Here is a 57,671-nt window from a genome sequence, read left to right as displayed (position 1 = left end):
CTATTTTTCTTAATTTCCGTATTTTCACGGACAGCTTTCTTCCTGACACAGAGCTGTCACCTCTGTGTGCGGTTCTTTCATAAATTTCCCGCATTTTTATGGCGGTTCATTTCCTGCATCCTCTGCCTTGCCCATTGGCTGTGCTCCTCGTTTACCTTTCTCGGTTTCCGAAGATTGATGAGGTGTTTTTCACAGGAATAGGTTTTACTCACTTCGGTCTGCTCTACCACCTGGTAATGCTCCGGATAAGCTGCAGCCAGTGCATCCAGTTTTCGCATCATCTGCGGGCTGGCTGTATAAATACTGGCTTCCTGTTCATCATTATTAAAATTGATAATCGTTTCCTGCTCATACTTTGTCAGTTTCATCTGCTTTTTTCTCCTTTCCGGCTCCCGCCTGTTTTGCTTTATTTGTATGCTGTTCCATCCACAAAGCCAGCTTCTGCTTTGTGACAAGTTTCCGCCCTCCCACCTGCAAGGTTGGAAAATCCGGACGGTTTAATAGCTGATACGCTCCTGCCTTTGAAATAGAAAGGGCCGATGCCAGCAGTTTTGCATCCAGCACGTCCGGCAGCGTTTCAAATAATTCTTTCCCCACAAAAATCACCCCCTGTCCGGAAATGGGTAAAAGAAAGCAGCTATCGTAAGGATAGCCGCCGATGGGATGGATGGATTAGAATGTTTCCAGATATTTTTGATATTCTTCCGAGATAAAATCCTCATAACAGTCTGCAATATGGCGGATTCTTTTCAGCACCGCACCGTGTGTCTTATAGCCTACAGCTTCCGCAATCTCCTGTAACCTATGCCCCTTCATTTTCATTTCCAGAATCTTTTTATCACGTTCGGAAAGCCCTGCAGCAAACTCCGCAATCTGAAGCTCTGACAACACCGAATTTTCAAACGCACTCCTTGTATCCGGAATATCAAAGTCTATGCTATTTTCTTCTGCATCCTCTGCAAGCTGCTCTATGGATACCGCCTTTTTCCTGGAACGGCTGTGTTCCCACGAACGCATGAAGTCCAGTTTTACCTGACTTCCCCTTTTATCGAAGTCCTCAATGGTTCGGTTGTTCCAGATTTCATCGATCATAGGCTGCCAGTTCTGTTCCTGTATAATTTCCGGCACGAGGGTACCGATCAGGTTGCCAAACTGCTGATAAGTAAGCCACGGAAGTTCCGTTCCCTCCGGCACGTTGTAAAGCTGCTGGAAAGAAAATCCGCTGACCTCAAATTTGTCACGCAGGAGCGGAAGCATAGAGTAAGAGAGCCGCCACAACGGAAAGTCCCCGGAATACTGCGCCGCACTGCCGGGTATCTCCCGGTAGCCGCCTTTTTGATATGGAACTTCAAAATACTGCCATGCGCTCCATGCCACACAATCCCATACCAGTTCCAGAAATGTATCATTGTTTATCATACTGTCATATTTATCCGTCCGCAGCACCTCATAAGGGCAGCGTGGGAAGTTCAGATAAACAGGACGTTTGCTGACAAACTCCTGCGGCAGACTATAAAATAATGTCAGCCATGCTTTGCCGCTGTTCTTTGGAATTTTTATCACCTGTCCCTGCTTCATTTCAATGATTTCTCCATTGTCATTCTGCTTCTGTTCTTTTACATCTTTCATCCAAAATCACCCCCCTACTGATACATGGCAGAAGTCCCATTAAAATGTTCCAATATTTTTGAATATTTTTGAAAAAGTTTTTTCTCTTTTAAATTTCACAATCTGTCCGTTATTTTCTAATATTTTTCTTCTGCTGTCCATCTGTTTTCAGCGGACATAAAAACAGGCGGTACCCAATCTGTTTGAATACTGCCTGTCACTATAATCTTTTTGTATATCCTATGCGTTTTCCCGCAGCCACCGATTGATGATATACTGCCAGTCCATTCCATCCTGCATGACACGCAGAACTGTAACTGTTTTCACTGCTTCATCCACAGTATAAAACAGCAGATAGGATTCACACGGTTTCATGTAAATATCATAACCACGATACCGGAAGCCTGTTGTATTATACCCGGTCGGAAGTGTATCAAGTGCAAGAACCGCTTTTTTAATCTTTTTGGAAAAGTTTTCTGCATATTCCCGGTACTTAAATTGCTGAAGGATATATTTCTTTTTTTCTTTCACATCCAGCTTGCCGCTCTGGGCAATGACAACTTTGTATTTTTTGTTTTCCATCCGTACCCCTTATACTGCATCAATTTCTGCCCATGCTTCTTCCACTGTCTGCACTCTGCCATTTTCCATATCGTCAATGGCTTCATCCAGCTTTGACAGAAGGACATCCATTGCATCGTTGATCGTATAAGTTGTTTCACGGGATTTCGTTGCCTGTGCCAATGCCATAACCATCACCCTTTCTTAAAATAGCACTCATGTTTCTGTCTTTATCATACCACGAACCATCAGAAATATCTATCATTTTTTGACAGTCACACAACACTGGATCTGATTTAATTATTCACACATTTTTTCATTAAACTTATAACCAACTCCCCACACAGTCTGAATATAGACCGGATGACTCGGATCATCCTCTATTTTTTCCCGAATATGGCTGATATGGCTCATCACAATGTTGTAATCACCGGAATACGGTTCCTGCCAGACCATATCATAAATCTGTTCTTTACTGAATACCCTGCCGGGATTTTGAGCGAGAAGCTGGAGGATTTCAAACTCTGTATAAGTCAAGGCAATTTTATCATTATTCCGCATAACCTCTCGTCGCTCTAAGTCAAGCATTATTCCCTTGTGTTGTAAGTTCGATTTTAGATTCATTTTTTGAAATATAAATTTTTCTCTACCAGCATCCAAAATGGAAATAACAGATTCTATTAAATTTTCTTCATCTCCATCAAAAGATAGCAATAAAATTTTTCCTATACAGCTCACCTCATATTATTTCATGCTATAAAACACTATAACTTTACATTCACTTAAACCAAATGATACAATTTCCCCTCATGGATTTTAAGTACCACATCTGCAGCATCAGCTATTTTTTTGCTATGTGTTACGACAATTACACTTTTTCCCATTTCATGCGCACTTTTCATCAATATCTTAATAATTTCGTCTGCAATTTCTTCATCCAGATTTCCTGTAGGTTCATCTGCAAGCAATACCTTCGCAGGACTTGCTAATGCTCTTGCAATAGCCACTCGCTGCTGCTGTCCTCCTGATAACTGTAAGACCTGCCGTTTCCAGTCTTCCCTCGGTATTCCAACCGCTTCCAAAATTTTCTCTATGTCTTTCTTTCCACCCAGCATCACATTTTCTTCTGGAGTCAAATAATCTATCAGATTATAATTCTGAAAAACCAATGACATATTTTTCTTTCGATAGTTGTGTAGTCCTTTTTTTCTTATATTTACCCCTTCATAATAAATTCCCCCATCCGTCGGAGAATCCAAACCTGCCAAAAGCGATAAAAAAGTTGTCTTACCGGAACCACTTGGTCCCAAAATGGCATACATTTTTCCTATCTCAAAGCCATATGATATATCATCTAAAACTTTTTTGCCTTTATTCGCCTTATAGTAATAGACAACATTCTTTGCCTCAAGAACAATGTTTCCTGCATTTTTACTCATTTCTATAACCTCCTACCCCGTTATTCAGCTCATTTCACTTAATATCTGCTTCGGCCTTTTCTTCATTATCGTGATTCCTGCTACTAATACTGCAATAATCAAAATACCTGATATCATCCCAATATCCATCAGAACCATTTCTTTCGTTATATGAACCTCCACATCTTGTATTTTTAAATCCGGTGCAATATATCCATCTATATAGGTACCAGTATTTTCCTGTTCCTGCTGTTCTAACCTTAAGGTCTGCGTTTCTTTCGCTAAATATGAAGCTGAAGTCTCTGCAATAATTGGGGAAATTGCAAAGGATAACAACATCCCTATAATACTTATCATTACTGCTTCCCATAAAAACTGTACCCATATTTCAAATTTGCACTTTCCAAGTGACATCATAATTCCTATTTCTTGCGTACGATTTTTTATCCAAAACAGAAAAACTAAAACTAAAATCACAAGACCTGACACTGAAACTATTAGTAATAATCCCATACTCATCTGATCCATCTGCCCAAAATTTTCTGTCATATTTTTAATATTTCCATTATTATCAATTAAGTCATATCGTGACCAATCTATATTCGCTTTCTGTACAGACTTTTTAACTTGATCGTACTTCCCTGCATTTTGGACTTTGAATATAGCATACTGATAGAAAGGATTTCCTTCATTTCCGGATGGTTTTTCCGGGAAACTCATATCCGTAAATATTGTATTTTCTGGACGATAAGAATCCCCATACATAATAGATTTTCGTTCTTGCTTTGTTTCATAAATTCCGATAATCTCGGCACTGTATATTGTGGAATGTTCTTTGTCATGGTAATCATTAAACTTTAATAAGTTCCCAGTTTTTAAATGGTTTAGTTCTGCCAATTCTTTCGAGATGACACAAACATCCCTGTCATCTTTTTCAATCATTCTTCCTTCAATCAGTGAAATCTTACCTGCAGATACGTCCATATCCATTTCCATTATGCGATTACCTCGTAGGTTGACACCGCCTACATCCGTACTTTGATCCATATCTGAATCTTCTATTCTCGAAAAATTGACCGGATTCACAACAGTTGCTATTGTTATCAAATTATATTCCTCAATCCCCTCCACCTGAGCTATTTTTTTTACATCATCTTCCTTAACCGTCTCAAATGAGTTATCTGTAACTACCATATCCGCCCCATTTTCTAACCATTTATGAGTAACTCCTCCATAACTGCCCTCCCGATCACCCAGTACATCCATTGCCTGATCTAATCGCTTTCTCCTATTCTCCTCATTTCCTTCTATGCGAAAGGTAGCCCCTATTGCCTGTCTTGTAGCGTCTTGTGTATAAATACTTGCTGAACGGCTTGCCATAGCACCTAAAAATAGGCCACTCATAACAATTACAATAAACAATAGAATAATACTTTTTATCGGTTTTCTTAACACTGAACGTACTCCTCTTTGTAAAACATTCATGTTATCCCTCCATTTCTGCTAAAATTTTTTTTGGCTTTGTACATAATATTGGAAAAAGTGAAATAGAAATAGAAAGCAATAAAATTATTGTTCCTGATAATATGAGATAACATATATCTTTATTTTGTGCATATATTTGCATAGATGTAAAAGCCCCAATACTTTTCCAATCTAAAAACTTTTCCAATACTATCAGCATCTTATCTCCAGTATAAAGAGCTATTATTGTAGAAAATCCAAATACTGAAAAGCATTCCAAAATAATCTGCATAAACAAATCTACTTTTGTTTTTCCAAGACTCACATAAATTGCTATTTCTTTCTTTCTGGCTCTCATCCACATAGACAAAAGCAATGTTATTACAAGTACAGACGATACAACCGATAATCCCAACATCATTTTTACAACCCTAACAACTTGTAAGAGCGGAATTTCCATTTTCTGAAACAGGTTATCTGCTTTCATCACTCTATAGTTTTTCAAAATGCGTGTTACTTCTAGCTGTGTTCTGCTCAACTGCTCTGGATTATCTACATATACGATTAAGTTTTCATATCCGCACGTTTCTTGTAAATGACATACGAACTCGGGTTTTCCATAAATTGTATTTTCAATTCTGTTTACTGCTAATGGTTCCTTCCCTTGCTTTTCTTCTATACCCGAAATATAGATTCCTGATATGCTTGCCTGTGATTGTTCACCTGAATGAGATTTGAAACAAACAGTTTCCCCTATTTCCCATTGATTTACTTCTGCAAGAAACTGATTTACTACTATTTCACCTTCTTTGCGAGGATATTTTCCTTTCGTCAGATGAATTTGCCCGTCAGCAAATGGGCCATCATCTTCAAGGCTATCGTAGGCCATTATGCGCAATTTTTGGTTGTCTGCATCAACACTCTCACTTTTCGTTATAATTTTAAAATCCATTGGATATAACTGCACTTCTGCTACTCGATTTACCGCCTTCACATTTTCCAGTTTCTCAAGTTTTTTGTATTCATCATCCGTAAACAATTCCTCCGCTTTTTCCCGTTCGATCAACAATTTCGCTTTTGATTTCCCTAATAGTTCAATTCTTGCTACTTCGGATGCCCGTAATATAGTGACAGTAGATAAAATCATTGTTTCGGTAATAAGCAATACCCAAAACAAGATAATCGCTTTTCCTTTTTTCCTGAAAAGGTAGCGGAATGCTCTTTCTGCAAAATTCATTCCCATTCTCCTTCCTTTTCAAATCGGTCAATAATTACCCTTTTAGCCAAAAACGTACCATCCTCCTGGTAATCCCCATACAGATAGAGCATTGACTGCTTTTTCACTTCTTCTTTCCGGCAATCCTCAAGCGTAATACCCGTCATCGTTGAATGAGAAATCTGAAAATAGGTATTTTCTCCATATACTATTTTCACCTGATTCATTTCTTCAACAACCGCTCCCGGAGCAGGAACCATTTCTGCATCATCCGTCTGCGTCCCTATGCTGATATTACATCCTGTGTCTGAAAATTCCAAAACAGCTCCACGCAAATCTGCATTTGCCAACACTTCTGAATCGTCCGCTGAGTTCTCTTTGTCATCAGCATTACTACTTGACTCGTTCTCGTAACCGCCTTCTTTTTTCTCTTGATCATTCAGTATATCAGATACATTCTCGGTAGTTGTCTGATTATCCCCTGTTACTTTTGAATCAAAATTTTTATTGCTGCACCCAACAACTGATACGGTTCCTATACAACCCAAACATAATACTATACATATTTTTTTCTTCATTTATAAAAAATCCTCCATTACATATTTTTTCTTTATATTATAAAAATTGAATGTATGATTTTCCCGTTTTTTTTATGTATTTTATATGTATAAAAAGGCTGTTGTGATTTTCCGTCACAACAGCCTTCTGGTTGGTTCATAACATCTTATTTCCACTTTTATGCCTTTTTCTGTATTTTCAATACAATAAGGAAACTGATGCTGTTCTAAAATCATTTTTGTAATATATAATCCCAAGCCGCTTCCACCAGTTCTTTTATTTCTGGATTTATCAATACGATAAAATGCATCACATAATTTTGGAATTTCTTTCTCATCAATAGATTCCGTTTCATTTTCAATCCAAAAAATTATTTCTTCACCTCTTTTATACACTCCAACCCATATATTTCCATCCTCATTCGTATATTTAATTGCATTTCCTACCACATTACTTATGACCTTCGTGAAAAGAGCTTCATCTGCCCGTATCCAAGTTGATTCTTCTATTCGTATATGAAACTGTAATCCCCTATCAATAGCCATATCTTCCTGTTCCTTAATCACATTCTCAACAAGTTGGTGAAGTGGTATATCTATCAATTTCAACTCAAATCCCGATGTTCTAATTTTTGAAACATACAGAATTTCCTGCACCATATTCTCCATGGAATTAGCTACTTCAAAAGAACGTTTTAAATATCTATCTCGGTCTTTATATCCCCCTACTTCTAATAACATTCCCTGAATTTGTCCTTTTAGAATTGTAATCGGAGTTTTTAATTCATGCGAAACAGCTGAAAAAAAAGCCATTTGTTGTTGTTCCAGTTGCTGCTCAAGTTTGATGCTTTTCTCTAAATCAGTATTTTTTTCTTTCAATTCATCCAAAGCACTCTCTAATTTTTCCGAAAGTTCGTTCAGATTTTCTCCCAAAATTCCAATCTCGTCCCTCCGGTCTTCTGTATATCGAACTCGAAAATCAAGATTTGCCATTTTTTTTGAAACTTCACTCACCTTTAAAATTGAACGCGTAATATATTTTGTGTATAAAGCAGCAATAGCTAATGCTGCCAAAAAAGTCATAGCCCCCAACATAGGTAAAATTCTTTTTAATGATTCCAGTCCAATATTTACTTTCTCCTTGTTTCCAAACACTTGAATCCAATATGTTTTTCCATTCGTTAACTTACAGGAATAAGATTCCGTTATCCCACTGCCTAACAGAATATCTTCTACATCTGTTCCAGGAGCCAGTGAATATTCCATATCTCCATATATACCAAGTACCTTTTCGTCACTATCTTTTAAGACAATAGAAATCCCATGCTCCAATGCAAACATTTTTAATATTCCATCTATTTCCTGCACTGAAGTATTCGATAATTGAAGTACCATTTTTTCCGTCTGATTACTCAAACTTCTATCCAACTCTAAAAAATAGCTCCGTGACATCCCCAATGCAACCATTCCATAAATCGCACTACCAACAGTAATCAATAAGCATACTGTAATTATAAATATTTTTGTAGACAAATGTTCTCTAATTAGCTTTATCAATTCGATACCCCACCCCTCTTACCGTTTTTATATAATCCCCTGCTTTTCCCAATTTTCTCCGCAAATTTTTGATATGATTGTCAACTGCACGTTCTTCACCTTCAAATTCATATTTCCATAGACGATTTAAAAAGCTCTCTCTTGTTATCACGCATCCCTGATTTTCAATCAATTCTTTCAAAATTTCATATTCTTTCTGTGTCAAATCAATTAACTTTTTCCCTATTTTCACTTGATAATTTCCTACAATCAATATTATCTCTCTGTATTTTAACTCGTGATCTTTTGTTATATCTACTCCTTCATATCTACGCAGAACAGCTTCTATTTTTTTTATCATAATTGGAAGAGAAATCGGCTTGGGGATATAGTCATCTATTTGCATTTCAAATCCCTTTATCTGGTCTTCTTCTCTTCCCAATGCACTTATCATAATGATTGGTACTTCCGATTCTTTTCGTATTAGTTCACAAACTGCATACCCATCCATTTTAGGAAGTAAAATATCGAGCAGTATCAAGTCAATTTGTTCTTTCAGAAAAACCGCAATACCATCTATTCCATCAGATGCCGTAATCACTTCATACCCTTGATCCTCTAAAAAAAACTGTATCAGCTCTTGAATATCCAAATCATCTTCTATAATTAAAATTTTTTTCATTCTTAGCTACCTCTTATTTTCCGTTTTTTTTATTTTATCAGTTTTTCTTGTAGTTTTTGTGTATTTCGTTTTTTTAGTATCAACTTTTTTCAAATTACTATCTTAAACAAACACTTACTTTTACATTATCATTTTAAATGTTGAAAGAGGTAGCAGAAAATGCTTTTCGCACCTTCTGTCGCTTTTCACTTATGCTTCATTTATTGCCTTTTTTCTTTGCTAATCCATATCTATTTCTGGCTTCCTTGCTTCCTGTCTGTTCCAACATTTCCTTTTTCTTTGTTTTTTAGCGTATTTCTGTATGGAATTAAAATTGCTTCCATATGCCTATAATACTTGAGCGAACTCGATTGCAGTTACTGTCTCCCCAAACGTTGCCGCCCAGGAATCAAAGTGTCCCATACCCATACGCATGAGTGTGTCATACTGGAGATAACGCATGATAGTGTAAAGCTCGGTCATACTATTTGATACAGGAGTACCTGTAGCAAAGGTGATTCCTCTGCCGCCTGTCAGTTCATCCATATACCGGCATTTCATAAACATATCCGAACTTTTCTGTGCATCCGTCTGTGAGATACCCGCCACATTCCGCATTTTTGTATACAAAAAAAGGTTCTTAAAACTATGGCTCTCATCCACAAACAGCCGGTCTACACCCAACTGCTCAAAAGTTACTACATCATCCTTTCTGGTCTGGTCATTGAGTTTCTTCATCCTCGCCTGCAGACTCTTCTTTGTTTTTTCCAACTGCTTGATGGTATAATTCTGCCCTGCCTGATGTGCCGCTTCTTCAATGGAAAACGTAATATCTGCGATCTGATCTTCCAGCATGGCAATCTGCCGTTCTCTTGAAAGAGGGATTTTCTCAAACTGCGTATGGCCGATGATCACGGCATCATAATCCCCTGTCGCAATACGGGAACAGAACCGTTTTCGGTTTGCCGGCTCAAAGTCTTTCTTCGTTGCCACCAGGATATTTGCTCCCGGATAGAGACGTAGAAAATCACTGCCCCACTGCTCGGTCAGATGGTTTGGCACAACATAAAGATTCTTTTGTGAGAGTCCCAGCCGTTTTGATTCCATACCGGCTGCGATCATCTGGAACGTCTTTCCTGCTCCTACGCAATGAGCCAGTAACGTATTATTTCCATACAGCACATGAGCCACTGCGTTTTTCTGATGCGGCATCAAGGTGATCTCCGGGTTCATGCCGACAAACTGAATATGGCTTCCATCATATTCCCGTGGACGGATGCTGTTAAATCGTTCATTATAGATCTTACAGAGATCTTCCCGTCGGTGCAGGTCTTTAAATATCCACTCCTTAAATTCCTCTTTGATCAGCTCCTGCTTCTGCTGTGCCAGCATCGTTTCCTTCCGGTTTAACTCCCGGTGTTCCCCATCGGCATCCTGTACCGTGTCATAGATCTTGGTATCTCTAAGGTTTAAGGCATCTTCCAAAAGACGGTAAGCATTGGCCCTCTGTGTTCCATAAGTAGAAGTAACAAGAGCATTTCCGTAGCTGTCCACATTCTTTCCCATAACATTCCACTGTCCGGTCACTTCGGCATACTGGACTTTGACCTTGCTCCCTACATAATATCTTGGTGTATGGAATGTTTCTGCCATGAACCGTGTAATGTAATCCTCGGAGATCCAGGTTGCCCCAAGTCTTGCCTCAATCTCTGACGCATCCAGATCTTTTGGCTGTACCTGCTCCAAATACTGCACGTTCACCTGATATTCCGGGTGATCTTCTGCAAACTGTTTGGCGATCTGAAGTTTCTCCCTCACATTTCCAGACAGATATTCGTCCGATGGCTCCCATTTTTCACCGATCGGGTTCTTAAAGATCACCCCTGCCAGTTCTTCGGTAAGCTCCTCTTCTGTTTTCCCGGAAAGCTGTGCCATATAGGAAAGGAAAACGCCTGCCCTCTCACCAATGGAAACCGCAAGTGCTTCACTGGCAGTATCCACGGAAGTTACGGTTTCTGCCCTGCGGATCGTCCTTTTGGTAAAAATATCCGCTTTCCGTTTCAGTTCTCCCTTATCATCCAGAAATTCCAGAGAAGTCAAAAGACAATAACTGCTGTCCTGACTAAATGCCCGCTTATTGGCATTGCTGCTGATAAGACCATATTTTGCTGTAAAGGTATCGTATTCTTCATTGAGTTTTCCCTGCAGCTTTGTGATCTGTTCATCGCTTCCCTCTTCCATCTGACACCGGATCAGTTCATTCGTAACATCACGAATCTTCACCATCCCTTTGACACGTTCCGCTGTCATTGCCGGAAGCTCCATGCGGTTCATCACAGAATTTTCCCGGTAATAGACTTCCTCATTCACTACGATAAAACTGAAATTCTTTACATCCGGGTCTGCCGGGATAGAGACAACATCCTCTTCCAACTCTGTATCCGAAAGTTCCAGTTCCGTGATCGTGCCATGGATATTCCTAATCGCTTCTTTTAACTGTTCTTCTAAGGTAATGCCTTCTTTTGGTTTTACGGTCACTTCCTGCTTTCCGTACTGGGTACTGTCTGTAGTAAAATCACCAAGCACCATTTCCGGATGCTCTGCAAAATAAGCATTGACCGAATAACCTTCCGGTGTTTCCTTTAGATTTAACCATTCCGGTTCCTCAATGGATGCCCTGTCCCTTTTCTGGAAAAACAAAATATCAGAAACAACACTGGTATTAGCATTTCTCTGGAACGCATTATTCGGTAATCGGATAGCTCCAAGCAATTCTGCCCGGTTTGCGATATACTGTCTCACTGCCGGATTCTGCTTATCCATCGTTCCACTGGAAGTTACTACTGCAACTACGCCACCGGGACGCACCAGATCAAGGGATTTTGCAATAAAATAATCATGGATCATAAAATGATGCCGGTCATATCTGCGGTCACTGACCTGATACGCCCCAAATGGAACATTACCTATCACGCAATCAAAAAAGTTGTCCGGATAACTGGTTTCCTCAAATCCCTGCACGGCAATCTTGTTTTTCTGGTAAAGCTGTTTTGCGATCCTGCCCGAAACCGGGTCGAGTTCCACACCATACATATTGGCTTTGCCCATACTCTCCGGAATCAGTCCCATAAAGTTACCGACTCCACACGATGGTTCCAGGATATTTCCCTGTTTCAGTCCCATATTTTCCAGTGCTTCATACATACTTCGGATCACGGTCGGGGATGTATAAAAAGCATTTAAGGTCGATGCCCTTGCTGCACTGTATTCTTCTGGCGATAAGGTATTCTTTAATTCCAGATACTCATTCGCCCAGCTACTGTTATTCTCCTCAAATGCCTGTGGGATGCCACCCCAGCCAACATAACGGGATAAGATTTCCTGTTCTTCGGGTGCTGCCAGACGTTCTTCTTTCTCCAAAGTCTGTAACAAATGGATGGCTTCCATATTTGCCTTATACTTTGCTTTCGGACCGCCTGCCCCAAGGTCATTATCCTGGATACGGAAGTTATGTGGTTCTAACACAGCTTTTTCCTGTTCCTGACTTTTCAGAATAGATTCTTCGGCAGTAACCTCTTCCTCTTCTATTTTCTCCACATCTGACATATCTACTACGGTCGGTTCTGCCACTGCCTTCGTATCTAAGAAATCAAACATGGTCATCTGGTGCCCGGATGGTTCCACAAAAGACGGTTCTGCTTCCGGTGTCGGAAATATCGTATAGGTTCCTTCTGCATACTGGTGGAGTTCTGAAAGAAGTTCTGTTTTCTGCTGATAGTTTGTCCCATACGCCTCAAAATCTAATGACAAAGCTGCCAATGCTGCATCCATCTTCTGTAACAGTTCCTCTGTCTGCTCTGTTCTTTCCAACACTGCCATCAATTCTGCTCTCGACACAGCCCCAAAAAAGTCATTGGTAAATGGTCTGTCTATTCCTTCCGGAAGACGAGCATAAAAACTAAGTATCTTATTCGCCATCTGTTCCCGTTCATATTCTGGCATATGAACATAATCTTCTGCCTGCAGGAACTGGTCATTCCTTATCAAATAGGATATTCTATTGGCAACTTTCTTCCAAGATAATGAAATTGAAGCATATGGGCTATTATCATCACCTCTTGCAAGAAGCAGTCCTTTCCTGTCATAATTTACATAAAAATCATCTACATCAGGCAGTGCATGAATCCTTTTATTAGCTCCATACTTTTCTTTAACAAAATCTGTTCTGGATTTTTCATTTTCATTTAACAGATAAAAAGAATACGTTTTGAGCCTATCTTTTGAATAAGGGCCACCCCTTGCGAGAAAAGAATCTATCTCATCCTGCGTAATAAACATCTGATGTTCTTTCCACACAAATCCGTCCCTTGCCTGATAAGGGATGACCTCATCCGCAAACTTCTGAAACTGCTTTGAGATATTTACAGGATTATAATGATGGAAACGCATAATGGAATGATTTTCTTCATAGGCTTCTGCCAGTGCATCCAGTCTTTCATCCAGTTCCGAAAGCCACTGGGGATCTTCCAATTTTTCTTCCAGATAATCCGTGATCTCTGGATAGATACTGCGAAGATGTGGTAAGTCCTCTTCGTCGAAAACAATCTCCGCTACTCCTTCTGCCATATCCCCTTTCATATAGGCAAGAGCCTGGGCGTGTTCTTTTACTGCATTACTTCTTGCCGCATCCAATACAGACTGCGGTGCATATTCACCCTGATCTAAAAGCTGATGGATACGTCCGCTGACATCTTCCCATGATAAAAATGCCTTATCTAAGATATGGTCTGTAACTGTATGCCCTACTGCGATCTGCATCCCGGTTTCATCAAACCAGACTGAATATTCATTTCCATCAATCTGAAAGCCTTTTCCCCCTTTGCGGTATTCACGCTTCACAAACTCCGTATATTCCTCCGGTGTCTGTTCACTCATGAAATTATAGATGACCCGGAGCTGGCTGGCTTTCCGGTTTCCTCCTGTCCGTAAGATCTCATCAACAACTTCCTCTGGAATCGGGATTTCTCTGGCATAAAGGGCAGCTGCCCTTTCCTCGATCTGCCGTCTTTGTTCATTTGCGGTTGGATATTCGGGCAAAGATAAAGCAGAGGCGATCTCTTCCTCTGCTTTACTCAATCCATCTTCTCTTGTATCTTTGACTAACTGTATACCAATTCCGTCAAGATGCTCTCTTCCGCTGTTGCCATCAGTGCGTTCATGTGTGCTGTCCATGCCATCGGATCTGCTTCCTTGTCCGGTGCCGGATTCTTCTCCAGCAATTTCTCCATCTGGCAGTCCATTCTCTCCTGTGCTGCTTTCTCGATCTGCTCCAGATGACGGTTCAGCTTCCCGGTCAGGAACAGGCTCTGATAAAGGCTGTTCTTGTGTTCTTTCAGAAATGTCCTCCGCAGCATCCCATATTTCCCGATCGTCACTTCTTCCTCTTCGACGGTCAGATTCGGAAACAGGTAATCTCCCTTGCGATGATATGTCAGTTCCATAATCGGTTCCTCCTTCATTTTCAATATTTTCTTCTTTTTTCGTTTCTGCATCCCGGTTTTTGATTTCACGCATTAACGTGATAAAGTTATTATAATTCCTTTCATTGGAATTTTCAACCTCTTTTCTCGCTTCTTCCAGAGAAATTTTATGTACGGTCTTTCCAATATCAATCAGAATACTCTCACTGAGCTGGCTTGCCGCATTTCCAAGGAAGGTGAGAACTGACAGATGGTTATAATCTGTAATATGCATGAAGTCCTCTTCTTCCAGAAGTTCCATCGGATCAAGCCCGCATCGCCTGGAAAGCAGATAGTAAACACTGTCTGTTGCCAGCTGACGGAAATCACTGCGGATCGTCACCTCATCCAGATCTTCCAGATAAGTACCTTCTACAGCATATTCCAATCCATCCAGGTATTCCTCCAGATTGTCATTGACCATTTCCCTTGCGACCGCCATCAATGCGTCCTGCAAAGTTGCCGCATCCTTTTCTTCCAGAGCATAGACTTCTGCCAGATGGGTGAGGATCTCTTCTCTCTGGTGTTCCTGCATCTTCCAAAGATACGGGCTTCTGCCTCCGGCTACCATGTGGGTATCCGAAATATCAAACACATAATGGAGTTTGGTATTCTGCCAGGTTTCATCAAACAGGGCAATTCCTCTTGCACCACGATTTACCCAGCGTAACATCTTTTCATTCCATAGTTCCAGTGATGCACAGGCTGTTGCGTCTGGACGCTGTGCATGAATCAGAAGCTGATCAGAAAAAGAATACCGATATAATCTTGATGCTGTATCCATATAATCCATCCAATTCCCTGGCGAACTGCTTACTGATACGGCATGTTCCTGCGCCAAGTTTCGTATGTCCTGTAGTTTAGACATTTAACTTCCCTCCTGTCAATAAAAAAACAGCCTACTCTTTTTAGAATTGGCTGCATAAAATGTACTTTACTTTTCGGAGAGAAAATGCTATATTCTAATTGAAAAGAGTAACCGCCCACAAGGTGGATGCTCCTGGATTAGGTTTTAATTTATTTTGCTCTCAAAGAGAGCTGCCTATCCTGTTGGCAGACAGGGTAGGCTATTTTTTTCGCTTGTTGTCCCTATTATCCAAATAGGCAAGCAAAGCAATCAGAAACGTACCGCCTAAGAACAATAAGCTCAAGACTTCGTATGTATCCATTCGCTCCACCTCCCTTCTTCTGTATCCCTTAACGGAATCTGAAAATCCAGGAGGTTTTTACCAACCCTGTACACGGTTACTCCAGTAATATTCTAACAGGTAACTCTCCGCAAAGCAATTCCTTTTTACTTCATACGGTTTTATATTCTGTTTTTCTCTTATTCTCTGGCCAATGCAGTTTCCATTCCAGATATTCCTCTTCTGTGATTCTTCCATCGCCCAATTTCTGCTTTTTCCCCATCCATTCCTGCAGATAAGACATTGTTTTTTTATCCCTCATTGTGATTCCAACTATTTCACTTTCTGAATCATTTAGCAGGAACAGATGAAAAAGCCCTCTATTTTCTTCATCCATCCAGAATAAAGTTTCCATTAATTCGTCCATTGTCGCAATTCCAGGACTTAAAAAATTTCGGACATCAACTTCCAATATTTCTGCTATCCGGATAAGCGTTTCCTGCTTCGGTGTACGCTGTCCACTTTCATATTGGGCGATTCTCACATCCGCACTACTTTCCCCATATCCTAATCTGCGTCCCAATTCCTTTTGAGTTATGTTGCGAAACATACGGATTTTTCTTATTCTTGCTCCTAATTTCAATTTCTTCTCCTTTTCAAAATGGGGCTGTGCAGTAACCACAGCCCCAGAACACTATTTATATTATCATTTGCGTTTTCTCTTAACTGTCACTACAGTTCCCAGACATCCTGCTGATACTGCAAGTGCCAGCACAAAAATAGCAATATTTGTATTATCTCCTGTTTTTGGTGAATTGGATACAGAAGTCGCATCAGAACCATGGGAACCAGGAGTGCTGACTCCCTGGTTTTCTGATGTTTCCGGAGTGTCTTTTTCCGGAGCTTTCTTATTTGTCAGATCTAGAGTATATTCAATCACAGGAGTACGGTCATTGACATATTCAAACTGAATCTTATGCTCGGTTTCATCAAGCTGATAGCCATCCAGTGTTTTTGTTTCTTTCAGGATATATGTGATTGCTTTTTTATACTGCCCATTCTTAAAAGTCGCAATCGGATAATTCTTTGATTCTGCATGGCCGGCACTGTCTGTTACCAGAGTTTCCAGAACTTTACCTTTACTGTCACAAAGGGCAAATTCTACACCTTTCATTGGCTTCTTGGTATCTTTATCTGTTTTATTTAAGATCACCTTGCCCATTGCCTGTTCATCTTCCATTTTGGTTCCCTGAATATCTCCGGTGTCCTTAATCTCAAATGTCACTTTATTTGCCACAATGTAACCCTTCGGTGCTGTTTCCTCCAATAATGTATAAGTACCGATTGGAAGTTTCTCCACATAATGGTGCTGATCACCAGACGTCCAGCTTTCCATAACTTCCTGGTTTTCATTAAGGATATACAGCTTCGCACCTTTGACCTCGCTGCTTCCATCTGTCATATCCACCTTACTGATCAGAATTTTTGTTGTATCGTCCTGCATTTCTACTTTCTGTATATCTGCAGTATTTTCTACTACAAACGTAATGGATTCTGCAGTTGCATAGCCATCAGCAGGAATTGTCTCTGTTAATGTATATTTCTTTCCAACTTCCAGTTCCTTAATGATGTGTGGTGTGCTTCCGGATGTCCACTCATCCACAACGTTTCCCTCTGAATCGGATACTTTCAGTTTTGCACCTGGTAATTCTTCCCCGGTTGTAATATCTGATTTTGTGATTTCAAAAGTAGTTGGCTCATCTTCATAAGTGAACTCAAAGGATACTTCTGCAACCTCTTCTCCCGCATAAGCAAAATCAAATTCCTTGATTTCTTCTGTTGTCACAAATCCAGCAGGAGCCTGCACTTCTTTTACATAGTAGTTGCCATTGATTGGAAGATCTGCCGTAAATACAATCCTTCCATCCTGATCCGTAGCTTTCTGCTCGATCATGGTATCTGCTTTCAGGATTACTTCGCCTTCTGCATTTAAAATATCATTCTTTGTATAAAGTGCAAATACTCCGCCTTCCAGAACACGGTCTGTATTTTTTTCTTTCTTAACTACAGTTACTTTTGCTTTCTGGCGGTTATTCTGCCAGTCCTCATCATAAGTCACAACCGGAGTATTCTGATCACGATAAGTCAGATCAACCTCTCTGATTTCTCCATCCAGAACATATCCATCCGCCGTCTCTTTTTCCTTTACATAATATTTGCCTAAAGGAAGATCTTCTGATCTTGCATATCCAAGAGCATCTGTCGTAATTGTTGCTACCAATTCGTCCTTTTTATAATAATCACTGCTTTCCCCATCTGCAGCCTTGATATCCTCCGCTGCATAAATTTCAAAAGTAACATCTTTCAAAGAACCTGTAACATAGCCAAATGCTGCGTCCATGCCGCCTGCCAGCATATCTTTCCAGGTAACTTCCTTGACAAATTCACCTTTTTTATTGATGATGATTCGTCCAACCGGAACAGCATCCTTCATTTCTACTTTTTGAACATCTGCAGTATCAGAAACTGTAAATTTCACTTCCTCCGCCTGCAGATAACCATATGGTGCAAACTCTTCCCGAAGTGTGTAGGTTTTTCCCACATGGAGTCTTTTTATTACATGAGCTTTTCCTTTTACAGAAGTCCATTTTTCTACTTCTTTTCCGTCTGAATCCAAAATCGTCAGTGTTGCTCCGTCAAGTTCCACACCTGTTGTAATATCTGATTTCGTAAATTCAGTTGTTGTCGGCGCATTCCTAAAAACAGTTTCCAGTTTTACTGTTTTTACTTCCTGTCCCTGATATTTCGCAGTCACCTCAATCTGCTCATCAGAAGATACAAAACCATCTGGTGCTGCCAGTTCTTTTATATAATAAGTTCCAAATGGCAGATCCTGCTCAAAAACAGCTTTTCCATCTTCACCTGTTACCGCTTTTGTAAGCAGTTCGTCTGCTTTTACCAGTACCTTATCCCCTGCTTTTATATCCTCTTTTGCGTAAAGACCAAACTCTGCTCCAGAAAGCCCTTTCTCATTTTCAGCATCTTTTTTCACAACTGACACTTCTACTTTCTGGCGGTCATTTATAAACTCTGCACTCTGTGAGATCACTGGTGTATCCTGGTCTGCATAGACGAAAGAAATCTTCTGTTCTTCTTTATTTAATACAAATCCCTCTGGTGCAGTCTTTTCTATCACTTTGTATTCTCCTAAAGGCAGATTATCAAGATCTGCTTTTCCGGATTCATCCGTTGTCAGTTCTGCAACTTTTGCACCCTTTGCATATTCCAGGATTCTTTTTCCTGTGTCATCTTTCTGGAAATCAGCTGTATAAATATCCTCTGCAGCATACACTTCATATACTGCACCGGAAAGATTCTGAACTTCATACTTAAAATCATTCTTATAGGTCGAAAGAACCTCTCCTTTTTTCTGTACAGTGAGTTTTCCTTTCACCGGATGATTCTCATATACAACTTCAATGATTACATCACCTGATACCGGATCAGTCTGATACAGGGTATTGGTGTCCACCTGTATTTCGACATAATTTTTGTTAATGGTATAACCGTCCGGTGCTGTTACCTCTTCGATTCTATAATGACCGATTTTTAAATTCTGCGGCAAGATCAGATATCCGTCTATATCTGTGAAATAAGAGGTATGTGTAACGGTTGTCGGGTATGTAGTTACCTGCTCTACATATTTTTCATGATCCAGATCATAAATTTTAAACTCTGTTCCCGGAATTAAAACTGATTTTTTAGTCTCGTCATCCTGTTTAATGATTTTCAGTTTTGCAGAAAATTCTTTATCCAAAAGAACTCTCCATGTCTGCGGCTCTGTTGGTTTATTCTCTGTAATCCGGACAATAAAATCATCTACAGGTTTGTAATTATGGGGTGTTGTAGTTTCTCTCACCAGATATGTTCCATATGGAATTGCAATGGATTTTACATAGCCTTTCTCATTTGTAAAAATTTCCGTTGCTCCATTTTCACCGATCACAACCGGCTCTGCAGAGGAAAAATCATAATTTCCATCCTCTTTTACCACCAAAGAAGATACCAGATATGCACTAAATCCAGCTCCGGATAGTAATGCAGCATCTGTGTCTCCATTATTGGCAGCTTTAATAAGTTCAAACGGCTGTTTCTTCACCGTTTCCAGTGAGGTACACTCTTTTTCTACAACCGCTGTCAGATCACCTTCATCACTGCATACAAGATCATATTCATGCTCGTCTGCCAGATATCCTACGGATGGGGTAATTTCCTTGATGTAATACTCTCCAAGATAAAGATTCTCTATCCTTGCTTTTCCTTCTTTATCGGTAGTTAGCGTACCAATCTGGCTTCCGGCTTTATAAATAACGCCTGTCTTTCCATCTGGATGGGTAATGTCGTTTCTTGCATAAAGTCCATACACCGCATTTTCCAGGGAAGCATCTCCCTGTGCCTTATTATCTTTTGTCTCGGCATCTTTTTTATTCAAAGAGATTGCAGCACTGACCCTGTCATTCACAAAAGTATGACTGAAAGAAATTTTTGCCTGTTCATCATTGGTATAACTGAACTGGAAAGAATAAGTATCTTTCTCATTTCTGACATAACCAGCCGGAGCCTGGACTTCTTTTACATAATAAGAAAATCCCACTGGAAGATCTGCTTTAAATGCTGCTTTTCCATCAGTACCAGTAATTGCAGTCTCAATCAGAGCATCTTTTTTTACTGCTACTTTTCCATCCACAGTTTTCATATCCTGCGCTGCAAACAGAGCAAAATGCCCTCCGGATAGTGTATTTTCAGTATCTTTGTCTTTCTTTATCACCTGCACCACTGCTTTCTGACGGTCATTTGTAAAGGTAGTCTCTGAGAAAGCCGCTTCTGCAGTCTGCCCTGCATAAGAAATGGTTACTTTTTTTGTTTCTTTTGCATTATAAAAATTTTCCGGAGCCTGTGCTTCTGTTACATTATAGCTTCCAAGCGGAAGATTCTTTACCGTTACAGAACCGTTCTCACCTGTGATCAGATTTTTCGCTACTTCTGCGCCTTTTTTGTAAACTGTTTTTCCACCTGCTGTTACAATATCCTCGGCAGCATATACGTTATAAACGGCTCCTTTCTGACGGCGTTTCTCATACTGGAATGAAGTTCCATTTTCATCAGATACAGCTCCTACAAAAACTTCTCCCTCTTTATAAACGGTCAGATTTCCTTTCTGCTCTTTGTCCGTTACAGTCTGTTTGGTTGTACTGCCAACTACTAATTTCACTCCATACGAAGAAGCCTGGACAACATAACCTTCCGGTGCTGTAATCTCTTTTAAGTAAACAGTATCCTGTGTCTTGGTAAGAGTTACACGTGAAGAACCATTGCTGTCTGTTGGCGGCATTTTAGCAATCAGCTTTGTGCAGGCGTTATCACTATATACCCCATACACGGCTCCAGCTAGATTTTTTCCAGTATCTCCATCTTTCTTTGTAATTTCAATAACTGCTTCTTCCGGCCAGTCAACTGTAATCTGCAGGTCAGAGGAATCCGTATAGTAGCCAAAACCAATGTCCTGTGAACTCTCCAATTTTAAGAGCATTGCATGGAAATCCAAAGGGAAATTAGATGTAATCGCATACTTTCCTTTCAGGCTACCCATATTGGCTGTTGTAGCTACAAGATGGAATTTCTCTCCACCCTTTACAGTGACATTTCCAGATGCCGTTTTTCCTGTGGTTTCATTAACAAGGCTTACTCCGTTCTCCAGATGAATCGTAATGGTAAATGCTTCATTTGCCTTCCAGGTAAAACTTTCGGTTTCCTTTCCCGTTGCATTAACGGAAAGTCCTGGAAGAAGTTTCATTGCTGTCGGATCAGGCATTTTAGCAAGAGCTGCTTTAATCTCTTTCAGCATATTTTTAGCGGTTGTAGAAAGCGCACCTCCAAATCCAGATTCGCCATCATATAAATAGTCAACCAGGTAATGCTGCATGGCTCTTGTCTCAGAACTGCATCCATATTTTTCCATAATGGATTTTACATTATATCCATTGAATGTATGTCCCCATCCTGGACCGCCATATCCATAGAATAAGGCTTTTCTCAAATATTTATCATCACCGCCCTCATCCAGTTCAACCATATTTTTATATGTTGTCCCACTTGGAGGTGACTGCATGGAGTGCTGCATACAATACGCATTTACTGTATAAGTCTTTCCGCCTGCTTTGTAACGAACATATTTGTAGCTGTCATTTCCACCCTGTCCCATAACTGTATCAAACGGATGAAGCTGGCCATCTGAATAATAGTAATATTTATTTGCTTCAATATTTGTTGCATCATCCCATGGAGTATCGGCTGCAAGTAACATGATACCGTTCTCTGCCTGATCCGTGGAAACACTTAGATCAATGTCATCTGCTGGCATTTCAAAACTGAATTTATCCGATTCTTCGTGATAAGTCACCTCTGAATATAATAAATCTTCTGTATTCTCTGTCTGGTTTGCTTGTACTTTTGTTGTTCCTACTGCAATTAAGCTGCCTTGCGGCATATCTCCGGAAAATACAACGGTTTCTCCTGGCTGATACTGTCCATCTTCATGGTTCAGCTCAATATGAAATTCCTCTCCCCGAACAATATTTACCTGATAATTTCCATCTGCATCTTCTATTTTCTCTGTTCCGTCTGTAAAAGAGTCGTCTGTCGCTTCTGGCATTTCTTCCGGATCTGTATCTGTAATTTCTTCAAATGTGCTGTCTGTATCCGGATTATCTATGGCTGGTTCTTCTGTTGAAACTTCCTCAGACGGGTTTTCCGGGATTAATGTGTCTATTGGCTCTTCCTCAACAGGAATTTCTGTCGGAGTTACTTCTTCATAAATTTCATCCTCTGACGGAATTTCTGCATTTACCTTATCCTGCACAGGTTCTTCACTCTCTGCAGAGCCTATGGCTGGCTCCTCGTCTTCTGCTTCATTCTCATTTTCCTGATTGCTTACAGATTCCTGATTCTCAGATTCAGCAACCTGTACCGCAGCTTCCTTTACAATCAGCTTACGATAAATCTGATAAATTGGATGCCCGCTTACTGGCTCTACATAATAAACAGCTTTGTATGTATCTTCGTAATCTGTTGTAAAGTCCTGTTTTTCCTCATTTTTTGCCTCATGGAAAGTGATCTTTACCTTTTTTTCATCTGGTATTTCCAGTCCGGTAAAGTCTTTCTCCACTTCAAAAATGCTGCCTGTTTCCAGTTCCAGATCTTTTGCTTTTACCACCTCATCCGCATCCAGTTCATTTTTTATTTCTTCATATAACGGTGGCTCTTCTGGTGCTGGTACCACATCTGCCGCATAAGACAGCATTGGTGATAAAATTGTGGATAATACTGTAAGCATTGCCAGGAATCCCGACAAAAATCTTCTCATATTCTTTTTATTCTTCATTCTTTTTTCCTTTCTTCCGTTCCGGGAAAATCAACTGAAACTTTGGATTTCCAGTTTCTGAAACCTCCATCTTTATAGTTGCTTCATACTTTCTTTTTGTTTTCTCTGATACCAGATCTTTGAAATGCACCTGCTTCTCACTCAGCAGCTTCCTGACAGTTGCTTCATCAAGAGTTTTTCCCTGGCTTTCAAAAAATCGGTTATTTTTCCATAACGTGAAATTGCAATCACTTCCTGAGCAATAATAATTTCTATTTCCCACATAAACCTTATTGCCACATCTTGGGCATTTTCCAATCTCTTTTCGATCATCCGAAAATAGTTTCTGGTATTCTTCCACTGGCTCTCCATTATCACTTACCAGTTTGGTAACCATTTTTTCAATTCCGTAAAGAAACTCTTCTGCATTTTTCTGACCTTTGGCGATCAGTGTCAGATCATTTTCCCATTCTGCTGTAAGTTTTGGCGATTTGATCATTTCCGGAAGAATCCTGATCAGATTTCTTCCATCTGTTGTCGGTAATATCTGCTTCTTTTTACGCTCAATAAAACCTTTCTCGACCAGCTTCTCAATAATCGCCGCCCTGGTAGCCGGAGTCCCAAGACCTTTTCTCTCTGCGTCTTCTGTCATTTCCGAGCTACCAGCGTGTTCCATGGCACTAAGAAGTGTATCCTCCGTATAATGCTTCGGCGGTGCTGTAAAATGTTCACTAAATTTTACAACAACACTTTCAAATACCTGTCCCATTTTTATATCTGGAAAATCACTTTCCTCCTCTTCTGGATTTTCTGCATTTTTCCCATATGATTTAAAGAACCGTTCTTCCACTTCTTTCCATCCATATTGGAGAACATTCTTTCCAGATGCAGTAAATAGTTCTCCATGACAGGAAATTTCAGTCTTAATACTCTCATATATGTATTCCTGTTCCGATGCACATAATAACTTTGATGCAATCAGCATGAGAATTTCCTTTTCTCCACCCGGAAGTGCTTTTAAATCCATGTTTGTAATTTCTACCGTTGGTATAATTGCATGATGATCTGATACCTTTTTACTGTTCAAAAGTCTCTTTATATCTGGTTCTGAACCCTTTATTGACATTTCAGGAAACATACTATTTACTGCCCCGACAACCAGAAGAGCATTTTCTTCCATATCATCTGTAAGATATTGGCTATCCGTCCTTGGATACGTCACCAGTTTCTTCTCATAAAGGCTTTGGGTATAGTCCAAGGTTTGCTGTGCCGTAAATCCAAGAAGACGATTTGCTTCCCTCTGTAATGTGGTCAAATCATATAATTTCGGCGGCTGTACCTTTTTCTTCTCTTTCTTTACTGAAAGAATCTGTGCAGTTTCATCCTTCATGTCCTCCATCATCTGAACGGCAGCACTTTTCTCTTTTATCCGGTTGCTTACAGCATCCAATCCATCCATCAGAAGATGAACCAGATAATACTTCTCTTTCTGGAAGTTCTCGATGCTCTTTTCCCGTTCCACCAGCATTGCAAGTGTAGGTGTCTGCACCCGACCTACAATCAACCGATGGTGATACAGTACCGTAAACAGTCTGGTGGCATTAATTCCTACCAGCCAGTCTGCTTCACTTCGCGCCACTGCAGAATAATAAAGATCATCATATTCATGTCCATCTTTCAGCTGCTGAAATCCTTCCAGAATTGCTTTTTCCTCCATGGAAGAAATCCACAGTCTTTTAAAGGGAAGTTTACATTCTGCCTGGTTATATACCAGACGGAAAATCAACTCCCCTTCTCTTCCTGCATCTGTTGCACATATAACTTCTGTGATATCTGCTCTGTGAAGCAGTTCCTTTAAAACCCGAAACTGCCCTTTGGTACTTTCTTTAATCTGATATTTCCAATTCTCCGGAATCATGGGAAGTGTTTCATATTTCCATGCTTTCCAGTCGTACCGGTACTGATCTGCACTGGCCAGTTCAATCAAATGCCCAATACACCAGGAAACCAGATACTCTTTTCCTTCCAGATAGCCATCTTTTACGTTTGTGGCATGAAGCACCTTCGCAATGTTTCTGGCTACGCTGGGTTTTTCCGCAATTACAAGCTGCAATTTTCTATCTCCTTTCTGCACCTGTCGCTGTAATTAAGTGAAACAAAGTTATTCCTCTGATTCTTCGTCTTCTACTTCACCTTCCATTTCATATTCTTCTAATTCTTCATCATCCTCACGAATTGTATCTTCCTCCTCATCGTCGTCCTCGTCCTCTTCATAATCAAAAGAAGTATTTCTTCCTTTCATAAATTTCCAATAATAGTAAGCACCACAAACTCCTGCCAGAACCAGCAGCATTAATAAAATCGTGCCGGAATTATTGCTTTTCTTCTCAGGTTCTTCCTTTTCTTCCGGTATGATCGTAACTTCTGGTTCCGGTGTCTCTGTGAGCTTCTCTGTTTCAAGTGGCAGTGCGGATTCTGCAATAGCCTGGTTCTGTGGAAGTGTGGTCATGTTGGTATCCGTAAAGTTCAACAGATCATTTTCGCCTACCTCTGTAAGAAGATAAACATTTTCATCCGTTTTATCCTTATCTACGATCAGATAAAAAACCTTATCACTTTTTGTCTTGATCGTATAAAATTCCTTTCCCCCTTTGTCCTGAACTGTTCCTGTTGTCATGCCGGAAGCAGAACTTTCTCCCTGCACCCGTCCGGTATCTGCTTCTGTATCCATTTCATTTCCTGTGTTTTCTGGTTCTGTTGGTGCAGTAGCAGTCTCGTTCGTTGTCTGATGTTCCGTTACGGTTGCCGTAGCACTGGTGGGCTTACTTGCAGTTCCATCGACTGGCAAAGAAGCTGCATTCTGCTCCGTTCCAGAAACCTCTGTATTCTCTTTTACTGCATCTGGATTTTCATAATAAGGGTTTCCTACTTTATAGATTTCTGACATATTTCCTGCTTTGTCTTTTGCCTGCAGGGTAAAGTATTCATAGGAAGTATCCGCTTTTTGCAAACGGACATTTAATGTATTATTCGTCAGTTCTGTGAATTCATTTCCATTGACATACAAAGTAGCAATTCCCGATTCCGCATCAACTCCCTGCACGATCAGTATCCCGTTCTTCGCAGCCGCAATAATAGTTGGTTTGGTTTTATCAAAACACTCTATGTAACGATTCTGCTCATAAGTATTTCCATTCTGATCGGTAACTCTCACATAAACACTACAATTAGAAGAGATGGATACTTCCATATTTCCGGTTATGTCTGACCATCCTCCATTTTCTGAAAGTCTTGCTTCTACTTTTGCAATAGAAAAAGCACCTGTATTCTTTGTATCTTCCACTTGAATTTTTACGGTTGCCGTATCTGTCTGCCAGCCTTCGGGTTCTGTAAAGGTAATCCCTACTTCCGGTGTTTCCGTCACATCATTTCCTGCATCTTCCTGTGCCTGTTCCACTGGATCTGCATGAATTTCAACTTCTGATCCATCTGAAAAATCAACATCTTCCGGGCTGCTTTCTTCTGATGATTCCACTTCTACATTATCTGCCCATACAGTCAGACTTCCGGGCGAACTATAAAAGAAAGCTCCTGCCGGAAGTCCTGCTAACGTAGCTGCGGTTAAAAATACAGCTGCTCTTTTATGAAATTTCTTCATTTTCTGTCTGCTCCTTTTCTCTGGTTTCCAATATCTTTTTTTGTTCCTCCTTGCTGATATCAATCATCAACTGAAGTTCCTCTGCGGAAACTCCATTGCTTCGGATAATTTTTAGATACTCCATATCCTCTGCCTGTTTCTTCTGTTCTTCCAGATCCCTTGCTTTTTTCTGTAGCTTTTCAATCTTAACGTAGGTTCTTGCAAGTTCTTCTTTTATTCGTTCAATGTTCAAATACGCCCCTCCTTATGGCCTGCCAAAAGCATAAAAATGAGACTGCCAGTATGCAGAATTAATGGACGTATACTGAATTGGATTTCCACAATGGATCATCTGTCCATCTCCGGCATAAATTCCTACGTGGGTAACCGGCTCTCCCGCATCATACGTCCCAGTGAAAAAGATAATATCTCCTGGCCTTGCTTCTTCTGGTGATACAGGCATACAAATGTCATAAATTCCCTGTGCAGTAAGTCTTCCCATATTGCAGACACCCGAATTGGTAAACACATAGCTTACAAAACCAGAACAGTCAAAAGAAGTCTCCGGGCTGGAACCGCCCCATACATACGGCATACCAAGATATTTGTCTGCTTCCGCAAATAATCTCCGCACAGTCTCATCATCATAACTGCCGCCTCCACCATACAGCCCGCTATCTCCGGTACTGATATAAAAAACAGGATTATAATATTCCCCATCTTTGACCAGTTCCAAATATAACTGGCTTCCGGTTGCACTTCCTGTACTTCCCGTTGTACCAATTACAGTATCTGTTGTTACTTCATGACCATTTGCTACCGAAATGCTCTGCAGATAAGCGTATTTAATCTGCACACCTTTTTTATCCTGCGTAACTACATAATTTCCAAAAGTTCCGCTATATCCTACATCTACAACAAAACCATTCATCGCTGACTTCACTTCTGTTCCCTGTCGTACATTAACCGTCACACCTCTGTGAAGTTGTGTCTGCCCGGTTCCATTGTTTACAGAATACCCATAATAGGTACTGATATAGGCATACCAGTTTAACTCAACCGGAGTTTTATATGTCTGTAAATTTCCTCTGTTGGAATAGACCTCTTCATAAATTTCCTGCTCATCCTCTTCCATTCTGGACAGAATAACACTTCTAAGCGGTTTTGCCTGAACAGAAACATTCAGTACATCTGCAGTTACTGTACGGGTAACTTCCACAGAGTTCTGATTGCCCTCTGCCAGAAAACATTCCCAGGTCTGATGACCATGTGCCTCAGCTACTGCGTGATTATCATAATAAACATCAAACTGGACACCATACTGGGCAAAGTTTCCAGTATCTTCTACGGTGTACTCAATCCCATTCATCACTACTTTCGTCCCCATTGGAAGAAATGGGTTTGCAGCATCAACCGCAAGCGTATGATTAGCCTGTGGCATTGCCCCTGAAGCAGTTGGTCCTCCACTCCACACGCCACAGCAGATAGGACAGTTACAGTATCCACTGGTCACAACATTTCCCAATGACTGCCCTACCTGTATTGTAGATGTTTCCTGCCGGGTTTCACTTTTTTCCTCTACGGTGATTCCGTACTGTAAAGAAAAAATTGTTTCCAGTTCTCCTTTTATCTCATCAAACTTAAAATCCCCATACCTGGCAGTCAGATAACTGATCAATGTATGGGGATCATGGCCGATTTCACCAATGTTATATCTGTATTCATCTTTTCCTGGATACCGGGCTTCCATCTGGTTTATTTTCTGTTGAAGACTGGCTTCCAACTGCGTATAATACAACTCTGCTTTTTCAATTTCGTCCGGATCCGCAATGTAACTGGAAGCGATTACCGTAGAAATTCCATTAGAAAACATAGCCGAACAGGAAGCAAATCCTGTCATTACGGAAAGAAGCAAAATCAATAACAACCCCATTGAGATCAGAGTAGTTACATTTCTTACAAATACTTCCTGTGCCTTTCTTGCAATTTTAGTAGCAAGATTTACTGACCGGATTGAGGTGTCTTTTGTTTCTTTTGCAATCTTCCCAGCCCGGTATGCCATCTGATACTCTCGCTTAATCCTCTGCTTCTGTATTAATTTTCTGATCAGCTTTTTCTGCATCTCTGGATGTTCTTCCAGATATTTCTGATATTGATACCTGGATGCACTCTTCCAGGCTCTTTGCTCTAAACGGTTTTCTTTATGTATCTGACTGCGGTTCTTCCTGATATTTCTACTGCTATGTTCCTGTAATATCCACTCACCTGAACGCACCAGCTTATGTGCTGCATCTACAGCACTGTTTTCCTCTTCGTCTTCGCCTGCTTTCTGATATACTGCATTTTTTAATGCTTTCTTTGGAACAGAAGACAAGGTTTTCTTTTTACCATCCGTTTTCCCTGTTTTTTTGTCGAAATATAAATGGTACTTTACCTTTGCTTTCTGTTCCTCATTTGTTTTCTTGGTATAAACAGAATCTTTCGGAATTTTGTTCTGCCTCTCAGCTTCCTGTTTTCTTGCAGCCTTATCCACTTCCTGATAAGTTTTTATTGTTTTTCGGCTATATTTCTGCTTTCCTTTTTTTCGGTTTGTAGAAACATCATTCTTCTCTGCCTGAAAATGTCCTCCATCTGTTTCAGCCGAAGTTTTCTTTTCTTTCTTCAGACTTCCATCTGTCTCCAGTTTTCCAAACTGCAGTCTCTGCTGTTTCTTTTTCTGTCGCTGATACTGGCTCCTGTGTTTTTCTTTGCGCTCACGTATTTCTACCGCTGAATCCACAGATACACCTGCAGGCTTGTCCCGGTATCTGTACCGTCCCTGTGTTTTTCGTTTTCCCGGAGGACTGTTTGCAGCCTCTTCTTTTTTGGCAGGATTTCCCTCCTGAACTTTTTCGGAAAATTGTTTCTTTTCAACTTTTTTATGAGAGTTTTTCTTCTTTTCAGAAGTAATAAATGCCTGTTCTACATCTTTCTGTTTATAAGACAACTCCTGATCGCTGTTTGTAACTTTTCTGGTCTCCTTTGTTGCAAGATTTTCCTCAACCAGACCATTTCTGGTCATACGGCTGACTTTCTTCTCTTTCGCCGTATATTTTTGTTTTCCCAATGTACCTCACCTCTGCTTTTTTGTCCGTTAAGTCTGAATCTCATCCGGTTTAGTACTCATCAAAGCATAGGTTCTGGTATCCTGCGGATATCTGTCTGCAAAAGGTATGATTACATTTCCGTAAAAAAGCAGCCCTTCTCCTGCATTACTGTTATTTACAAAAGAAATCTGATGCTTGGAAATATTCAATTTCTCCGCAAGGATCTTCTGATCCCCACTGTGCTGATTTAACATCAGGATAAAATCACTGTTTCCCACAATACTTTCTACTGCCAGAGAGCCAAGAAAATCTGTTACATTCTGGCTGATTCCTGTAATGATTCCACCCCACTTACGAAATCTCTTCCACATTTCAATAGAATAATTAGCAGTCTGTGGCTGGTTCAGCAAAAGGTGAAATTCATCCACATAATAACGGGTTGATTTCCTGCGACTGCGGTTCTGTGATACTCTTGTCCAAACCATATGCTGGACAATCAACATCCCTGCTTTTCGTAGTGTGGTTCCAAGTTCCCGGATATCAAAGCATACCACTCTGTTCTGCGTATCGACATTACTTCGATGGTTAAATACATTCTGCGATCCTGTTACATACAACTGCAGACTGTTGGCAATGTTCTGTGCTGCTGGTTTATCTGGTGCATAAAAGTTCAGACGTTCATAGAAATCCTGCAAAGTCGGCATATTTTCCGGTTTTGGATCATTGTAAAGATATTTTTTATAAATGTCTTTTACACACAGGTCAATCATGGAAACCTCATCACCATTTAATTCTGCATTTTGAGGTTTCTTCATAATGACCTCGCAGAAAGATGTGATAAACTCTGCTTTATCAGCAATAATGGTATCAATATCCTCCACATCGCCATTAATCCTGTATTTCTCCGGATGATAAATAACATCCAGGTTCACTTCCATAGGATTGATGTAATCATTACTTTTTGCACTGATTTTAATAACTTCACCATTTAAGGCATTTACCAGCGGAAAATATTCTCCCTCCGGGTCACAGATAATAATGTCATCGTCTGTAATCAGGAAAACATTGAGAATTTCTCTTTTCGTTGCAAAACTCTTACCGGAACCAGGAGTACCCAAAATCAGGCCGTTAGGTGTTTTCAATCGTTTCCGATCCACCATAATGAGATTGTTTGACAGTGCATTTAAGCCATAGTAAAGAGCTTCACCGCCTTGGAAAAGTTCCTGTGTGGTAAACGGAACAAAGATTGCTGTAGAAGTCGTAGTCATAATTCTCTGTATTCCAGTCCGGTTCATTCCCAGTGGCAGTGATGCCACAAGTCCCTGTTCCTGCTGATATTGAAGTCTCCGTATATTGCAATTATATTTCTGGGCGATTCCTGCAGTCTGATACACAATATTGTCCAGTTTTCTCTTATTGTCCGCTGTATTCATCAGCAAAAAAGTAAGTTCAAAAAGTTTCTCATTCCTGGACTGGATTTCATTGAGCAATCCCTCCACATCCTCTCCGTATGTAGAAATGTCCGTTGGAATAATATCCATATCATATCCGCTTCTGACCGCTTTCTTCTGTTCTTCAATTTTCATTTTCTGAATATTTGACAGCGTACTTTTCAGGCTTTTAATAGCTGCCTTGGGATCAATTGGACGCAGGTGCATATTGATGATAAGATTCTCTTCCAGATCCAGCAGATCTGCCAGCAATTTATCCGTAAGTTCTGGTGATGTAATCTGTAAATATGACACGCATCCAAAAGTCTGTCCCATCCTAAAATAGCTGTCATTGCGAAAATCAAATCCGGTAGGTGCAATAAAGTCTTTTGTCTGCAGACCTGTTTTTGCAACCATCCCATAATGGAAATGGAAAGATTCTTTTGTGTCCATATTCATCACATCATGCAGAATTTTCAGACGTTCTACCCCATTTAAAGGCTCTGCCATGGCTCCCATCACCTTAAAATTATTCAATACACTGGCTTCAATTCTCTCCAGCCTGGATTTTGCATTTCGCAGATTATCCGCCTTAATGGAAAATGTAATATATTTTGTTTTTACAAGCCCATTATTTCCTTTGGAAAGCTGCATTTTCAACATATCCGAATATTCTTTCCGAATATCATTGAAACAGTCATCCTGCTCTGGAATATCAATATTTTTTGCATACTCATCAAAATTCACCTGTTGATTAAGAAATGTAATTTGTACCTCAACAGAGCTGTCAAATGAATTCAGGAACTCACAATAGTTCTCAAAAATAGCCGCTTTATCATCATTCTGCGCTAACTGGTAATTTATATCGTAGAACTGCACCATTTTTGAATAATAGTTGTCATCTGTCCTACAGATACCATCCTTATATATTTCCTTATATGGAATCGTATCCTGCGCTGTAAAAGGCTTCCTCTTCTTCTGATTCTCCGCTTTTATCATCCGAAGTTCTTTCAGACGCTTTTTTTCCTCTTTCGTAAGTCCGGTTTTCTGTTTCTTATTTTTTTCGGTCTGCTTTTTTAAGGAAATGGAACGGATTTCTCGCTTCCCTGGCTTCTTTTGCCTTTTTCTCAAGCCATGCACCCTCTTTCTCTAATTTATCGTACTCTATAATCCGGTCATATAAGTTTTGGGAACGATAGACCCTGATTCCAGGTCTTAAAAATTTCTGCCGGATAATGTGAAGCAATATTTTCTCTGCTGGAAATCCATCCTTTTCATACATTGCAAAAAAGAAAAATGGCAGCATCACTATGATCATAAGCGTTGCTGCCACATCTGTTCCCAGTCCTGCTTTTGTCAGCAAATAGACCGGAACACCACAAATTCCTGCCAGAGAAAAACATATAATTTGTCTTTTAGTTAAATTCAATGCTAATTTTGTCTTTATTTTTGAAAAATCTTTCGGCACTGGAACATATGCCATATTCTTGTTTCCTCCTAATGTGCATTGAAGATTGATTTTGCCAGGGAACTGGTCTTAAACAGGCTGAAACATAAAATAACTGTATATGCTGCAACTGACCAGATGGCTGTATGAAGATTATCCGCAACTGTAATAGCATTTACCAGAACTGCATAAATCGCAACACATACCATCATAAAAAATCCCTGGAATCCCAACGCTAATAATGCCTTCACGTAATTATTTCCAATACTTCCCCATTCCCTGTTCGTAAATGTTGAAAACGGAATAGGTGCCACAGAGACATAAAGATATATTTCTATCATTCGTCCATATAAAATGACGGTAATCAGGACTGATATGATTTTTAAGCATAAACTGACCAGCATCGTTTCCAGACCAAGCCCCAGTAATTCTCCGATTCCCATATCTTCAATCTGCGTTTCAAGAAGTGTTTTCAATGCTTCTGTAACATCAATAGATGCAGAACCGGTTATCATACCGCCAGCATTAGATACCACATGATTCGCTACATCAAAAATTGCCATCGCAATATCAAAAGTATGAGTAACCAGATATACCGCTACCCACATCTTGAAAATGTATTTGAAAAACATAAACGTATCCGTATCGTGCATATTGTTTTTTTCCATAATCATGGAAATCAACTCATAACACAGTACAAATGTAATAATCATCCCCGCAATGGGGACAATGACATTATCCGACAGATTTTTTATCATGGAAAAAATGCCACTGTTCCAATTTTGGGGTGTTTTCCCAACCTCTGTAGCAATCGTTTCTACTTTGGTATTTACATCGGTGAACATGGTATCCAGGTTTGATGTGATCCAGCCTGTTAGCAGATCCTTTATGAACTCTGTTATTTTTTCGGTTATTCCACCCATTTATTTATCCAAACAAAGTTGCAAGCTGTGGAATCAGGTTTATTCCAATCAGTACGATGCCACCGCCCGCCATCAACTGTTTTATGTCTTTTATGAGAAAATATTTGCTCGAAATGAGCCTTGAAAAGATTAAAATAGATTAAATTTTGATAGATTTTTCTTATTTATGGGAGCCGGAACCTCTTTCGATGGTTCCAAGCTCCGGTATTGGTTTTAAGTTGAAATGAATTTCCATTGTGACCGTTTCAGGAGTACGGCAGTAATTTTCTGTTCCGTCTTTCTCCTGCGGTTCTGAGATAACGATTTTACTGATCAGCCGGTTCAGAAGATTGGCATCCAGTTCTTTGATGTCCGCATACTCGCTAATATCGTCAATCCACTGCTGGGACTGTGCATCCAGTTTTTCTTCCGTATTCAGCACACTCTCATTCTGGAAAAGTTCCTTTTTGATATCTGTCTGCTCCTTCTGTGTCTTCTCCAGCATCTTATCAAAAACAGATTCTGTAATCTTGTCATTGATAAGGTCATCATACAGTTTTGCAATCAGCCGGTCTAACGTTTCCAGGCGGTCTTTCTGCTTTGATACCAGCTTCTCCAGACTTTCCCTGTGTCCCTGTGTATCTTCCTCGCATAACTCCTTTACCCGGTTTTCCAGTTCTGTTCCGTCTCCGGTAACTGCTTTTGCACATTCCTGGATTCTGGTAAGGACTGCATCATACAGGTCATCAGCGTCCACCCGGTGCTGGGTACAATGTGCTTTCCCCTTATGGATATAAGTGGAACAGGTATAAACTTCATGCTGGTCTTTGGTGTGCGTCTTCTTCAACGTCAACGCACCGCCACACTCTGCACAGCGGAGTAATCCGGCAAACATGCTGTATTCTCCCTGTTCTGTCTGGCGTTTCCTGCCTTTCATCTTTGCCTGTACCAGATCAAATACATCCTGCGGAATGATTGCTTCGTGGGTATCCCTGACTGTGATCCAGTCCTCCGGAGCTTTATCTCCCTGATTGCCAATCTTGAAACGGTAGTACCTTTTCTGGGAAGCCATGTCACCACAGTAAACGGGATTCATCAGCAGGGATTTCAGATAGGATTCATCCCATACATATTTCCCATTTTCCGGGTCTTTCTTTTCCCATTTTGTGTAATAGGTGCGGAGTCCCCGTTTCCGGTGCCACCATGACGGGCAGGGAATCTGCTGGCGTTCCAGTTCTCTGGATATAAAGTTAATCCCATGACCGTCCACCGCCCACTGGAAAATTTTCCGGACAATCGGTGCTGTCTCGTCGTCAATCAGGAGATGTCCCTTTTCCTCCGGGTCTTTCTGATATCCCAGTGGTGGAACAACACCTGTAAACTTTCCCTTGGTTGCCTGCAGGTGATAGGACGCATGGACTTTCTTGGAAATATCTCTGGAATACATCTCGTTCAGCACGTTCTTAAATGGGGCAATCTCATTGTCTCCGGCAAAGGTATCCACATTATCATATAATGCGATATACCTTACTCCATGCTTTGGGAAAAACTCCTCCATCAGAAATCCTGTCTGTACATGGTTTCGTCCCAGTCGGCTCTGGTCTTTGGTAATTACAAGATTCACCAGTCCTTTTTCACAGGCTTTGAGAAGTCTCTGCAAATCAGGTCGGTCTGTGTTCAATCCTGTATAACCATCGTCCTGAAACACATCCACCACCTGCCAGCCCTGTGACTGACAGTAATTCACCAGTATGTCTCTCTGGTTGGAGATGCTGGCACTCTCTCCGGTCAATTCGTCATCTTTGGAAAGTCGGCAGTATACACCAACTCTCCAGGTTGCATTTCTTTCTATATTGTTACTCATATATCTGTTGTTCATCTGATACCTCCGTTACTTTGCACATCCTACGCAGATTTCAGATTACTGAACTCATAATCATTATACTGCTTATCTTTCATTATTGCAAGTTTATCTTTTGTTTTCGTGTCACGTATTTTCTGTGCGATCACCTCTGCAAACACTTCTTTTGCGTCCTGATCACCGTCAAAATATACTCTGATGTTGATAATTTTCTTCTTCACTGCCATTGTAAAACCTCCATTTTTTGCAAAAAAAGAGCAGCTAATCCATTTTTACAGATTAACTGCCCAGACTGTTGGTTACATATATTAAAATTTTTGTATTAACATTTCAGAAATTGGGGATATAATAAAGACAGGGATAAATCCCTGTCAGATGAACTGCATATTTTAATTTTCCCATTGAAAACAAGAGGAATGTGTGGTACATTTGTTATAGGAAAAGCACCCACTCCAAAGTGGATGCCGCCTGAGTTGACTAAATGGTCTTACGACCACCGCCTATCCTGTTGGCAGACAGGATAGGCATTTTTATTTCCTCTTGTTCTTCCGATCAAGAAAGGCAATAATCGCAATTAACAGGCTACCAAAAGCGATCAGTAAACTGAGTACGCCTAAGAATATTGAGATAATCTCATAAGCTGTCATATCACGCACCTCCTTTCTTTCATCTCAGAACCCCGAAAGGCTCCGGTCTGTAAATATCAGGAGGCAGCCACACCCTGTCACAGGTGCTTCCCCGTAACATTGCTGTTACCGGATAATCATACCATTATATCCGCCATATTACAATTCATTTTTGTTCCAGATTCACAGCAATCCTTATTCTGTATGGATACCTGCTATTTCCGTTTGATTGCCTTGCACCGGCAGACGGCAGACGGCAGATAGGGTATCTATAAAGCCTGCCGTTCACTCCAAAATTCTGCCGTCACCCATTCTCCCTTGTTTTTTTAATCGAATGGTATTTTCCTGCTTTTCATTCATCCGATAATCCAGTTCTTCTTTCATCCGGCTTCTGGCTTCTCGCATGGTTCTCTGGGAGATTCCCTGTGCTTTTGCCTTTTCATCCAGTTCCCGGATTGTGACTGCATTTCCGTCTGCAAGCAGTTCATAGATCAGTTTCGTTCCCCGTTGCAGTTTTGTTTCTGTCGGCTTTCCTTCCTTTCCGTCCAGAAGATCATCTGCGGAAATCTCATAAGCTCCCACCCAGCGGAATCCTTCTTCATCTCCAAGTTTAAATGCCATCGTCTCACCTGGAGGTGCAAGAGAACTTTTCTCATGGATCAGTACTCTTGTTGTCGGGTCTTTCTTTACTTTCCCGATAAAAAGCAGGCTTCTCACCGCCGCCATGATATCAATAGAACCAAGTCCCCGGTAAGTACTCTGTGTCCCTGAAGATTTATTCAGATGTCCGATCAGCACAATCGCACAACCGGTCTTTTCAGCGATCATTCCCAGTTTCCGGAATACCGGACGGACTTCATTTGCCCGGTTCATATCCACATCGGCACCGATAAAAGCCTGTACCGGATCAATGATTAAAAGTCTGACCTGATTCTGACGGATTGCTTTTTCAATACGGTCATCGGATAACGTCAATGCTTCCTCTGTATCATCAATGACCATCACCCGACTCAGGTCTGCTCCTGCTTCCACCAGCCTCGGCTTAATCGTATCTCCCATACCGTCTTCTGCAGTCTGATAGATCACATTAAAAGGTTCAATCTCTTCCATGTTCGGGAAAGTCTTACGGTTCGTGCAGGCTGCGGTCAGCATCATGGCAAAATAAGTTTTTCCCTCTCCTGGATTGCCCTGAATAATCGTCAGTTTTCCAAATGGCAGATAGGGAAACCACAGCCATTCTACACTGGTCTGTTCAATGTCTTCATAACACAACATCGGCACCAGTTCTTCCTTCTCCGGTACTTTCATTGTAACTGTTTCAATGATTGATTTCTTCCTGTCTGCATTTTTATCACAGAGGATTTCATTCCAGTCCTTTCGGGACGGTTTCAGACGGATGACACTGTATCCGTCCGGGATTTCTATTGCCAATTTCTCACTGGCTTCATTCCCTGCATGGTCATTATCCAGGCACAGGAAAACCGAAGTAATCTGAGGGCGTTCAGAAAGAAAAGCCATCAGTGCCGCACTGGAAATGCCACCCAGACTCAGGTAGCTCCGCTTTTTCCAGTCTTTGGGAAATAATTGGATAAAAGAAAGCAGATCAATGGCTGCTTCAAACACAAACAACTGATTATCCGTCCCTCTGTGACAGAATCCGTAAGATTTATCAGATTCAGCCACATCTCCCCGGTATTTTGTTTCACCAGTTCCCCTGCAATGGGCATATCTTGGAATACCGTCTGCATCTCTGCCAACAAACACCACATTATGGTGCTTCTTTTCTTCATAAATATCCCCACTGCCGATCCATTCCTCCACCATATTCTTTTCAATCCCTCTGTTTTCTGTCAGATATCTGATGATTCTATCATTATTTTCCTCTTTCTCTGGTAATCGGAAGTCAGGGGACGGGGCGGGGCAGGTACTGTTCCTGCCTTCGCCTTCCTCCCCGGTTAGCATCTTGACAGCTTCCGGAAATGTGGCATTGTAAAATTCCATCACAAAATCCACCGGATAGCCACCCCTCCCCTGACTGTGCCTGTACCACCGGTTTCCGGATACCGTTACACTGTCATGCTTTTTCCAACGGTATTCCTTTCCGCTTTTCCCTAGTTGTTCTCCCTGTGCGCTCAGAAAAGAAACAAGATCTGTCTGATTTGCTCTTATAATTTGTTCTTCTGTATACTGCATTTTGCTCATCCTTTCCCGTCTGTCCTGCTGACAGACTGTTATAAACTCATGTCATAGTTTCGCTTTTTCTTCACTGCCTGTTGTTTTGCATCACGCTCTGCACACTCTTTCTTTTTTTCATCCAGTTTTCTCAGAAGAGAGGTCTTCTTTTCTGGATTCTGCTCCGACTGGTTCAACGGCTGTTGCTCTGCTTTCCCGTTTTCTTCAAGAATCTCTTTCGCCTGAACTGTGTAAAATGTCGGGAACTTCACCTGCTTCTCCCTTTTTTCTTCTGAACGCCCGGAAGTATCTGCTTCTGCCATTTCCCGGTCACGTCTGGCAATATCCGCACAGCTCTGTACCTTTTTCACAAAAGTTAGTTCCTCCTGGTACGGCTGATTATCTGCTTTCAGCTCTTCGATCCCCGCCTGAAGTTCTTCTTTCTCCCGTTTCCATCTGGCAGTTGGCACTTTTCCATTTTTATCCAGATGTTGTTTCAGTTCCCGTTCACATTTGCGGTAATAATTGATTTCTTTTTTATGCTGCTGATAATATCTCTCCCGTCTTTTCTGAAAATAGAAATGGTTATACTCATCAATCAATGGCTGATTTGTTTTTATTACCTCTGCCATCTTTTCCAGATTCTCAAGTTCCTTTAACTGTTTCCGCTTTTCAGAAATTTCTTTTTTACTGACAGAAACAACACCGTTCAGTTCCTCAATCCGTTCCTGCAAGTCATCCATCGTTTCTATCTGATGTGTCTGAAGATAACTGATGGATTTTGCAAACTCCTGTAAATTGGAGAGATTCTTACCTCTCTGTTTCATCTCCGCATAAAAATTGGGAAGTGGTGGTCTGCCCTGTGTCTTTTTATCATAATAATCCTGCAGGCTTTCCAGCAGTGTCGGGTTCTGCCTGCGATCCAGCTCTGCTTTCATTTCCTCATAAGCTGTCTTCATCCACTGAATGGATTCTTTCAGAGAAATAAACATCTGGTTAAACTGCCGGATTGCCCGGTTCAATTCTCCGATCACCGTTTTGATTCCCTTTTTCTCCATTGCCCGGACTTCATATCCCTCATGGATGGTCGGGATCAGGTCAATCCCCTGTTCTTTGTAGGAACGGTGGTCGATTCTGGATGCCATGTGGCACTCCCTGAATTTCCCATTTACTTTCTCTGTCCATGCCCGCCGCCATTCTTTTAAAAGCTCCGGATCATTCCATCCGGTAGTAGAAACAGCATTGAACATATCTTTTCCTTTGGCATCCTTCACCCGGTTTCCATCCTCATCAAGAATATATTCCCTTCTCTGCTTATTGCCCCAGATTCCTTCCTCTGTAAAAGGACGGATTGGGACAAGCACATGGAAATGGGGATTATCCGGTTCTTCTTCATTTTCCGCTTTTCCCTCATGGACTGCCAGATCCACGATCATGCCACGTGCCACAAACTGCTCCTGGCAGAACTCTTTTGCCAGTCTGATATTTTCCTCAAGTGTCAATTCATTCTGCAGTGCAATGTCAAACGAATAGGCAAGCTGTGCCTTGTTGTTCCGTTCCACATGCTCCACCTCGTTCCAGAGTGTTTCCCTGTCAGTCAGACGCTCTGGCACATACTCCGGTGTCAGGATTTCTGTAAATATCACACCTGACTTGCTCGTATAATCGTGTATCTTGTTGTAATAACTGTCAAAAATCCTCTGCCCGGAAATATAGGCTGCGGAAGCGACCACCATCTGCCCTTTCCCTCTGGATACATTCCTTACTGAAAAATGATACAGTGCCATTAACTGTCATCTCCCTTCTCTGTCTTTTTTACTGCTTCTGCAATCTGCTGTTGATCTTTGTGTAAGGCGGCTATATGAGCCTGCCGCACAATACTCTTGTTGTAACTGCTGTTCTGCAGTTGATTCATCATGTCCTGGACGTCTTCCTGTTCCAGATCTCTGGACAGCGGAAATACTTTCTCAAACTCTGCCCCTTTGACAATCAGCCGGTGGGAACGTTCCCTGCGTTCTACCAGCTTCTTCCGCTGCTCCAGAATGTTTTTGTGGTGAATTGCTGCCTCCAGTTCCTGTCTGCTCTTTTCCATGTTGGCCTTCAGTTCCTCCAATGACATGGATTCATACTTTGGATTTTTTGCTCTGCTCATTTTCTTGTACTCCTTCTTTTTTCTGTAAACAAAAAGAACCGGCTTATTCATGAATGCCGATTCCTGGGTATAAAAAACTGAGGTCGTTGTCCTGTGATTAGGAAATGCTGACCTCAGCGTTTTTGAAATATTTAATTGTTGCTCCTTGGAATGAAAGTCTTTGTCACCATTGTCGTATAAATTTAAACTCACATCCCATATCAGGATTTCTTTAATTCTTCCATATACAGTTCAGCTATATATGCCGGACCAGTGCACCACAGCTTTGTCTTCTCATCATACAGTGCTTTTCCTGTCTTTGAACACAAAAAATCTGTCAATACCTCGTTTCTGTCCTTGCCTGTCTCTTCTGCGATTTCATCTGTCACCATAGTGATCAGAAGGTCGATTGTATAATTCATTTTTTCCTTTGGAATTGTTACTTCAGCCATATCTTCTCACCTTTCACAAATTTCAGACACTCAATAGCTGCCTCAGTTTTAAAGCAGTATTGATCTTTCAATTTATTCGGCAGCAACTGTCTGATACAGAAATCGTCTGCTACTTTATCACCTGCAGTCCCAAAAGCACCCGCAAGATAAGCGGTAAGAGTAGCGTTTGTTGCATCATCCGCAATCTTTCCTGCAATGATATCATATTTTGCCATTTCACGTTCAACCTCAATAAACATTTTTTTCTTTCGGTGAGCGGCGATACAATGTAACCAGTCCACATCTGCATTTTCAAAAATATGCGTTTCAAGATTTTCTGAAAGTTTGAATTCAAAAGTTGAAATATATCCAAACTTCTGCCCCTCTTCAATTGTTCCGGTTGCGATGGCTTTGGCTATTGAGGTTCTCAGAAAACTTTCTTCCTGTTCCTTTGATGTGGTTAAATAAAATCCCTGTCCAAAATCTTTTCTCTTTGCACATTTGGCAAGATCTGGCTCTTTTACTTCACAATAACTTCCATGATAGAGAACAAATCCATCTTTTAACTCAAGCACTAATCTCTATCCCCTTTCTTTGCAAAAATTCAGTAATATCTTCAAGCACAGCTTCATCGCCTTCACAATGAAAAATCCCATAGCATTTTTCTATATATCCAAGAACATCGGCTTCTTTAAACAAGTGGATAATCTGTTCAACAGGTAAATGCCACTCTTCTGAAGCAAGCCGGATTAGTCTTGTTTGCATAAAAGTAATCTCTGTTTTCTCACTCATTATGAATCCTCCTCATTTTCTTAGTCAGTAAAACCGGAATTGTTGATTACCAAGGCATATTTCCAAATCGACTAATAAAAGTTACTGTTAGTCCGGTTTTATCAATCATTGCAAGTTTTACGATTGCGCCTGTACTGTTTGCTTTCCTCCGTCGACATTCAAATCTGTTGCCGTGGCACCTGGATCAGCGCAGTTCACCTCTTATGTCTTGGAGTCCTTTTGCATACTTCCAAAAGAACCCAGTCCGCTTGAAACATTTACGATAATAGTTTTATTTTTTCTCTCATTGTCATACAATGCACCTACTTCCCCAGAATTTATTTTACCACGTATTCTTCTGTTCGTCTGTCACCTGCATCGTATCTGCATTTACCAGATAAAAATCTACCAATTCGGTCTCGTAATTGCCATCCGGATATACTTTTTCTAACACCAGTTCTTCGCAGGAATTACCATCTGCATCTGTCTTGGAACCATTATCGTACAGACAGTATCTCACATTTACCGTATTACCGTTCTTTGTTTCCTGCGTTTCGCTGACGACAGCATAGACTTCTCCCTTTGCATTCGCCGTGTAACTGAACGCCATATTTTGAAGTGTATTCTGCTCCTGAAGGTAATTATAAACTGCCAGCATTGCATTTTGAATTGTCAGACCATCATGCTGCCCTTCTGTCTCGTAATCTTCTATGGTATTTCCACTCTGAATATCCTCTGAATCTGTTGAATTCTCTGTATCCAAATCCGGTAATTCTGTAGTATCCTCTTCTTGATTATCTTCTTCATCTATTGTATCCGAAGACCACCACAGACCATCCATACTCTGCATAACAAATGGATTATTGGTTCTGTATCTCCGTTCACCACCATAATCTTCCTGCACAGTTATATACGTATATTTGCTGTCACAACCAGTCACCGTTTCTGTTCCATCCATTCCGAACACTACACTCAGACCACTCATTCCAATAATCAAAAGTGCAAATATCGCAGCAGCTCCATAGACAATTATCAATGCCACTTTGTTTTTACCGAATTGTATGGATAATGCCTGGCAATTGTGTCTGTATAAACTCACGATCCCCCAGATCAAAAGAACCGCCAGACTGATTGTAATAACAGTAATCGATATTTCTGCGAAACGATATCTCACTTCATATCCCATATCACGTTTTATACCATACCACAATCCATAGAAGAAGGTACTATACGCAAGAACCAAAGTAATGATACTGATCCGTATCGGATGCTCTTTTTTATCCGGCACTGCCTTCTTCAGTGCCTCTGCCATCTGCGCTGCCGCTCTCTGCTCTATCCACATAGCAAGCTCTGCTTTTGACGGATATGTGCATTTAGTATCCGGAATCCCTGCGTAACACATCTGGCTCTCTTGAATCCCTGTCGCATCTCCTGCTGCCATTGCTGTAACCACTTTCAGGTAATAATACAACTTCAACTGTGCTGGATTGAATTTATCTATACGAATATCTGCCAGCTCCTGTGCAGCCCGTTCATAATTGTTAAGGAGTACACTCATCCGTGCCATAACCAAAAGCATCTGATTCGCTACAGCAGGGTAACGGTGATATTGCTTCTCATATAAATACCGTGCATACTCATGTCGTTCTTCCGGTGTTAACCGATAGGACTTCTTTCTATTCTGTGCCAGCATCGCAATTCGCAGACCATAAGCCAATTCCAAAATTGCAATCAGCTGGCAGATAAATGCACCAAATCCCCAGATATCCGTTGTATACCGCACATAGGTCACCAACACAATGCCTAGCATTGCCGGAATCACGATCAACCATTTTGTCCAACCTGATCTTCTCATAAAAATCTCCTGAATTGTTTTTCTGAATATAGTATATTACCGCACACACCAATCGACCATATACATATTGTGACGATGCTGTTACTTACCATAACAGTTGCTGTTTCTAAGGTCATCTATTTATAGCCTGAGAAATAACTGGTTTCCCATCTCTGTCCAACAATGGAGTCAGTCCACCTGAATACCCACATGCATGATATAAATAATTCACACCAGTTTCCTTATCCACCCATATCTCAGTAGTAGTTAATGCTCCCTGAGAATATATTTTTTCAAATCTCTCTTCTTTCGCCATTTTCAATTTCCTCCCATAATCAATTTTTCGGTTTTATAAAAAATGTTTCTCTGTTACTTTCTCGATTGTATCATGACATACAGTTCCATCTTCGGCAATCGTCGATTTTCTGATAAATCTCGAATGATGCTTTAATACTCCATAAGCATACCAGTCATGGTTGCAAAATACTTTGCAGAACTCTGCATAGCCATGTTCCTTACAGGTATCGAAATACAGACACCTGCTGATTTCATAAGTAAATCCACTATCATCATCCTGCAAAATTTCTGTCTCCCAACATACCTTTTTTTCGCCCTCCAGATCATCTACCAGAGACTGTCTCACAATCTTATAGCCATTCGGCAATAAATCGACATGCTTTTTTCTCTTTTTCCGTTACCATATTTTCTCCCAACTTGCACACTAAGTCATAATTTTCCAAACACTAAAACTTGAATTTCTATTTCTGCTGCCATGCCATTACATAGTCTTTTTCTCCAGTAGCTTCATCCAAACCGCTATACTGAATCTCAAATCCTTCTCTTTGATAAAAGGATATTGCCCGTGTATTTTTTTGATATACATTTAAGATTAATTTGTTTCTTTTTCCCTTTACATAGTTTAGCAAAATTTTACCTATACCTTGAGATTGCATTTCGGCAGAAACAAAAATACCTTCAATGTATTCGTTACTTAACCCTATAAAACCCTGTATTTCCTGTTTATCCTCGTAAACATAGACAGTTGCCTGTAATAGAAGTTCTTTTACTAACTCAAAATTACTTTTCCAATATTGAGCAGAGATAAAATAATGTGTCTTTATATTTGTATCTAACCATATTTCTGCAACTTTATTTATATCCACTTTCCGTAATTCTCTAATCATAACGGTGATGCTCCTCAAACTCCGATTTTCTCAATTTTTCAAACTGGAATTTACGAACTACAATATCTTTTCGAGAAAAAGATGGTTTTTGTGTGCAATTACATCTCCAACTTTTTTAGAAGCACTAGCAATTATTTCAAATCCATTTTTTTGATACAAAGATAGCGCAGGAATATTTTGACTTCCTGTATCCAAACGTAGTGCCCTACAACTATTTTTTTGTGCTAATTCTGTAGCGAATTTTATTAGTGATGATGCAATTCCTTTACCAGACATACTCGGACGTACCATTAAAAGGTGAATTACCATTACCTCATCTTCAGATAATTTTTCTTTCCAAGGAATAGTTGCATATTCTATTGGTTGAACTTTATCAATAATGATACTTCCAACAATTGTTCCGTTTTCTTCATATACAAACAAAGCACCAGCATAAATAGCCCGTTCTGCATCATCTTTCGTTGGATAAACCCCTTTCTTAAATACAGTAAAGGCTGTATGATTCAGTTCATACTGGAAATGCTCATTGTAAGTATCTTCAATCGAATTAACATCTTTTAGTATTGCTTTTCTAATCATAAAATCTCTCCACAAATTTTGATTTCACACTTTCTTTCCCCTTATATGTCTATATCTGAAATATTCAGTCACAAACTTTATCAGGGATAGGCATCTGTGCCGCAAGGGGATCTTCCCCTTGTACGAAATCTCTGATTTCGCTGTATTTCCCGGTTTGAGATTTCTTGAAATCGGGAACAGCACCGCAGGTCGCACGATACAGGCAGATGGAATTGCCTGTATAGAAGTGCGCTCTTAGCGTTGCTAAGAGATTTATGCCGTATCCGGCGTGTTATCTTTTTTCAATTTCTTTTTTCGACTTCTGAAGCATTCTTCCAGTTTTAATAATTTGACATGTCTGCTCTTGTTACTCATCATCTGTAGATTCCAGCATCTCATCAACGGTGCAGTCCAGCTTCTTGCAGATCTTCTCAATCGTCTCCATTGATACATACTGGTTTTTTCCCATCCTGGCAAGAATATTTCCACTGATCCCGGTGAGGTACTGCATCTCTATCCGCTTCATATTTTTATCTATGAGCATTTTCCATAATCTGTTATAACTTACGCCCATAAGCAACCTCCATATTTTTCATCTGAACATATTTTGATTATATCACGATTTCGTTAGGTTGAATACCTGTAATTTTTGATGTCTTCTGTAAAATGGAAAAGAGGATGCCCCGACAAAGGGCAACCTCTCCAACCATTTACTTCGGTTTAGTCGAATGGAACCTCACCTTCCGGTGCTTCCATAAATCCGTCCTTATCTGTTTTCGGTGTTTCCGATGAATCAGCTCCAACACCATTATCCTTGTTCTGGGCAAATTCATGTTCTTCCACGATCACATCTGTAGTATAAATTGTTTTCCCGTCCTTGTCCTTATAATTGCCAGTGCTGATACGACCGCCAATCACAATCCTCATTCCCTTGTGAAGATATTTCTGTGCAAACTCTGCACTCTTTCCGAATGTGACACAGGAAATAAAATCCGCTTCCTGTTCACCGTCACGTTTATATCTTCTGTTTACCGCCAGTGTATATCTTGCTACTGCCATATCATTATCTTTTCCGGCATATTTGATCTCCGGATTCTTTGTCAGTCTTCCCATTAAAACCACTTTATTCATAATCGTTACTGTCCTTTCCGCAGCTACGCTGCCATTGCATATTCTTCATCATCTGTTTCATCGTCCGGCATAAACATTGCACATGCTTCCGGTGGATTGGTATCATCCGGTGAAAATATTTTCCGGATCATTTCATACATGATCGGATACCGATATGCGATTTCTTCTCTTGCAAGGAATCTGCATACCCTGTAAAGATTCTTTTTCATTTCTTCATCTGTTGTAAGCATGGCAACCAGATGGATTCTCTCCCTTGTATAAATCAGATTCGGGCATCCAAACCAGTTAATCAACTGCATTTCTTTCATTTTCAGTTCTGTCATAAACTGCTCCTTTCCGGGCATTTTGCCCTGTAAACATTGTCATCAGTTTCATTCGTCCGGCGGTCTGGCGTGCGTTTCCCTGTCACCTGCAGCCGTCTCAGACTGCCTCTGCCTGCATCAGCAGGTCACTGACCATAAGGCTTCGGTCAGCCGCCCATCATCGGGAGTGTCATTATAATTTCGCTCGCTCTCAGAAAAAGAAAGGTCATGGCATAACTCCTGTTAGGCTTCCAGGGTGCACTTATCGGTTGTCAAGGTTCATCGAAGGAACATTCCAAAACGTCCTCTGATTACTAGAGTCAAATGACTTCGCAAGATGCAAAAGATTCGTGATATTTTTTTGCATTTTTATCATTTTTTCTTTTACTTTTGTTAGTCCCTTCACATACTCTGTACTGAGACAGGCAAAAGCGGACATCTTTGGGGTAAAATTTTTAAAATAATTGTTCCTCTACCTATAAAGCCTGGGAAGCGGTATTTACCAACCCCCTTTTGCAAGTTTTTTTCGCATAAATGAAATATTCCCTCACTAATAGCAAGTTTCAGAGGGCATTTGGACGGTACTTTTGCAGAAAAAATTATTTTTCCACTAATCACACGTGGGAATTTGAAGAATGTCAGATAATTTTGAAAAAATCCAAAAAAGAAGCACCGACCGTTATAGTCAGTGCTTGTAAGATATTATATTCGTTTTTCTCAGGAAAGATCATCCCAGTTTTTATATGTTCCATTGTACAGACCTGTAAGTTGTTTTATTGTAAGATTTTCCAGTGGATTTTCTTCATTTATCACAATAGCTATAGCATCTTTTCCAATGACTTTTGTTTCCAGAAGCTCTGCTTCATAATCCTTTAATTCTCTGGATGACATTGCGAAATCACACTCTCCACTTATCACCGCCGTAATCCCTCTTGAAGAATCTGTTGCTTTTACTTCTATTTCAGCATTTGGATTTTGTTTCTGATAGTCATCTGCCAGTGCTTTTACCATTGGTTCCATTGAAGTGGATCCTTCAATCAGAATCTTTCCTTCTGACTTGTCAGAAAGGAATGTTGTTGTACTGTCAGCCTGAATACAATATTGTTTCACAATATCCTGTCCTTTACTCTTTACATAAGTCAGGAAATCCTGTTCCACATCTGTCAGTTCTCCATTATAAGCCAGATAATAATCCCTGCAAAGAGGATAACTGTTATTGTCTATTGTTTTCTCAGAAGGAAGAACTCCGTTGATTTGAAGTATTTTTCCATTCGTATCTGTTGCGGAACTATATGCGACATAACCAACTGCGTTTTTATCTTCTTCCACCTTTTTCAGAACTTTCTCTGTAGAATCAACAACTATTCCTGTATCACTCTCAGGCAGTTTCAAAAGATTCTCAAATTCTGCTCTGGTTCCTGACCCTTCTTCTCGTGATACAGCTGTGACAGCTCCCATAGCAGACAGATCCGGCAATGGCTCTTCCTCGGTTCCACATGCTGTTATTCCCGTTGCCAGCATTATCATTATCAGCAGAAGTGCAGATTTTCGGATGTTTTTTTTCTTTACCATTTTATACTGCACCTCTTTCCATCATTGATTTTCCCGTCTCTTCATCAAGGTTTATAAAAGCCACATTATCACAGGCTTCTTCTGCAATGCTGACACAATTATCTGCCATACGGTCAAAATTATACATGATCCCAGAAAAATATCTTGTCATAGACGCATCACAAACCTCATTTTTTACACGGTTTAAATGTGCCTTACTGTATTTTTTCTCTGCTTTATGCATTTTTTTCTTATTTTCAAAAACTGTTTCAGCCACTACAGCATCACCCTTACGGATTGCCTCCATTGCTTTCTTTAAAAGCTGCTGGATAATATCAATGCAGTCTTCCATTTCTGAGGAGGCTTCACTGGTCAGTCTTTTTCCATTGTTATTTACTTTTTCACATATCTGGTCAATATCTTCACATCTGTCTGCAATCCTCTGAATACTATTGTTTACATACAGTAACCCTGCCGTCTGCTCAGACTGTTGTTCTGTAAGGTTTCCGCTTGCGAATAATCTGGTAATATATTCTGTCACACTGTCCTGTAACTGATGTACAATCTCCAGATTTTCTATAAACGAACCATGAGTTTTTGAGTCTCCATCTGCTACAATCGCCGTTTTTAAATCACTTAACAGAGATTCTGCCAGTTCTCCAAGTCGGTTCAGTTCCTTAGATACCAGAACCATAGCAGCCGCCGGCTGTTCAATCACTTTCATATCCAGATATTTGGGTTCAAAAGCTGCTTTCTCTGTTTTGTCATTTCCACGGATGATTGTTGTAACAATTTTTACCATCAGCGGAATCAGTGGCAGCCAGACCAGTGTACAGACGATATTAAACGTTGTATGTGCATTTGCAATCTGTCTTGAAATCACATCAATCTCATTTCCCTTTGGTGAAATAAACTGGACAAATTTTGCAAACCACGGAACCAGGAAAATAAAAACGCAGCTTCCACTGATATTAAAAATACTATGCGCAATTGCTGTACGTTTTGCATTTTTAGATTGTCCAATTGATGCAAGAAGTGCTGTGATCGTTGTACCTATATTATCTCCAAGAAGAATCGGAATCGCACCGGTAAGCCCTATTACACTGCTTACTCCGTCCGGTCCTGCCTGTGATGCAAAATTCTGCAGAACTGCAATCGTAGCTGAACTACTCTGCACAACCAATGTCATGACCGCTCCCAGTACAACACCAAGAACCGGAATGGATGAAACTTTTCCCATCAGATCAACAAAGACCGGACTTCCCGCCAAAGGTTTCATGACTTCACCCATGATTTCAATTCCTTCAAATAAAAGTCCGAATGAAAAAATTACCATACCGATATTTTTAACCTTTTCTTTTTTGCTAACAAAGTTCAGAATAAATCCAACAAAGATAATTGGATAAATATAATTGCTGATTTTAAATGCCATCAGCTGTGCCGTCATAGTGGTTCCTATGTTGGCACCAAAGATAACAGAAATTGCCTGCGGAAGACTCATAAGTCCCGCACTGACAAAACCGATAACCATAACTGTCGTCGCTGAACTGCTCTGCAATACAGCTGTTACAAGTGCTCCGGCAAGTGCTCCCATAATTGGATTTCTTGTAAGAAATCCAAGGATTTTTTTCATTCGTTCTCCTGCGGCTTTCTGAAGTGCATCACTCATGCTGTTCATTCCATAAAGGAACAAGGCAAGGCCACCGATCAGACCAAAAACCACTTTCACATTCTCGTTCATTTCTCTTTCCTCTCCTGTTATTATATAAGATCTACATTTTCCTATACAATTATAGAAGACAGAAATCAAATCTATGTGAGTGCTTGTGTAAAATAGGTGTAAAAATCAATGGAAATCTTTATAATGTTATAATTGACTTATTCATTTTTCACCTGCTGACATATAGTTTTCATTACGATTTATTATTCAGTCTACGTAATACCAACATCGCCTCATTCCTTACATTTTTGAACGTTCTGTCCGGTCTTCCAAGAAAATATCCTTGTCCGTAATGAACACCTAATCTACACAGACACTCCAACTCTGCTTCTGTTTCTATCCCTTCTGCAATCAGAATTGCTCCTGTCTCATTACAGTAATGCAACAGAAATTCCATCATAATTTCCTTTTTCTTATGTTTTTGAATATCTCTGACCAGTTCTATATCAACTTTTAAGTAGTTTGGCGATGTATTTACTACACGGTTCAGACCAGAATATCCAGCTCCAACATCATCCAAAGCTATTTCATATCCCTGATCTGCATAATGCTTCATAATCTGTTGCAGAATCTGATAGTTTTCTATATCCGACCGTTCCGTTATTTCAAATACAATGTCACAGGACGGTACTCCGGCTTTCGCAGCCTTACGGTTTGTAAATCCCTGTATGAACGATTTATCCTGAATGATATTACCATCTACATTAAGAAATAATTTTGCATGTTCTGGTTTATTCGCCGCTGCCTTCAATGCTTTATTTCTGCACAATTTTTCCAATTTCCAAACACAGCCTACCTGTTCAGCAATCACAAACAAATCTGAAATCATAAGAGTCGTATCATGCCTGTCGATACGACTAAGAGCTTCATATCCTGCCACATCTCCAGTCTGTAAATTTACAATCGGCTGAAATACCGGATATATAGCCTTTCTTTCTAATATTTTATAAAATTCATCTGCATTTTTTACTTTCATTATTTCTTCTCTGCCTCTGTGAATACATTTTCTGTAACCCTATCAACCCACTATATGATATCATCACTTTTTCATCCTTCAATCAGATTTAAGTAAAATCATAGTAAATTTTCACCATTGTTCAGCCAGACCAATTCTTATATAACACAAAGCAAATACGTACTACCACCTGTTTTTTATTATGAAAACTATATTAAATGAGGCTCTTACTGTCTATACAATAAAAGCCTCGTTATATATAGTCTATGTTCTGATTATTCAGATCTTACTGTCTTTTTCACACACCAGTCTTTCATAATCCAGAAATCCCCGGATATACATTTCTTTTGCCACAATTCCCTCCATTGCATTTTTCGCTGAAATAATCCTGTCCAGTGTCTGCCACATCTCCTGTCCGCCATCTCTGAGGACCGGTTCCAGTATTTCTATGTAATGATGAATTTCTGCTTCCAGAGTGAACATCTCCGGGTCAGATTCAAGAAATCTTTCCAGCTCCCGCTGGTATTCTTCATAATAACTTTCAATCAGTTCTCTTCTCATATCTAGAATCCCCCTTATACATAAATCAGTTCCTGCTTGATGATCTCAGCAGCCCGGTTGCGGATATTGTTACAGTGGCATAGCCATTCCATAGGATTCTGTCTCTTCAGTTCCTCGGAAACTCCCTCCGCACTTCGCATCTGAGTTTCGATCAATTCAAAGCGTTCCTGTGCCTGTTCATTCAGATCTGCCAAATAACTGTCCAGCCTGGCGGTCAGAAGAAGATATGTATAAGTTCCAGATTTATGTTCTTTCAGATATTCCTTCCGAAGCATTCCCCATAAGCCAATCGGTCTGGTTTCCTCCGGGTAGTAAAGATTCGGTAAATAATAGTCTCCCACTTTTGTGTATTCGATTTTCATGGTGTCTCCTTTCGCTTTGCATGAAATTGTCATGTTATCTGCGTAGGATGTGCATTTTCTCTTTAAAATCTTTTCACATAGAAGACATTAAGTGTTTTATTCCTTGTGACTTTGCACCCGGATTATCCGTTCCATAACCTTCCAGCAGGTTGATCACTCCCCAGGCTGCAAGTCCGGCTCCGATCGCACAAACCAATGTTTTTAAGGTCGTAATTGCCGTTGTAAAAAATGCCATAAGTGTACCTTTGGAAAACTTACATTTTCCAGTCCTTTCTTAGATTTTTTCCAGAAAGGGAAGAAAACACTATATAAACCCTGCCTTTTGTGCTACACTAAGCATAGGATTTTCTACTTGGAAAATTCCTCACACGTACAGTCGGTATATTCATTTTCGTCGATGGATACCGACTGTTCCTTTTTTCCAAATTATTCATGATTTCCTCCCATGATCCACTTCCCGACAATTTGTCGAGAAGTTACATCTGATACAGTTCCACTTCATCCTCTGGTTTCAGTATCAGATTAGTACTCAGATATTTTTCAATATCAAAGGTATTCTTTTTGTCATAATCGGACAGATATTTGTAGTTTTTATGTTTGCAAATATCGTATTTATTTGAGAAAAATGGTCTGACACCTCTCACCTGCAGAATACATTTTCCTCCGTCCATAACTGCTATTTCATCCTGGCTCATCAACTCCTTTCCTGTTTTCTGGTAGTTCATTCCATAAGACCGCTGACTGCCTCTCGTATCCGATGTGTTATACAGATCTATGGTTTCTTTTCCCAAAATCTCCGCTATTTCCTTTAATGTCGTTTTTTCCTTTCCACCCAGGAATAAGGTCGTATCATGAGGTAAGGTTCAGCTCATCCTTTGCAGGACTTGCGTCCCCTCCCTCCCAAACCGCACGTACACCTCTCGATGTATACGGCTTTCCGCTTATTATATTTACGGTATTAAGAATGAATCAGTTTATGACATTCAGGGCATACCACAAGAGTTTTCCGTCTCCTTTTGCGCATAAGGAGTACCCACTCCGCATTGCCCTTTAAGTCTTTTAGTTTCTTTACTTGATGGATTTCCAGATTTCTGCAATCCTTTCCACAAAGTTCACAGGTATGGCGTTCCACTCTCTGTTTCAGAGTGTTGGTTTTAGCGTATTTTGAGAACTGCGGAAGTTCGCTCACATTGTCAAACTTCGTAGCTGATTCTTTTCGCTTAAACCCGTCTCTGTAAAAGGTCGTGATTTTCCTTCCTGCTCTGGTATCGTATGCGATTGTAAACAGACCTCCAACACAATATCTGCGCTTGATTTCGTGAACATTTGTTTTATACTTACAGGCAAATGTCTTGTACATACTGTACTTCATAAGATTGGCAAATCTGCCTATCTTGAAGGAATCATTTGCTATGGCATAATAGTTGTAAAGTCCACGAACTTCCGCATTATATCTTGCCAGAATCTCTATATCGCTTTGATTTACCAGTTTTCCTCTGTGTAGGGCTACAAATCTTTCTTTTCCGTTTTCGTTAATCTTGATTTTGATTGCATGATATTCCAGTAACTTTCCCACCCATTTTTCTCTGGGTACAAGTAATTTCACCACTCCTGCATTGCTTCTGATTTTGTATCCTCCTGCGGATTTCTTTAAATCCTGACTTCTGGATACCGTAATGTCATAGCCTAAAAATCTGGCTCTGTCTCCTGTATGCGTAACTTTGGTTTTGGTTTCGGACATTTCCAAATCCAGTTCTTCCCTGAGAAATCTGCCGACGTCAGCTTTCATCTGTTCTGCGTCCGCTTTGCTCCCAATTACTCCAATGATGAAATCATCAGCGTATCGGGTGTACTGAATCCGTTTATACGTCTCATCCAAAGGTTCGGTCGGAGTTAGCTGTCGTGTTTGCTTTTCAAGCATTTTCAAATGTTTATTGCGTTCCCAGCGTTCTTCTGGAGATAAATCCGCCCACTTCTTTTTGCCCATACATCTATAATAGGATGCCTTTTTGACAACTTTCTTGTAGTCGGAGTTCATTTGTTTCTTCTTTCCTCGGTTATATTTCTGTGCATATTCCTCCATAAATTTATCTAATTCGTGAAGGTACACATTTGCAAGCACTGGACTGACACCTGAACCCTGCGGTACTCCGCTGTATGTCCGATTGTACGTCCATTGCTCCATATAGCCTGCTTTTAGAAATTTCCAGATGAGTTGTAGAAACATTTCATCATCAATACGTTTTCTCAGCAATCTGATGATTGTGTGGTGATTAAAACTGTCGAAGCAGGCGTGTATATCGCCCTCAACAAACCAGTTCGTTCCCGTAAAGGTTTTCTGTATCTGGTATAATGCTGTCTGACAGCTTTTGTTTGGTCTGAACCCATGAGATGTTTTCTTAAACACAGGCTCATAAATGCTTTCTAAAATCATCTTCACTACTTCCTGCACCAGTTTGTCATTGCCCGACTGGATTCCCAACGGACGCTTTTTATTACTGTTTTTCTTAGCAATATATTCCCTGCGTGCAGGTTTTGGCAGGTAACTTTTATCTCGCATGGATTCAATAATCCTTTGGATTCTTTCGTCACTCATGCCATCAATAGTAGTTCCATCTGCACCGGCAGTCATACTGCCTGTGTTTGCATATATGTTTTTATATGCAAGCCAATAGAACTCTGGATTGTACAGATTCCGATATAATCTTTGAAACCTGTAAGATTCATTCTTTGACTTTTCCGTCAAACTACTTAATACTTGGATTGGATTTCTCAATGCCTCTCGCACCGTCCTTTCATATCGTATTAGTAAATAAGCTGCTCCCCTTCGCCATGTGAACGTCATTAACGTCTCAGACTACTATGGGAGCTGTGTGACCATGCCCGTTACCAGGTTTAGGTCATCCCCAGTTAGTATTTATGGAATTAGCGTTTCGTGTTGTCGGCACCGACTTTCGCCATTTACCCGCTGTCTTGCGGTTGTCCTTCCATGAGTATCGCTTGCTTTCATAACTGCGAAATGAAACCAACATGGAATAGCATACGTTTCAATCCTTTTCGTATGCGGAGTGCGGATTCCCCCACTCTGGCTATCGTTCAGGCAGTTTAGCTTTGTACCTCATACACGAATTTTTATTCTTGAATTTTCAGATACACAGGATTAGTACCTTATCATTCAGGCTTTTATCCATTGACAAAAGCGACAACATGCTACACTCCCCTTCGGGTTTCCCCTCTCGGATAAGTTGTAGAATAATAGGCTGTGATTTTTCATCACTTGATACTTTTACCTACTGCTTGCTAAAGGCAGTATTCCATAAATACCACGCCGCCGAATTTATAATGCGCTGGCGACTTCTGGGCGCACACAGTTCCCTTCGATGGTATCGGCATTATCCTTATAAATTGCCTTAAGCTGAGACTTTGACTGCAAAATAATAGAAGCTGAGATTTCCCGGCTTCTAATCGTAGCAATCAATTTTTCGAATTTTGGAATTTGTCCGATGTTCGCAAACTCGTCCAGGAGACACCTCACATGAATTGGAAGTCTGCCTCCATATACATCATCAGCTCTGTCACAGAGCAGATTAAAAAGCTGTGTGTACATAATAGAAACAATAAAATTAAAGGTATCATCGGTATCTGAAATAATAACAAACAATGCAGTTTTCCTGTCACCAACCAGATCCAGTTCCAGCTCGTCATAACTCATAAGCTCCCGCAGTTCCGCAATATCAAAGGGTGCGAGTCTTGCACCACAACTGATCAGAATAGATTTTGCTGTCTTACCAGAGACAAATTGTCAAGGACTTTTTAATCAAATTCACAAAAAATCCACAAAAAAGGTGTCAGAAGCACCGTATGGCTCCTGACACCTCGTTTGATAGATTACATTTTTCCGTTCAGCAGGTCTTTGCAGAGATACGCATAGTCTGGCAGCTGGTTGATATATGGCTCCCAGCGCCGCTTGATTTCGGCCAATTCCAGCGGATCGGCTGCTTCCAGCGCGTGATCGTTGCCCGTCATATATAAAACATCCGTAGCTACATCGTCCAAACACCTGTAACAGAGATCGGCGGCAGATTCGATTCTGATACCGGTATCCACATAGACTGGATTGACGCCAATCGCCAGCCAGACATAGCCTACCTTGTCCGACCAGAGCAGTTCAAAATCAGGGCTTTGCCGCAGATGTTCCGCAAAGACCTCCTTTACTCGTTCAATTTCATGCTTCTCTTTTTCTGTGTAAAGCATTTTCGTGTCCTCCTTGACAAAAATTTTGGTGCGTACCATCATCAGTTTAGCACAAGGCGGCTTCGTTTATCAGTCTATCACATCTGCTGAATTTCATTTTTGAGCATACGCTTGATTTTATCGCTCATGGTTTCTGTGCTGGTATTGCTGAAATGGACATGAACTTTGTAGGTTGTCTTGCCGATTTTCTTTACCATCGCCGGCGTGTTTTCCGGCGCTCTGGACGCAGTAACGGCGTCTGCCGCCTGCATAGTACGGGGTTCTTTGTTCATGGCGCTCCTTTCTCCGAACGGGTCTGTGCCGCCCGGTAAAAAATCAGTCGTGCTTACTGTTTACAATGTCTTTTGCTGCCTGTCGGGTAGCACCGGCATTTTCTTCCCGGAAATTCTTCCCGTCAAAGAGAATCGGCGCACACCGTTCCAAAATACGGTCATAGATACGGGCGTGGGCCAGATCAGGTGGGTTTTTCAGCTCGGACAGTTTCAAGTTTGTTGTGATAATCATGGGCCTGCGGCTGCGGTAGCGGCTGTCGATGACGAAAAACATCTGCTCCATAGCATATTCGGTACTGCGCTCTACACCCAGATCGTCAATGATAAGCAGGTCATACTCGTCAAAGCTGGCAATAAACTCCGACCTGTCCTCAGGGAACATCCCGGTCAGGCGGTTCAGAATGGTGGGGAAGTTCGTCATCAGCACCGGCACATCCCGGTCAAGCAAAGCATTGGCAATACATCCGGCGAAAAAAGACTTGCCGGTTCCCACATCTCCAAATAGCAAAAGCCCGATATTGCTCTTATATGCCTCTTTCCAGTTCTCCACATAGGCGTGAGCCTTGTCCATCAATGGGTTTTGCCCGTTATCATTGGAAAATGTGTAGTCATACAGATAACGGTCTTGCAAGCCCTGTACCTTTCGGCGTTTGATACGCTCCATGCGGCGCTGCCGTTCTTCAGCAGCCTTGCGCTGCTCCTCAGCCTCCCGCTGGCACTGGCAGATGCAACGCGGCATAAAGTAGCCGGATTTCCCAAAGCATGGCACAACGGTCTGCCTCTGGCCGCCGCATTTCTTACAGTGAATGAGACCGTCTGACGGATCTATATACTCGTCCTCAGCCAGTTCCGCACCAGCAGCTGCCTTGTCGATGAACGCCCGGATTTCTGCGGTAATCTCAATCATACAGTTTCATCCTCCTTTACGCTGTAATCCCGGTTGCGTGAGGGTATGATCGTTTTTTTAGCGTCCTCACCGGCCCAGCGCCGGATGGTGGCGGCATGGCTCTGATACCGCTTGCCGGTAGAGGCCATGTACTCGGACAGCTTTTCGATGTACTGACCCCATACGGTGGGAAAGCTGGCCTGCAAGTCTGCCATTTCCTCGTCCGTCAGGAAAACATTCTGGTAACGGCCATAGGCGCGGGCGGAGTGTCCCTTCTCTATCTCTCTCTTTATCTCTATCTCTTTCTCTAACTCTATCTCTATCTCTGGTGGACCAATGTCGGACAAATGTCCGCCACTTGTCCGGAGCGCAGAAAGCGCCTTATTTTGGAGCCTCGCAGCCCGCTTTCGCTCAGCCTCGGTAGAGGACTGGCCGATTAAAAGTTCGATGTTGCTCATGTAGAATGTGCCGCTGTCCAGCACCTCCACAAGACCCAGCTTCAAAAAGATCTGCAAGGCTC

The 57,671-nt window shown here is 40.8% G+C and carries 52 protein-coding genes and 2 pseudogenes (1 of these 54 only partly in view); all 54 read right to left on the bottom strand.

The annotated features are described in order from the left end of the window. Positions 1–77: 77 nt before the first annotated feature. Positions 78–368, bottom strand: coding sequence for a hypothetical protein (locus EYS05_RS13460; RefSeq protein ID WP_055056596.1), 291 nt, complete (start codon positions 366–368; stop codon positions 78–80). After that, the gene (locus EYS05_RS13455) at positions 349–597 is read right to left on the bottom strand and encodes a hypothetical protein (RefSeq protein WP_055056595.1); all 249 of its coding nucleotides are present in this window, start codon (positions 595–597) and stop codon (positions 349–351) included. Before EYS05_RS13455 ends, EYS05_RS13460 begins: the two co-directional genes overlap by 20 nt. 75 nt (positions 598–672) lie before the next feature. After that, a complete protein-coding gene (locus EYS05_RS13450; RefSeq protein WP_055056594.1) occupies positions 673–1,629 on the bottom strand; it encodes a hypothetical protein in 957 nt (318 codons plus the stop codon). 219 nt (positions 1,630–1,848) lie between these two features. Further along, positions 1,849–2,190: a type II toxin-antitoxin system RelE/ParE family toxin gene (locus EYS05_RS13445; RefSeq protein ID WP_055056593.1), complete on the bottom strand. Its 342-nt coding sequence runs from the start codon at positions 2,188–2,190 to the stop codon at positions 1,849–1,851. 9 nt (positions 2,191–2,199) lie between these two features. Further along, complete coding sequence (locus EYS05_RS17385) at positions 2,200–2,358, bottom strand: hypothetical protein (protein WP_154108127.1); 159 nt, start codon at positions 2,356–2,358, stop codon at positions 2,200–2,202. A gap of 111 nt (positions 2,359–2,469) precedes the next feature. Next, positions 2,470–2,883, bottom strand: coding sequence for a winged helix-turn-helix domain-containing protein (locus EYS05_RS13440; RefSeq protein WP_179979061.1), 414 nt, complete (start codon positions 2,881–2,883; stop codon positions 2,470–2,472). A 68-nt stretch (positions 2,884–2,951) separates the two neighbouring features. Further along, entirely contained in the window at positions 2,952–3,587 is a 636-nt protein-coding gene (locus tag EYS05_RS13435; RefSeq protein ID WP_055056639.1) for an ABC transporter ATP-binding protein, read from the bottom strand. Between the two features lie 45 nt (positions 3,588–3,632). After that, positions 3,633–5,072, bottom strand: coding sequence for an ABC transporter permease (locus EYS05_RS13430; RefSeq protein WP_055056592.1), 1,440 nt, complete (start codon positions 5,070–5,072; stop codon positions 3,633–3,635). 1 nt (position 5,073) lies between these two features. Further along, the gene (locus tag EYS05_RS13425) at positions 5,074–6,288 is read right to left on the bottom strand and encodes an FtsX-like permease family protein (RefSeq protein ID WP_055056591.1); all 1,215 of its coding nucleotides are present in this window, start codon (positions 6,286–6,288) and stop codon (positions 5,074–5,076) included. Continuing rightward, entirely contained in the window at positions 6,285–6,845 is a 561-nt protein-coding gene (locus EYS05_RS13420; RefSeq protein WP_055056590.1) for a hypothetical protein, read from the bottom strand. The genes EYS05_RS13425 and EYS05_RS13420 overlap by 4 nt, the downstream gene beginning before the upstream one ends. 114 nt (positions 6,846–6,959) lie before the next feature. Then, the gene (locus EYS05_RS13415) at positions 6,960–8,381 is read right to left on the bottom strand and encodes a HAMP domain-containing sensor histidine kinase (RefSeq protein ID WP_138277351.1); all 1,422 of its coding nucleotides are present in this window, start codon (positions 8,379–8,381) and stop codon (positions 6,960–6,962) included. Further along, positions 8,365–9,042, bottom strand: a complete 678-nt coding sequence (locus tag EYS05_RS13410) for a response regulator transcription factor (RefSeq protein ID WP_055056588.1) — start codon at positions 9,040–9,042, stop codon at positions 8,365–8,367. The genes EYS05_RS13415 and EYS05_RS13410 overlap by 17 nt, the downstream gene beginning before the upstream one ends. Positions 9,043–9,369: 327 nt before the next feature. After that, positions 9,370–15,408 (bottom strand): Eco57I restriction-modification methylase domain-containing protein, encoded by a 6,039-nt coding sequence (locus EYS05_RS18215; RefSeq protein WP_138277350.1) that lies wholly within the window; start codon positions 15,406–15,408, stop codon positions 9,370–9,372. Between the two features lie 199 nt (positions 15,409–15,607). Beyond that, a complete protein-coding gene (locus EYS05_RS17745; RefSeq protein ID WP_015524590.1) occupies positions 15,608–15,709 on the bottom strand; it encodes a putative holin-like toxin in 102 nt (33 codons plus the stop codon). 130 nt (positions 15,710–15,839) lie between these two features. Next, complete coding sequence (locus tag EYS05_RS13400; protein WP_114002924.1) at positions 15,840–16,310, bottom strand: helix-turn-helix domain-containing protein; 471 nt, start codon at positions 16,308–16,310, stop codon at positions 15,840–15,842. A 63-nt stretch (positions 16,311–16,373) separates the two neighbouring features. Beyond that, the gene (locus tag EYS05_RS13395) at positions 16,374–23,108 is read right to left on the bottom strand and encodes a SpaA isopeptide-forming pilin-related protein (RefSeq protein ID WP_138277349.1); all 6,735 of its coding nucleotides are present in this window, start codon (positions 23,106–23,108) and stop codon (positions 16,374–16,376) included. Further along, complete coding sequence (locus EYS05_RS13390; RefSeq protein WP_118511755.1) at positions 23,098–25,200, bottom strand: DNA topoisomerase 3; 2,103 nt, start codon at positions 25,198–25,200, stop codon at positions 23,098–23,100. The genes EYS05_RS13395 and EYS05_RS13390 overlap by 11 nt, the downstream gene beginning before the upstream one ends. A gap of 48 nt (positions 25,201–25,248) precedes the next feature. Continuing rightward, positions 25,249–26,745: a CD1107 family mobile element protein gene (locus tag EYS05_RS13385; RefSeq protein ID WP_138277348.1), complete on the bottom strand. Its 1,497-nt coding sequence runs from the start codon at positions 26,743–26,745 to the stop codon at positions 25,249–25,251. Then, entirely contained in the window at positions 26,729–26,977 is a 249-nt protein-coding gene (locus EYS05_RS13380; RefSeq protein WP_021652602.1) for a DUF4315 family protein, read from the bottom strand. The genes EYS05_RS13385 and EYS05_RS13380 overlap by 17 nt, the downstream gene beginning before the upstream one ends. A gap of 12 nt (positions 26,978–26,989) precedes the next feature. Next, complete coding sequence (locus EYS05_RS13375; protein ID WP_243119108.1) at positions 26,990–29,830, bottom strand: CD1108 family mobile element protein; 2,841 nt, start codon at positions 29,828–29,830, stop codon at positions 26,990–26,992. A 27-nt stretch (positions 29,831–29,857) separates the two neighbouring features. Further along, entirely contained in the window at positions 29,858–32,239 is a 2,382-nt protein-coding gene (locus EYS05_RS13370) for a VirB4-like conjugal transfer ATPase, CD1110 family (RefSeq protein ID WP_138277733.1), read from the bottom strand. Positions 32,240–32,294: 55 nt separating this feature from the next. Next, complete coding sequence (locus EYS05_RS13365; RefSeq protein ID WP_005426563.1) at positions 32,295–32,723, bottom strand: PrgI family protein; 429 nt, start codon at positions 32,721–32,723, stop codon at positions 32,295–32,297. A 14-nt stretch (positions 32,724–32,737) separates the two neighbouring features. Then, positions 32,738–33,610: a VirB6/TrbL-like conjugal transfer protein, CD1112 family gene (locus EYS05_RS13360; RefSeq protein ID WP_005426566.1), complete on the bottom strand. Its 873-nt coding sequence runs from the start codon at positions 33,608–33,610 to the stop codon at positions 32,738–32,740. A 4-nt stretch (positions 33,611–33,614) separates the two neighbouring features. After that, positions 33,615–33,746 carry a Maff2 family mobile element protein gene (locus tag EYS05_RS13355; RefSeq protein WP_373153066.1) on the bottom strand — a complete coding sequence of 44 codons (132 nt, stop codon included), beginning with the start codon at positions 33,744–33,746 and terminating at the stop codon, positions 33,615–33,617. 24 nt (positions 33,747–33,770) lie between these two features. Next, positions 33,771–35,468: a recombinase family protein gene (locus tag EYS05_RS13350; RefSeq protein WP_015521926.1), complete on the bottom strand. Its 1,698-nt coding sequence runs from the start codon at positions 35,466–35,468 to the stop codon at positions 33,771–33,773. 26 nt (positions 35,469–35,494) lie between these two features. After that, positions 35,495–35,677 (bottom strand): hypothetical protein, encoded by a 183-nt coding sequence (locus EYS05_RS13345; RefSeq protein ID WP_015521925.1) that lies wholly within the window; start codon positions 35,675–35,677, stop codon positions 35,495–35,497. Between the two features lie 303 nt (positions 35,678–35,980). After that, entirely contained in the window at positions 35,981–36,097 is a 117-nt protein-coding gene (locus tag EYS05_RS17740) for a putative holin-like toxin (RefSeq protein ID WP_015543458.1), read from the bottom strand. 264 nt (positions 36,098–36,361) lie between these two features. Next, complete coding sequence (locus tag EYS05_RS13340) at positions 36,362–38,269, bottom strand: AAA family ATPase (RefSeq protein ID WP_023843669.1); 1,908 nt, start codon at positions 38,267–38,269, stop codon at positions 36,362–36,364. Between the two features lie 38 nt (positions 38,270–38,307). Next, entirely contained in the window at positions 38,308–40,035 is a 1,728-nt protein-coding gene (gene mobQ / locus EYS05_RS13335) for a MobQ family relaxase (RefSeq protein ID WP_003864580.1), read from the bottom strand. Beyond that, the gene (locus EYS05_RS13330) at positions 40,035–40,400 is read right to left on the bottom strand and encodes a DUF3847 domain-containing protein (RefSeq protein WP_015543456.1); all 366 of its coding nucleotides are present in this window, start codon (positions 40,398–40,400) and stop codon (positions 40,035–40,037) included. The genes mobQ and EYS05_RS13330 overlap by 1 nt, the downstream gene beginning before the upstream one ends. A gap of 200 nt (positions 40,401–40,600) precedes the next feature. Then, positions 40,601–40,831 carry a hypothetical protein gene (locus tag EYS05_RS13325; protein ID WP_003864582.1) on the bottom strand — a complete coding sequence of 77 codons (231 nt, stop codon included), beginning with the start codon at positions 40,829–40,831 and terminating at the stop codon, positions 40,601–40,603. Beyond that, on the bottom strand, positions 40,819–41,385 hold the full coding sequence (locus EYS05_RS13320; protein WP_003864583.1) for a DUF3990 domain-containing protein: 567 nt from the start codon (positions 41,383–41,385) through the stop codon (positions 40,819–40,821). The genes EYS05_RS13325 and EYS05_RS13320 overlap by 13 nt, the downstream gene beginning before the upstream one ends. Then, complete coding sequence (locus EYS05_RS13315) at positions 41,378–41,602, bottom strand: DUF3791 domain-containing protein (protein WP_003864584.1); 225 nt, start codon at positions 41,600–41,602, stop codon at positions 41,378–41,380. The genes EYS05_RS13320 and EYS05_RS13315 overlap by 8 nt, the downstream gene beginning before the upstream one ends. Before the next feature lie 322 nt (positions 41,603–41,924). Then, positions 41,925–43,436: a hypothetical protein gene (locus EYS05_RS13310; protein ID WP_003864585.1), complete on the bottom strand. Its 1,512-nt coding sequence runs from the start codon at positions 43,434–43,436 to the stop codon at positions 41,925–41,927. A gap of 112 nt (positions 43,437–43,548) precedes the next feature. Continuing rightward, a complete protein-coding gene (locus EYS05_RS13305) occupies positions 43,549–43,731 on the bottom strand; it encodes a DUF6440 family protein (protein WP_003864586.1) in 183 nt (60 codons plus the stop codon). Between the two features lie 33 nt (positions 43,732–43,764). After that, a complete protein-coding gene (locus tag EYS05_RS13300) occupies positions 43,765–44,079 on the bottom strand; it encodes an L-2-amino-thiazoline-4-carboxylic acid hydrolase (protein ID WP_040466130.1) in 315 nt (104 codons plus the stop codon). Between the two features lie 94 nt (positions 44,080–44,173). Beyond that, entirely contained in the window at positions 44,174–44,599 is a 426-nt protein-coding gene (locus tag EYS05_RS13295; RefSeq protein WP_003864588.1) for an N-acetyltransferase, read from the bottom strand. Positions 44,600–44,656: 57 nt separating this feature from the next. Further along, positions 44,657–45,178, bottom strand: coding sequence for a GNAT family N-acetyltransferase (locus EYS05_RS13290; protein WP_003864592.1), 522 nt, complete (start codon positions 45,176–45,178; stop codon positions 44,657–44,659). A gap of 346 nt (positions 45,179–45,524) precedes the next feature. After that, positions 45,525–45,731, bottom strand: a complete 207-nt coding sequence (locus EYS05_RS13285; RefSeq protein WP_106999789.1) for a helix-turn-helix domain-containing protein — start codon at positions 45,729–45,731, stop codon at positions 45,525–45,527. 146 nt (positions 45,732–45,877) lie between these two features. After that, positions 45,878–46,288: a single-stranded DNA-binding protein gene (locus tag EYS05_RS13280; protein WP_003864594.1), complete on the bottom strand. Its 411-nt coding sequence runs from the start codon at positions 46,286–46,288 to the stop codon at positions 45,878–45,880. Between the two features lie 23 nt (positions 46,289–46,311). Next, positions 46,312–46,611 (bottom strand): hypothetical protein, encoded by a 300-nt coding sequence (locus EYS05_RS13275; RefSeq protein ID WP_015543455.1) that lies wholly within the window; start codon positions 46,609–46,611, stop codon positions 46,312–46,314. A gap of 696 nt (positions 46,612–47,307) precedes the next feature. After that, positions 47,308–48,162 (bottom strand): substrate-binding domain-containing protein, encoded by an 855-nt coding sequence (locus tag EYS05_RS13270; RefSeq protein ID WP_015543454.1) that lies wholly within the window; start codon positions 48,160–48,162, stop codon positions 47,308–47,310. Position 48,163: 1 nt separating this feature from the next. Beyond that, positions 48,164–49,882: a Na/Pi cotransporter family protein gene (locus EYS05_RS13265; RefSeq protein WP_003864599.1), complete on the bottom strand. Its 1,719-nt coding sequence runs from the start codon at positions 49,880–49,882 to the stop codon at positions 48,164–48,166. 172 nt (positions 49,883–50,054) lie between these two features. Beyond that, complete coding sequence (locus EYS05_RS13260; protein ID WP_003864600.1) at positions 50,055–50,837, bottom strand: EAL domain-containing protein; 783 nt, start codon at positions 50,835–50,837, stop codon at positions 50,055–50,057. Between the two features lie 258 nt (positions 50,838–51,095). Continuing rightward, the gene (locus EYS05_RS13255) at positions 51,096–51,377 is read right to left on the bottom strand and encodes a hypothetical protein (RefSeq protein ID WP_003864601.1); all 282 of its coding nucleotides are present in this window, start codon (positions 51,375–51,377) and stop codon (positions 51,096–51,098) included. A 14-nt stretch (positions 51,378–51,391) separates the two neighbouring features. Further along, positions 51,392–51,739: a TnpV protein gene (locus EYS05_RS13250; RefSeq protein ID WP_015543451.1), complete on the bottom strand. Its 348-nt coding sequence runs from the start codon at positions 51,737–51,739 to the stop codon at positions 51,392–51,394. 73 nt (positions 51,740–51,812) lie between these two features. Beyond that, a complete protein-coding gene (locus EYS05_RS13245) occupies positions 51,813–51,974 on the bottom strand; it encodes a Maff2 family mobile element protein (protein ID WP_055066063.1) in 162 nt (53 codons plus the stop codon). A gap of 241 nt (positions 51,975–52,215) precedes the next feature. Next, positions 52,216–52,590 (bottom strand): annotated as a pseudogene (locus EYS05_RS13240) (TraM recognition domain-containing protein); the annotation flags it as partial. A 107-nt stretch (positions 52,591–52,697) separates the two neighbouring features. Further along, positions 52,698–54,515 (bottom strand): reverse transcriptase/maturase family protein, encoded by a 1,818-nt coding sequence (locus EYS05_RS13235; RefSeq protein ID WP_055057444.1) that lies wholly within the window; start codon positions 54,513–54,515, stop codon positions 52,698–52,700. 591 nt (positions 54,516–55,106) lie between these two features. Then, positions 55,107–55,541: pseudogene (locus EYS05_RS13230) on the bottom strand (type IV secretory system conjugative DNA transfer family protein); the annotation flags it as partial. A gap of 86 nt (positions 55,542–55,627) precedes the next feature. Continuing rightward, on the bottom strand, positions 55,628–56,035 hold the full coding sequence (locus EYS05_RS13225) for a hypothetical protein (protein ID WP_431190439.1): 408 nt from the start codon (positions 56,033–56,035) through the stop codon (positions 55,628–55,630). Positions 56,036–56,070: 35 nt separating this feature from the next. Continuing rightward, entirely contained in the window at positions 56,071–56,244 is a 174-nt protein-coding gene (locus EYS05_RS13220; RefSeq protein WP_431835026.1) for a transposon-encoded TnpW family protein, read from the bottom strand. A 64-nt stretch (positions 56,245–56,308) separates the two neighbouring features. Next, the gene (locus tag EYS05_RS13215; protein WP_138277347.1) at positions 56,309–57,172 is read right to left on the bottom strand and encodes an ATP-binding protein; all 864 of its coding nucleotides are present in this window, start codon (positions 57,170–57,172) and stop codon (positions 56,309–56,311) included. Next, on the bottom strand, positions 57,169–57,671 hold the 3' portion of the coding sequence (locus EYS05_RS13210; protein WP_138277346.1) for a phage replisome organizer N-terminal domain-containing protein. The gene runs 232 nt beyond the window's last position; 503 of the gene's 735 nt are visible here — the last part of the coding sequence; its start codon lies beyond the right edge, outside the window; its stop codon occupies positions 57,169–57,171. Before EYS05_RS13210 ends, EYS05_RS13215 begins: the two co-directional genes overlap by 4 nt.

The sequence above is a fragment of the Blautia sp. SC05B48 genome, from assembly GCF_005848555.1.
GTDB lineage: Bacteria > Bacillota > Clostridia > Lachnospirales > Lachnospiraceae > Blautia_A.
This window is presented reverse-complemented; position numbering and strand designations above follow the sequence as displayed.

Coding starts and splice junctions, on each gene's coding strand:
- EYS05_RS13460 (WP_055056596.1), bottom strand. CDS start 368: ATGAAACTGACAAAGTATGAGCAGGAAACGATTATCAATTTTAATAAT.
- EYS05_RS13450 (WP_055056594.1), bottom strand. CDS start 1,629: ATGAAAGATGTAAAAGAACAGAAGCAGAATGACAATGGAGAAATCATT.
- EYS05_RS13445 (WP_055056593.1), bottom strand. CDS start 2,190: ATGGAAAACAAAAAATACAAAGTTGTCATTGCCCAGAGCGGCAAGCTG.
- EYS05_RS17385 (WP_154108127.1), bottom strand. CDS start 2,358: ATGGCATTGGCACAGGCAACGAAATCCCGTGAAACAACTTATACGATC.
- EYS05_RS13430 (WP_055056592.1), bottom strand. CDS start 5,072: ATGAATGTTTTACAAAGAGGAGTACGTTCAGTGTTAAGAAAACCGATA.
- EYS05_RS13425 (WP_055056591.1), bottom strand. CDS start 6,288: ATGAATTTTGCAGAAAGAGCATTCCGCTACCTTTTCAGGAAAAAAGGA.
- EYS05_RS13420 (WP_055056590.1), bottom strand. CDS start 6,845: ATGAAGAAAAAAATATGTATAGTATTATGTTTGGGTTGTATAGGAACC.
- EYS05_RS13410 (WP_055056588.1), bottom strand. CDS start 9,042: ATGAAAAAAATTTTAATTATAGAAGATGATTTGGATATTCAAGAGCTG.
- EYS05_RS18215 (WP_138277350.1), bottom strand. CDS start 15,408: ATGTCTAAACTACAGGACATACGAAACTTGGCGCAGGAACATGCCGTA.
- EYS05_RS17745 (WP_015524590.1), bottom strand. CDS start 15,709: ATGGATACATACGAAGTCTTGAGCTTATTGTTCTTAGGCGGTACGTTT.
- EYS05_RS13395 (WP_138277349.1), bottom strand. CDS start 23,108: ATGAAGAATAAAAAGAATATGAGAAGATTTTTGTCGGGATTCCTGGCA.
- EYS05_RS13385 (WP_138277348.1), bottom strand. CDS start 26,745: ATGAAGAAATTTCATAAAAGAGCAGCTGTATTTTTAACCGCAGCTACG.
- EYS05_RS13370 (WP_138277733.1), bottom strand. CDS start 32,239: ATGATAAAAGCGGAGAATCAGAAGAAGAGGAAGCCTTTTACAGCGCAG.
- EYS05_RS13365 (WP_005426563.1), bottom strand. CDS start 32,723: ATGGCATATGTTCCAGTGCCGAAAGATTTTTCAAAAATAAAGACAAAA.
- EYS05_RS13360 (WP_005426566.1), bottom strand. CDS start 33,610: ATGGGTGGAATAACCGAAAAAATAACAGAGTTCATAAAGGATCTGCTA.
- EYS05_RS13350 (WP_015521926.1), bottom strand. CDS start 35,468: ATGAACAACAGATATATGAGTAACAATATAGAAAGAAATGCAACCTGG.
- EYS05_RS13345 (WP_015521925.1), bottom strand. CDS start 35,677: ATGGCAGTGAAGAAGAAAATTATCAACATCAGAGTATATTTTGACGGT.
- EYS05_RS17740 (WP_015543458.1), bottom strand. CDS start 36,097: ATGACAGCTTATGAGATTATCTCAATATTCTTAGGCGTACTCAGTTTA.
- EYS05_RS13340 (WP_023843669.1), bottom strand. CDS start 38,269: ATGCAGTATACAGAAGAACAAATTATAAGAGCAAATCAGACAGATCTT.
- mobQ (WP_003864580.1), bottom strand. CDS start 40,035: ATGGCACTGTATCATTTTTCAGTAAGGAATGTATCCAGAGGGAAAGGG.
- EYS05_RS13330 (WP_015543456.1), bottom strand. CDS start 40,400: ATGAGCAGAGCAAAAAATCCAAAGTATGAATCCATGTCATTGGAGGAA.
- EYS05_RS13325 (WP_003864582.1), bottom strand. CDS start 40,831: ATGGCTGAAGTAACAATTCCAAAGGAAAAAATGAATTATACAATCGAC.
- EYS05_RS13315 (WP_003864584.1), bottom strand. CDS start 41,602: ATGAGTGAGAAAACAGAGATTACTTTTATGCAAACAAGACTAATCCGG.
- EYS05_RS13310 (WP_003864585.1), bottom strand. CDS start 43,436: ATGAGAAGATCAGGTTGGACAAAATGGTTGATCGTGATTCCGGCAATG.
- EYS05_RS13305 (WP_003864586.1), bottom strand. CDS start 43,731: ATGGCGAAAGAAGAGAGATTTGAAAAAATATATTCTCAGGGAGCATTA.
- EYS05_RS13295 (WP_003864588.1), bottom strand. CDS start 44,599: ATGATTAGAGAATTACGGAAAGTGGATATAAATAAAGTTGCAGAAATA.
- EYS05_RS13290 (WP_003864592.1), bottom strand. CDS start 45,178: ATGATTAGAAAAGCAATACTAAAAGATGTTAATTCGATTGAAGATACT.
- EYS05_RS13285 (WP_106999789.1), bottom strand. CDS start 45,731: ATGGGCGTAAGTTATAACAGATTATGGAAAATGCTCATAGATAAAAAT.
- EYS05_RS13280 (WP_003864594.1), bottom strand. CDS start 46,288: ATGAATAAAGTGGTTTTAATGGGAAGACTGACAAAGAATCCGGAGATC.
- EYS05_RS13275 (WP_015543455.1), bottom strand. CDS start 46,611: ATGACAGAACTGAAAATGAAAGAAATGCAGTTGATTAACTGGTTTGGA.
- EYS05_RS13270 (WP_015543454.1), bottom strand. CDS start 48,162: ATGGTAAAGAAAAAAAACATCCGAAAATCTGCACTTCTGCTGATAATG.
- EYS05_RS13265 (WP_003864599.1), bottom strand. CDS start 49,882: ATGAACGAGAATGTGAAAGTGGTTTTTGGTCTGATCGGTGGCCTTGCC.
- EYS05_RS13260 (WP_003864600.1), bottom strand. CDS start 50,837: ATGAAAGTAAAAAATGCAGATGAATTTTATAAAATATTAGAAAGAAAG.
- EYS05_RS13255 (WP_003864601.1), bottom strand. CDS start 51,377: ATGAGAAGAGAACTGATTGAAAGTTATTATGAAGAATACCAGCGGGAG.
- EYS05_RS13250 (WP_015543451.1), bottom strand. CDS start 51,739: ATGAAAATCGAATACACAAAAGTGGGAGACTATTATTTACCGAATCTT.
- EYS05_RS13245 (WP_055066063.1), bottom strand. CDS start 51,974: ATGGCATTTTTTACAACGGCAATTACGACCTTAAAAACATTGGTTTGT.
- EYS05_RS13225 (WP_431190439.1), bottom strand. CDS start 56,035: ATGATGGTACGCACCAAAATTTTTGTCAAGGAGGACACGAAAATGCTT.
- EYS05_RS13220 (WP_431835026.1), bottom strand. CDS start 56,244: ATGCAGGCGGCAGACGCCGTTACTGCGTCCAGAGCGCCGGAAAACACG.
- EYS05_RS13215 (WP_138277347.1), bottom strand. CDS start 57,172: ATGATTGAGATTACCGCAGAAATCCGGGCGTTCATCGACAAGGCAGCT.